Source organism: Streptomyces sp. NPDC058662 (assembly GCF_042716255.1).
GTDB lineage: Bacteria > Actinomycetota > Actinomycetes > Streptomycetales > Streptomycetaceae > Streptomyces.
The window spans coordinates 1-41,012 of the sequence record NZ_JBHXRU010000059.1 but is presented as its reverse complement, the minus strand read 5'-3'; the positions used below and the strand labels follow the sequence as shown (position 1 = coordinate 41,012).

General features: G+C 71.3%; 36 protein-coding genes and 4 tRNA genes. 8 read left to right on the top strand and 32 right to left on the bottom strand.

The features are described 5' to 3' along the window. The first annotated feature begins 157 nt into the window (after positions 1 to 157). Positions 158 to 2,617 (top strand): YfhO family protein, encoded by a 2,460-nt coding sequence (locus tag ACFWUQ_RS20700; protein ID WP_384539888.1) that lies wholly within the window; start codon positions 158 to 160, stop codon positions 2,615 to 2,617. Between the two features lie 76 nt (positions 2,618 to 2,693). On the opposite strand, the gene ACFWUQ_RS20695 is transcribed toward ACFWUQ_RS20700, so the two are convergent. The 9 genes from ACFWUQ_RS20695 to ACFWUQ_RS20655 form a co-directional block, all read right to left on the bottom strand. Beyond that, the gene (locus tag ACFWUQ_RS20695; RefSeq protein ID WP_384539885.1) at positions 2,694 to 6,593 is read right to left on the bottom strand and encodes a DNA-directed RNA polymerase subunit beta'; all 3,900 of its coding nucleotides are present in this window, start codon (positions 6,591 to 6,593) and stop codon (positions 2,694 to 2,696) included. A 97-nt stretch (positions 6,594 to 6,690) separates the two neighbouring features. Then, positions 6,691 to 10,173 (bottom strand): DNA-directed RNA polymerase subunit beta, encoded by a 3,483-nt coding sequence (gene rpoB / locus ACFWUQ_RS20690; RefSeq protein WP_384539882.1) that lies wholly within the window; start codon positions 10,171 to 10,173, stop codon positions 6,691 to 6,693. Positions 10,174 to 10,819: 646 nt separating this feature from the next. Next, the gene (gene rplL, locus ACFWUQ_RS20685) at positions 10,820 to 11,203 is read right to left on the bottom strand and encodes a 50S ribosomal protein L7/L12 (RefSeq protein WP_266626470.1); all 384 of its coding nucleotides are present in this window, start codon (positions 11,201 to 11,203) and stop codon (positions 10,820 to 10,822) included. A 110-nt stretch (positions 11,204 to 11,313) separates the two neighbouring features. Further along, positions 11,314 to 11,844, bottom strand: a complete 531-nt coding sequence (rplJ, locus tag ACFWUQ_RS20680) for a 50S ribosomal protein L10 (RefSeq protein ID WP_030710304.1) — start codon at positions 11,842 to 11,844, stop codon at positions 11,314 to 11,316. Positions 11,845 to 12,327: 483 nt separating this feature from the next. Then, positions 12,328 to 13,056 (bottom strand): 50S ribosomal protein L1, encoded by a 729-nt coding sequence (gene rplA / locus ACFWUQ_RS20675; RefSeq protein WP_384539879.1) that lies wholly within the window; start codon positions 13,054 to 13,056, stop codon positions 12,328 to 12,330. An 89-nt stretch (positions 13,057 to 13,145) separates the two neighbouring features. Beyond that, on the bottom strand, positions 13,146 to 13,580 hold the full coding sequence (gene rplK / locus ACFWUQ_RS20670) for a 50S ribosomal protein L11 (protein ID WP_030710298.1): 435 nt from the start codon (positions 13,578 to 13,580) through the stop codon (positions 13,146 to 13,148). A gap of 192 nt (positions 13,581 to 13,772) precedes the next feature. Further along, on the bottom strand, positions 13,773 to 14,738 hold the full coding sequence (nusG, locus tag ACFWUQ_RS20665) for a transcription termination/antitermination protein NusG (protein WP_384539876.1): 966 nt from the start codon (positions 14,736 to 14,738) through the stop codon (positions 13,773 to 13,775). 84 nt (positions 14,739 to 14,822) lie between these two features. After that, on the bottom strand, positions 14,823 to 15,104 hold the full coding sequence (gene secE, locus ACFWUQ_RS20660; protein ID WP_384539873.1) for a preprotein translocase subunit SecE: 282 nt from the start codon (positions 15,102 to 15,104) through the stop codon (positions 14,823 to 14,825). 106 nt (positions 15,105 to 15,210) lie between these two features. Then, positions 15,211 to 15,283 (bottom strand) — tRNA-Trp (locus tag ACFWUQ_RS20655). A gap of 194 nt (positions 15,284 to 15,477) precedes the next feature. Between ACFWUQ_RS20655 and ACFWUQ_RS20650 the strand changes: the two genes are divergently transcribed. Both ACFWUQ_RS20650 and ACFWUQ_RS20645 read left to right on the top strand, forming a co-directional pair. Beyond that, a complete protein-coding gene (locus ACFWUQ_RS20650) occupies positions 15,478 to 16,704 on the top strand; it encodes a pyridoxal phosphate-dependent aminotransferase (RefSeq protein ID WP_384539870.1) in 1,227 nt (408 codons plus the stop codon). 294 nt (positions 16,705 to 16,998) lie between these two features. Next, on the top strand, positions 16,999 to 18,018 hold the full coding sequence (locus ACFWUQ_RS20645) for an adenosine deaminase (protein ID WP_384539867.1): 1,020 nt from the start codon (positions 16,999 to 17,001) through the stop codon (positions 18,016 to 18,018). Here ACFWUQ_RS20645 and ACFWUQ_RS20640 read toward each other — a convergent pair. The 9 genes from ACFWUQ_RS20640 to ACFWUQ_RS20600 all read right to left on the bottom strand — a co-directional run bounded on the left by ACFWUQ_RS20640 (position 18,008) and on the right by ACFWUQ_RS20600 (position 22,339). Next, entirely contained in the window at positions 18,008 to 18,424 is a 417-nt protein-coding gene (locus tag ACFWUQ_RS20640) for a hypothetical protein (protein ID WP_384539864.1), read from the bottom strand. The two genes, ACFWUQ_RS20645 and ACFWUQ_RS20640, sit on opposite strands and share 11 nt — an antisense overlap. A 16-nt stretch (positions 18,425 to 18,440) precedes the next feature. Continuing rightward, positions 18,441 to 19,556 (bottom strand): UDP-N-acetylmuramate dehydrogenase, encoded by a 1,116-nt coding sequence (locus ACFWUQ_RS20635; protein WP_384539898.1) that lies wholly within the window; start codon positions 19,554 to 19,556, stop codon positions 18,441 to 18,443. Further along, the gene (locus ACFWUQ_RS20630) at positions 19,553 to 19,954 is read right to left on the bottom strand and encodes a DUF3291 domain-containing protein (protein WP_384539861.1); all 402 of its coding nucleotides are present in this window, start codon (positions 19,952 to 19,954) and stop codon (positions 19,553 to 19,555) included. Before ACFWUQ_RS20630 ends, ACFWUQ_RS20635 begins: the two co-directional genes overlap by 4 nt. Positions 19,955 to 20,110: 156 nt before the next feature. Continuing rightward, positions 20,111 to 20,680, bottom strand: a complete 570-nt coding sequence (locus ACFWUQ_RS20625) for a TetR/AcrR family transcriptional regulator (RefSeq protein ID WP_384539859.1) — start codon at positions 20,678 to 20,680, stop codon at positions 20,111 to 20,113. A gap of 167 nt (positions 20,681 to 20,847) precedes the next feature. Then, on the bottom strand, positions 20,848 to 21,276 hold the full coding sequence (locus tag ACFWUQ_RS20620; protein ID WP_384539856.1) for a MaoC family dehydratase: 429 nt from the start codon (positions 21,274 to 21,276) through the stop codon (positions 20,848 to 20,850). A 1-nt stretch (position 21,277) separates the two neighbouring features. Then, positions 21,278 to 21,730, bottom strand: a complete 453-nt coding sequence (locus ACFWUQ_RS20615) for a MaoC family dehydratase N-terminal domain-containing protein (protein ID WP_384539853.1) — start codon at positions 21,728 to 21,730, stop codon at positions 21,278 to 21,280. 162 nt (positions 21,731 to 21,892) lie between these two features. Then, positions 21,893 to 22,057 carry a 50S ribosomal protein L33 gene (gene rpmG / locus ACFWUQ_RS20610; protein ID WP_006604855.1) on the bottom strand — a complete coding sequence of 55 codons (165 nt, stop codon included), beginning with the start codon at positions 22,055 to 22,057 and terminating at the stop codon, positions 21,893 to 21,895. Positions 22,058 to 22,145: 88 nt separating this feature from the next. Beyond that, a tRNA-Met gene (locus ACFWUQ_RS20605) sits at positions 22,146 to 22,218 on the bottom strand. 48 nt (positions 22,219 to 22,266) lie between these two features. Beyond that, positions 22,267 to 22,339, bottom strand: a tRNA-Thr gene (locus ACFWUQ_RS20600). Between the two features lie 349 nt (positions 22,340 to 22,688). Between ACFWUQ_RS20600 and ACFWUQ_RS20595 the strand changes: the two genes are divergently transcribed. Further along, positions 22,689 to 23,966 carry an amidohydrolase family protein gene (locus tag ACFWUQ_RS20595; protein WP_384539850.1) on the top strand — a complete coding sequence of 426 codons (1,278 nt, stop codon included), beginning with the start codon at positions 22,689 to 22,691 and terminating at the stop codon, positions 23,964 to 23,966. A gap of 53 nt (positions 23,967 to 24,019) precedes the next feature. Further along, positions 24,020 to 24,676, top strand: coding sequence for an SDR family oxidoreductase (locus tag ACFWUQ_RS20590; protein WP_384539848.1), 657 nt, complete (start codon positions 24,020 to 24,022; stop codon positions 24,674 to 24,676). Between the two features lie 66 nt (positions 24,677 to 24,742). Here ACFWUQ_RS20590 and ACFWUQ_RS20585 read toward each other — a convergent pair whose 3' ends face one another. Together ACFWUQ_RS20585 and ACFWUQ_RS20580 are read right to left on the bottom strand one after the other, a co-directional pair. Beyond that, positions 24,743 to 25,183 carry a DUF3574 domain-containing protein gene (locus ACFWUQ_RS20585; RefSeq protein ID WP_384539844.1) on the bottom strand — a complete coding sequence of 147 codons (441 nt, stop codon included), beginning with the start codon at positions 25,181 to 25,183 and terminating at the stop codon, positions 24,743 to 24,745. Positions 25,184 to 25,465: 282 nt separating this feature from the next. Continuing rightward, a tRNA-Tyr gene (locus ACFWUQ_RS20580) sits at positions 25,466 to 25,547 on the bottom strand. A gap of 200 nt (positions 25,548 to 25,747) precedes the next feature. On the opposite strand from ACFWUQ_RS20580, the gene ACFWUQ_RS20575 reads away from it, so the two are divergent. Continuing rightward, the gene (locus ACFWUQ_RS20575) at positions 25,748 to 26,236 is read left to right on the top strand and encodes a YajQ family cyclic di-GMP-binding protein (protein ID WP_384539841.1); all 489 of its coding nucleotides are present in this window, start codon (positions 25,748 to 25,750) and stop codon (positions 26,234 to 26,236) included. A gap of 456 nt (positions 26,237 to 26,692) precedes the next feature. Continuing rightward, positions 26,693 to 27,931 (top strand): APC family permease, encoded by a 1,239-nt coding sequence (locus ACFWUQ_RS20570; RefSeq protein ID WP_384539838.1) that lies wholly within the window; start codon positions 26,693 to 26,695, stop codon positions 27,929 to 27,931. A 189-nt stretch (positions 27,932 to 28,120) separates the two neighbouring features. On the opposite strand, the gene ACFWUQ_RS20565 is transcribed toward ACFWUQ_RS20570, so the two are convergent. The 12 genes from ACFWUQ_RS20565 to ACFWUQ_RS20510 form a co-directional block, all read right to left on the bottom strand. Beyond that, positions 28,121 to 28,513 (bottom strand): YccF domain-containing protein, encoded by a 393-nt coding sequence (locus tag ACFWUQ_RS20565; RefSeq protein ID WP_384539835.1) that lies wholly within the window; start codon positions 28,511 to 28,513, stop codon positions 28,121 to 28,123. Further along, positions 28,510 to 29,373: a zinc metalloprotease HtpX gene (htpX, locus tag ACFWUQ_RS20560; protein WP_384539832.1), complete on the bottom strand. Its 864-nt coding sequence runs from the start codon at positions 29,371 to 29,373 to the stop codon at positions 28,510 to 28,512. The genes ACFWUQ_RS20565 and htpX overlap by 4 nt, the downstream gene beginning before the upstream one ends. A gap of 204 nt (positions 29,374 to 29,577) precedes the next feature. Continuing rightward, complete coding sequence (locus tag ACFWUQ_RS20555; RefSeq protein ID WP_384539829.1) at positions 29,578 to 31,188, bottom strand: NADH-quinone oxidoreductase subunit N; 1,611 nt, start codon at positions 31,186 to 31,188, stop codon at positions 29,578 to 29,580. Continuing rightward, a complete protein-coding gene (locus ACFWUQ_RS20550) occupies positions 31,185 to 32,738 on the bottom strand; it encodes a NuoM family protein (RefSeq protein WP_384539895.1) in 1,554 nt (517 codons plus the stop codon). Before ACFWUQ_RS20550 ends, ACFWUQ_RS20555 begins: the two co-directional genes overlap by 4 nt. 38 nt (positions 32,739 to 32,776) lie before the next feature. Continuing rightward, positions 32,777 to 34,789 carry an NADH-quinone oxidoreductase subunit L gene (locus ACFWUQ_RS20545; protein ID WP_384539826.1) on the bottom strand — a complete coding sequence of 671 codons (2,013 nt, stop codon included), beginning with the start codon at positions 34,787 to 34,789 and terminating at the stop codon, positions 32,777 to 32,779. After that, the gene (gene nuoK / locus ACFWUQ_RS20540) at positions 34,786 to 35,148 is read right to left on the bottom strand and encodes an NADH-quinone oxidoreductase subunit NuoK (protein WP_384539823.1); all 363 of its coding nucleotides are present in this window, start codon (positions 35,146 to 35,148) and stop codon (positions 34,786 to 34,788) included. Before nuoK ends, ACFWUQ_RS20545 begins: the two co-directional genes overlap by 4 nt. Further along, positions 35,148 to 35,774, bottom strand: coding sequence for an NADH-quinone oxidoreductase subunit J (locus ACFWUQ_RS20535; RefSeq protein ID WP_384539820.1), 627 nt, complete (start codon positions 35,772 to 35,774; stop codon positions 35,148 to 35,150). The genes nuoK and ACFWUQ_RS20535 overlap by 1 nt, the downstream gene beginning before the upstream one ends. Beyond that, entirely contained in the window at positions 35,771 to 36,397 is a 627-nt protein-coding gene (locus tag ACFWUQ_RS20530; RefSeq protein ID WP_384539892.1) for a NuoI/complex I 23 kDa subunit family protein, read from the bottom strand. Before ACFWUQ_RS20530 ends, ACFWUQ_RS20535 begins: the two co-directional genes overlap by 4 nt. Continuing rightward, positions 36,394 to 37,362, bottom strand: coding sequence for an NADH-quinone oxidoreductase subunit H (locus ACFWUQ_RS20525; protein ID WP_384539817.1), 969 nt, complete (start codon positions 37,360 to 37,362; stop codon positions 36,394 to 36,396). The genes ACFWUQ_RS20530 and ACFWUQ_RS20525 overlap by 4 nt, the downstream gene beginning before the upstream one ends. After that, positions 37,359 to 39,038: an NADH-quinone oxidoreductase subunit C gene (locus tag ACFWUQ_RS20520; protein WP_384539814.1), complete on the bottom strand. Its 1,680-nt coding sequence runs from the start codon at positions 39,036 to 39,038 to the stop codon at positions 37,359 to 37,361. Before ACFWUQ_RS20520 ends, ACFWUQ_RS20525 begins: the two co-directional genes overlap by 4 nt. Then, the gene (locus tag ACFWUQ_RS20515; protein ID WP_384539811.1) at positions 39,035 to 39,622 is read right to left on the bottom strand and encodes an NADH-quinone oxidoreductase subunit B; all 588 of its coding nucleotides are present in this window, start codon (positions 39,620 to 39,622) and stop codon (positions 39,035 to 39,037) included. Before ACFWUQ_RS20515 ends, ACFWUQ_RS20520 begins: the two co-directional genes overlap by 4 nt. Beyond that, on the bottom strand, positions 39,613 to 40,020 hold the full coding sequence (locus ACFWUQ_RS20510; RefSeq protein WP_384539808.1) for an NADH-quinone oxidoreductase subunit A: 408 nt from the start codon (positions 40,018 to 40,020) through the stop codon (positions 39,613 to 39,615). The genes ACFWUQ_RS20515 and ACFWUQ_RS20510 overlap by 10 nt, the downstream gene beginning before the upstream one ends. A 147-nt stretch (positions 40,021 to 40,167) precedes the next feature. On the opposite strand from ACFWUQ_RS20510, the gene ACFWUQ_RS20505 reads away from it, so the two are divergent. After that, positions 40,168 to 41,012 (top strand): sensor histidine kinase (locus tag ACFWUQ_RS20505; protein ID WP_384539805.1); only part of this gene is annotated, 845 nt, incomplete at its 3' end.

Here is a 41,012-nt window from a genome sequence, read left to right as displayed (position 1 = left end):
ACCGACACGGTCGTTTCGCGGCGCCTGGGACACCCGCCGGCGGCGGTCCGACCCGCCCCGGCGACCTAAACTGGACGCTTGCCCGGCGCCACCGCGTACACGTCGGCCGGCCGCGCAACCGAGCAACCGACCAGCAGGGAGCAGGACATTGGGGACCGTGGCACCCGAGCAGACCACAGTCGACACCCAACCCCGCGACACCAGACGCGCGTTGGCGCGGCGCCGGTTCGGCCGGCCGCACGGGCCGCTGCTCGCCTTCCTCGTCACCTCGACCGCGTTCTGCGCCGCCTGGGTGGCCCGCGGCACGTTCCCCTTCGGCGACACCGGCCGGGCCGTCAACGACCAGGCCAACCAGTACGTGCCCTTCCACCGCGCCCTGTGGGACCTGGTGCACGGCGAGGCCGCCGGCGACCTCCTCTTCACCTGGCGCGGCGGCTTCGGCCAGCAGTTCCTGTCCGACTACTACACCTACCTCGGCAACCCCTTCTCCTGGCTCGCCGTCCTCGTCCCCCGCGCCCACGTCGACCTCGCCGTCTTCGCGGTCACCCCGGTCACGATGGGCACCGCCGCCGCCGTGATGACGGTGTACCTCGGCAAGCTGCTCCCCGGCCCCTGGTGGCAGCGCGGCGTACTCGGCGCCTGCTACGGGCTCTGCGGCTGGGCGCTCTCCGACGCCTCGTACATCCCCATGTGGCTGTGGGGCCTGGTCGCGCTCCCGCTCCTCGGCATCGCCGTCGAATGGTGCCTGGAGGAGCGGCGCTGGCCCGGCGTGGCCCTGCTGGTGGCCCTGGCCTGGTTCGGCAACTTCTACACCGCGATGATGGCCACGATGGCCGCGTGCGTCCTGCTCGCCGTCCGCCTCGCCACCCGCGACGACATGACCGCCGGCCGGCGGCTGCGCGCGCTGTGGCGGGCGGCGACGGCCGCGGGGACCGGCATCCTGCTCACCCTCCCGCTCCTGCTGCCGTCGTTCCTCTCCAGCGGCGCCGCCCAGCCCACCGGGGCCGCGGCCTTCGACCCGGTGCGGATCGAGGTCTTCCTCTCCGGCATGCTCCCGGCCACCCACCTCTGGGGCGGCCGGCCCCGGCTCTACATCGCCTCGCTCGGCCTGATCCTCGCCGGGTCCTTCCTCCTCAACACGGCCGTCGCCCGGCGGACCCGCGCGGTGTGGGCGGCCGCGATCGTGCTCGTCGCGGCCTCTTTCCAGTTCCCGCCCACCCAGTACGTGTGGCACGGGCTCGCGGTGCCGAACGGCAACCCGTACCGCGAGGCCTTCGTCTTCAGCGGGATGCTGGTGGTCGTGGCCTGGCTGGCCCTCGCGCACCGCCCCCGCCCGTCGCACCTCGCCCTGGCGGCCGGGCTGCTCGTCGCGGCCGCCTTCGTGCTCCGCCGCACCGACGACTTCGGCGGCGCGACCTGGCCCGCCGTGCTGGGCGGCGGGGCGGTCTCCCTGCTGGCCCTGGTCCTGCTCGCCCTCGGCGAGAAGCGGCGGTACCTGGTCCCCGTCGCGGCCGTCCTCATGGTCGGCGTCGTCCTCGCCGAGTCCACCGCGGCCGCCGCCAACGCGGACGCCCGCAGGGCGCGCGAACGCTGGGCCCAGCCGGTGGTCACCTCCAGCCGCTCGGTCAACGAGCATGTCGCGGCCGTCCGGGGCGTGAACGGCTGGCCCGCCTACCGGACCGACTCGGGCACGCCCCAGACCTCGTACAACGACGCCCTCGCCCTGCGCGCGGAGGGCCCGCAGTACTACAGCAGCTACCTGCCGGAGGCCACGTACCGGGCCCTGGAGCCCCTCGGGCACGGATACAAGAACGACGGCCGGACCATCTTCGGCGCCGACAACCCCGTGCTCGACGCGATCTTCTCCATCGGCGCCCGGGTCCGCCCGGGCCCGGCCCCGGGCAGCTGGACGGGGACGCGCTTCCCCGCACCCCCGCTGGTCACCGTCCGCACTTCCCCGTACACCTCGCCCAACCCGGCGGACAGCGTCTACGCCCGCCAGGAGAACGTCCTGGGCGCCACCGTCTACACGGTCCCCCGGGTCACGAGCGGCGGCACCCCGACCGAGCAGACGTACGCCGCCGCCTGCGCGCCCGGCTCCGAGGCCTTCTGGTACTCCCCCGCCGTCTACGGCACCCTGCGCAGCGGCTCCACGAGCAGGGTGCTGGAGGACCTGGTGACGGGCGTCGTCCCGCTGGGCCCGGTCCCCGCCTCCGGGCGGGTGGAGGTCACCGTGGAGACCCGGACCCAGGGCGCGACGGCCGGCGCGTACCCGCTCGGCTGCCTGGACCGGTCGGCCCTGGACACCGCCGTACGCCGCCTCACCGCCACCGGCGCCACCTCGGTGCGGGTCGGCGGCCACACCCTCGACGCCGTCCTCCCCCCGCACACCGGCGCCACCGCGGTCATCGCGGTGACGGCCGTCCCGGGCTGGCGGTGCTCGGCCCCCGTGAAGCCCTTCCACGGCCTCCTGGCCGTGGACCTCGCCCCGGGCACGGACGAGGTGTCCTGCACTTTCACCCCCAGGGGCCTCACCCCGGGCCTGGCCGGCGCCGCCCTCGGCCTGATGGTGCTCGTCGCGGCCGCCGTGGGCGCGGCGCGCCGCCGCCGCGCCTGATCCGGCCCCGGCCCCGAGAACGGGGAAGCCCCCCGCCGCTCCTCTCGGAGCTGCGGGGGGCTTCCTGTTACGAGCCTCAGCCGTTGTACGGGCCGTAGTCGTAGTCCTCCAGCGGGACAGCCTGGCCGGAGCCGGTGCCGAAGGGCGAGTAGTCGATGTCGTCGTAGCCGACGGCCGAGTACATCGCGGCCTTCGCCTCCTCGGTGGGCTCGACCCGGATGTTGCGGTAGCGGGCGAGGCCCGTACCGGCCGGGATGAGCTTACCGATGATGACGTTCTCCTTGAGGCCGATCAGGGAGTCGGACTTGGCGTTGATCGCCGCGTCCGTCAGAACCCTGGTCGTCTCCTGGAAGGACGCCGCCGACAGCCACGACTCGGTGGCGAGCGAGGCCTTGGTGATACCCATCAGCTGCGGGCGGCCGGAGGCGGGGTGACCGCCCTCGGTGACCACACGACGGTTCTCGGTCTCGAACTTCGACCGCTCGACGAGCTCGCCCGGCAGGAGCTCCGCGTCGCCGGACTCGATGATCGTCACGCGGCGCAGCATCTGCCGGATGATGATCTCGATGTGCTTGTCGTGGATCGACACGCCCTGCGAGTTGTAGACCTTCTGGACTTCGCCGACCAGGTGGACCTGGACCGCGCGCTGGCCGAGGATGCGCAGCACGTCGTGCGGGTTGGTGGCACCCGCGGTGAGCTTCTGGCCCACCTCGACGTGGTCGCCCTCGTGCACGACGACCTTGGCGCGCTTCGAGATCGGGAACGCCGTCTCTTCGCTGCCGTCGTCGGGCGTGATGACGATCTTCTTCGTCTTCTCGGTCTCCTCGATCCGCACGCGGCCGGCGGCCTCGGAGATCGGGGCGACACCCTTCGGGGTACGGGCCTCGAAGAGCTCGACGACACGCGGCAGACCCTGCGTGATGTCGTCACCGGCCACACCACCGGTGTGGAAGGTACGCATCGTCAGCTGGGTACCGGGCTCACCGATGGACTGGGCGGCGATGATGCCGACCGCCTCACCGATGTCGACCAGCTTGCCGGTGGCGAGGGAGCGTCCGTAGCAGAAGGCACAGGTGCCGACCGCGGACTCGCAGGTCAGGACCGAACGGGTCTTGACCTCCTCGACGCCGTTGGCGACCAGGGCGTCGATCAGGACGTCACCGAGGTCGACGTTGGCCGGCGCGATGACCTTGCCGTCGATGACGACGTCCTCGGCCAGCATGCGGGCGTAGATCGAGGTCTCGACGTCGTCGGCCTTGCGCAGCACGCCGTCCTCGCCGCGGACGGCGATCTTCAGCTTCAGACCGCGCTCGGTGCCGCAGTCCTCCTCGCGGATGATGACGTCCTGCGAGACGTCCACCAGACGACGGGTCAGGTAACCCGAGTCGGCGGTACGCAGGGCGGTGTCCGCCAGACCCTTACGGGCACCGTGCGTGGAGATGAAGTACTCCAGAACGGTGAGGCCCTCACGGAAGGACGCCTTGATCGGACGCGGGATGGTCTCGTTCTTCGCGTTCGACACCAGACCACGCATACCGGCGATCTGTCGCATCTGCATCATGTTTCCTCGGGCACCCGAGTCAACCATCATGAAGATGGGGTTCGTCTTGGGGAAGTTCGCGTTCATCGCCTCGGCAACCTCGTTGGTCGCCTTGGTCCAGATCGCGATGAGCTCCTGCGTGCGCTCGTCCTTGGTGATCAGACCGCGCTCGTACTGCTTCTGGACCTTCTCGTCCAGCTCCTCGTAGCCCTTGACGATGGCCTTCTTGGCCTCGGGCACGACGACGTCGGAGATGGCCACGGTGACGCCCGAACGGGTCGCCCAGTGGAAGCCGGCCGCCTTCAGGTTGTCGAGCGTCGCCGCCACGATGACCTTGGGGTAGCGCTCCGCCAGGTCGTTGACGATCTCGGAGAGCTGCTTCTTGCCCACCGAGTAGTCGACGAACGGGTAGTCCTCGGGCAGCAGCTCGTTGAAGAGCGCGCGGCCCAGGGTCGTCCTCAGACGGAAGCTGTCGCCCTGCTGGAACTCCTGCTCACCCTCCTCGGCGACCGGCGGCACCCAGCCGCGCGGCGGGATGGTGCCCACCGGGAAGCGGATGTCGACGGACGACTGGAGCGCGAGCTCGCCGTTGTCGAACGCCATCGTCGCCTCGGCCGTCGAGCCGAACGCGCGGCCCTCGCCCTTGACGTCGCGGAGCTCACCGTCGGTGGTCAGGAAGAACAGACCGAGGACCATGTCCTGGGTCGGCATCGTGACCGGACGGCCGTCGGCCGGCTTGAGGATGTTGTTCGAGGACAGCATCAGGATGCGGGCCTCGGCCTGCGCCTCCGCGGAGAGCGGCAGGTGCACGGCCATCTGGTCACCGTCGAAGTCCGCGTTGAACGCGGTGCAGACGAGCGGGTGGATCTGGATGGCCTTGCCTTCGACCAGCTGGGGCTCGAAGGCCTGGATGCCGAGGCGGTGCAGCGTGGGCGCACGGTTCAGCAGGACCGGGTGCTCGGCGATGACCTCTTCGAGCACGTCGTAGACGACGGTACGGCCGCGCTCGACCATGCGCTTCGCCGACTTGATGTTCTGCGCGTGGTTCAGGTCCACCAGGCGCTTCATCACGAACGGCTTGAAGAGCTCCAGCGCCATGGCCTTGGGCAGACCGCACTGGTGCAGCTTGAGCTGCGGGCCGACGACGATCACGGAACGCGCGGAGTAGTCCACGCGCTTGCCGAGGAGGTTCTGGCGGAATCGACCCTGCTTGCCCTTCAGCATGTCGCTGAGGGACTTCAGGGGCCGGTTGCCGGGACCGGTCACCGGGCGGCCGCGACGACCGTTGTCGAAGAGGGCGTCGACGGCCTCCTGGAGCATGCGCTTCTCGTTGTTCACGATGATCTCGGGGGCACCGAGGTCGAGAAGGCGCTTCAGGCGGTTGTTGCGGTTGATCACGCGGCGGTACAGGTCGTTCAGGTCGGAGGTCGCGAAGCGGCCACCGTCCAGCTGCACCATCGGACGCAGGTCCGGCGGGATGACCGGCACGCAGTCCAGCACCATGCCCTTGGGCTTGTTGCTGGTCTGCAGGAACGCGGAGACGACCTTGAGGCGCTTGAGCGCACGGGTCTTCTTCTGGCCCTTGCCGGTACGGATGATCTCGCGGAGGCGCTCGGCCTCCTCCTCCAGGTCGAAGGACTCCAGACGCTTCTGCAGCGCGGCGGCGCCCATGCAGCCGTCGAAGTACGTGCCGAAGCGGTCACGCAGCTCGCGGTACAGGAGCTCGTCGCCCTCCAGGTCCTGGACCTTGAGGTTCTTGAAGCGGGCCCACACCTCGTCGAGGCGGTCGATCTCGCGCTGGGCGCGGTCGCGGAGCTGCTTCATCTCGCGCTCGGCGCCCTCGCGCACCTTGCGGCGCACGTCGGCCTTCGCGCCCTCGGCCTCCAGCTCGCCGAGGTCGGTCTCCAGCTTCTTGGCCCGGCCTTCGAGGTCCGCGTCACGGCGGTTCTCGATCTGCTGGCGCTCGACGGAGACGTGGGCCTCCAGCGACGGGAGGTCGCGGGTGCGGCGCTCGTCGTCCACGAACGTGATCATGTACGCGGCGAAGTAGATGACCTTCTCAAGGTCCTTCGGCGCGAGGTCCAGCAGGTATCCGAGGCGCGACGGGACGCCCTTGAAGTACCAGATGTGGGTGACGGGAGCGGCGAGCTCGATGTGGCCCATCCGCTCGCGGCGCACCTTGGCGCGCGTGACTTCGACGCCACAGCGCTCGCAGATGATGCCCTTGAAGCGGACACGCTTGTACTTGCCGCAGTAGCACTCCCAGTCCCGGGTCGGACCGAAGATCTTCTCGCAGAAGAGTCCGTCCTTCTCGGGCTTGAGCGTGCGGTAGTTGATGGTCTCCGGCTTCTTGACCTCGCCGTGGGACCAGGTTCGGATGTCGTCCGCGGTGGCAAGGCCGATCCGCAGCTCGTCGAAGAAGTTGACGTCGAGCACTGTGCGTCAATCCCTCTTTCGGGGTCGAGTCTCAATCATGGTCTGAACGGTCCCGGGGATGACGGGGGGCTCTCGCAGGAGCCCCCCGTCAGGCCCGTCAGACCTCTTCGACGCTGCTCGGCTCGCGCCGGGACAGGTCGATACCGAGCTCCTCCGCCGCGCGGAAGACGTCCTCGTCCGTGTCGCGCATCTCGATGGACATGCCGTCCGAGGACAGCACCTCCACGTTGAGGCAGAGCGACTGCATTTCCTTGATGAGCACCTTGAAGGACTCGGGAATGCCCGGCTCGGGGATGTTCTCGCCCTTGACGATCGCCTCGTAGACCTTCACGCGGCCGGTCACGTCGTCGGACTTGATGGTCAGCAGTTCCTGGAGGGCGTAGGCGGCGCCGTACGCCTCAAGCGCCCACACCTCCATCTCGCCGAATCGCTGGCCACCGAACTGCGCCTTACCACCCAGCGGCTGCTGCGTGATCATCGAGTACGGACCGGTCGACCGAGCGTGGAGCTTGTCGTCGACCAGGTGGTGGAGCTTGAGGATGTACATGTACCCGACCGAGATCGGGTCCGGGAACGGCTCGCCGGAGCGGCCGTCGAACAGACGCGCCTTACCGGTCGGGAGCACCATGCGCTCGCCGTCGCGGTTCGGGATGGTGTGCTGCAGGAGGCCGGCCAGCTCGTCCTCGCGGGCACCGTCGAACACCGGGGTGGCGACGTTGGTACCGGGAGCGACCTGGTCGGCGCCGATCGCCTGGAGGCGCTGCGCCCACTCGTCCGCCAGGCCGGAGACGTCCCAGCCGCGGCTGGCGAGCCAGCCGAGGTGGATCTCCAGGACCTGTCCCGGGTTCATTCGGGACGGGACACCCAGCGGGTTCAGGATGATGTCGACCGGCGTGCCGTCCTCAAGGAAGGGCATGTCCTCGATCGGGAGGATCTTGGAGATGACACCCTTGTTGCCGTGGCGGCCGGCGAGCTTGTCACCGTCGGTGATCTTGCGCTTCTGGGCGACGTAGACGCGGACCAGCTGGTTCACGCCCGGGGGAAGCTCGTCGCCCTCCTCGCGGTCGAAGACGCGGACACCGATGACCTTGCCGATCTCACCGTGAGGGACCTTGAGCGAGGTGTCGCGCACCTCGCGGGCCTTCTCACCGAAGATCGCGCGGAGCAGGCGCTCCTCCGGGGTCAGCTCGGTCTCACCCTTGGGCGTGACCTTGCCGACCAGGATGTCTCCGGCGACGACGTCCGCACCGATGCGGATGATGCCGCGCTCGTCGAGGTCCGCGAGGACCTCCTCGGAGACGTTCGGGATGTCCCGGGTGATCTCCTCGGGGCCGAGCTTGGTGTCACGGGCGTCGACCTCGTGCTCCTCGATGTGGATCGAGGAGAGGACGTCGTCCTGCACGAGGCGCTGCGACAGGATGATCGCGTCCTCGTAGTTGTGACCCTCCCACGGCATGAACGCGACGAGCAGGTTCTTGCCGAGGGCCATCTCGCCCTCTTCGGTCGCCGGTCCGTCGGCGAGGACCTGGGACTCGATGATCCGGTCGCCCTCGTTGACGATGACCTTCTGGTTGACCGAGGTGCCCTGGTTCGAGCGGGAGAACTTCGCGACGCGGTACGTGGTGTACGTGCCGTCGTCGTTGGCGACGGTGATGTAGTCGGCCGAGACCTCCTGGACCACACCGTCCTTCTCCGCGCGGATCGAGTCACCGGCGTCGACCGCGCAGCGGTACTCCATGCCGGTGCCGACGAGCGGGGCCTCCGCCTTGATGAGCGGAACGGCCTGGCGCATCATGTTCGCGCCCATGAGGGCGCGGTTGGCGTCGTCGTGCTCCAGGAAGGGGATCATCGCGGTAGCGACGGACACCATCTGGCGCGGGGAGACGTCCATGTAGTCGACGTCGTCGCCGGCGATGTAGTCGATCTCGCCGCCACGGCGGCGGACCAGCACGCGGGACTCGGTGAAGCGCATGTCGTCGGACAGGCCGGCGTTGGCCTGGGCGATGACGAAGCGGTCTTCCTCGTCCGCGGTCAGGTAGTCGACCTCGTCGGTGACGACACCGTCGATGACCTTGCGGTACGGGGTCTCGACGAAACCGAACGCGTTGACGCGGCCGTAGGACGCGAGCGAGCCGATCAGACCGATGTTCGGGCCTTCGGGGGTCTCGATCGGGCACATGCGGCCGTAGTGCGACGGGTGCACGTCGCGGACCTCGAAGCCGGCCCGCTCACGGGACAGACCGCCGGGGCCCAGCGCCGACAGGCGGCGCTTGTGGGTCAGGCCCGAGAGCGGGTTGTTCTGGTCCATGAACTGGGACAGCTGGCTGGTACCGAAGAACTCCTTGATGGAGGCGACGACCGGCCGGATGTTGATCAGGGTCTGCGGCGTGATCGCCTCGACGTCCTGGGTCGTCATGCGCTCGCGGACGACGCGCTCCATCCGGGCCAGACCCGTGCGGACCTGGTTCTGGATGAGCTCGCCGACGTTGCGCAGACGACGGTTGCCGAAGTGGTCGATGTCATCGGTCTCGACCACGATGGAACGGCCGGACTCGCCGGTCGTCTCGGTCTCGCCGGCGTGCAGCTTGACCAGGTACTTGATCGTCGCGATGACGTCGTCGGTGGTGAGCACACCGGCGTCGAGCGGCTCGTCGGCGCCGAGCTTCTTGTTCACCTTGTAGCGGCCGACCTTCGCGAGGTCGTAGCGCTTGGGGTTGAAGTAGAGGTTCTCAAGCAGCGTCTGAGCGGCCTCGCGGGTCGGCGGCTCGCCGGGGCGCAGCTTGCGGTAGATGTCGAGCAGCGCGTCGTCCTGACCCTGGGTGTGGTCCTTCTCCAGGGTGGCGCGCATGGACTCGTACTCGCCGAACTCCTCCAGGATCTGCTCGGTGGTCCAGCCGAGAGCCTTCAGGAGGACGGTGACGGACTGCTTGCGCTTGCGGTCGATGCGGACGCCGACCATGTCGCGCTTGTCGATCTCCATCTCCAGCCAGGCACCCCGGGACGGGATGATCTTGGCGGAGAAGATGTCCTTGTCGGACGTCTTGTCGATGGAGGAGTCGAAGTAGACACCGGGGGAACGGACAAGCTGCGACACGACGACACGCTCGGTGCCGTTGATGACGAAGGTGCCCTTGTTGGTCATGAGCGGGAAGTCGCCCATGAAGACCGTCTGAGACTTGATCTCTCCGGTCTCGTTGTTCGTGAACTCGGCGGTGACGAACAGCGGAGCCGCGTACGTGAAGTCGCGCTCCTTGCACTCGTCGACCGAGTTCTTCGCCGGTTCGAAACGGTGGTCGCGGAAGGTCAGCGACATCGACCCGGAGAAGTCCTCGATCGGCGAGATCTCCTCGAAGATCTCTTCCAGACCGGACTTGGTGGGGACGTCCTGTCCACTCTCAAGAGCCGACTCGACGCGGGACTTCCAGGCAGCGTTGCCGAGCAGCCAGTCAAAGCTCTCGGTCTGCAGCGCCAGGAGGTTCGGAACCTCAAGAGGCTCCTTGATCTTTGCAAAGGAGATGCGCAGCGGGGCGGTGCTGGCACCGTTGTTCGTATTGGTCGAGGCGTTGCGCGAGGCGGCCAAGAGGGGGTCCTTCCGAGGGCTCGGACTCACTACGCGCGTACCGGTCCCAGCCGACACAGAAGACGTACGCTCCAGGACTGGCCGAAAGGGCCAGGTCAGGACGGTCGGTCAAGTGTGCTCAAGCGTGGGCATGCCCCTGGCGACGGGCAGGGGGCAGCTAACAGGCAGCGCAAAGGGTCAGTGTAGCCAACAGGCTCACTGATGTCCAGACCAGGTTTCCGGAAACCGGCAACAGGCCTTCCCCACCTCGTTCAAACCAACACCGTGTTCGTCCAACACCGCGTACCGCACATACGTCCTACACCGCGTCCTGCGCCGCGCCCCACACGCTCGCCGCGATGCGCCCGGCGCCGCGGCTCCCGCACACGGAGCGCGTATGAGTACTGCCCTCTTCGTAGCCGATCCATGCCTCGGATCTCGGATCGAGGCGGTCGACCTGGCGACGGGTCTGAGAATTGCGCGCCGCGTCCCGTTCGTCAAGGCCCCCTGCTCCGTGCGGATCATCTCCGGACCCTGCCGCGGGGCAACGATGATCACCCTACTCCCCAACGAGACCAGGGCAAGTCAGGCACTACGGGTACGCCGAAGGGCGACCACCCTTACGGGTGATCGCCCTTCCGTGGGGCCTCAGGAGGCCCCAGAGGTGTTACTTGACCTCGACAGCCGCGCCCGCGGCCTTGAGGGACTCGGCGGCCTTGTCAGCGGCCTCCTTGGCGACCTTCTCAAGAACCGGCTTCGGAGCGCCGTCGACGAGGTCCTTGGCCTCCTTCAGACCCAGCGAGGTCAGCTCACGCACGACCTTGATGACCTGGATCTTCTTGTCGCCGGCACCGGTGAGGATGACGTCGAACTCGTCCTGCTCCTCAGCGGCCTCGGGGGCGGCGCCACCCTGACCCGGGGCGGCAACGGCGACGGCCGCGGCGGCGGTGACGTCGAACTTCTCCTCGAAGGCCTTCACGAACTCGGAGAGCTCGATGAGGGTCATCTCCTCGAACTGGGCGAGGAGGTCGTCCTGAGAGAGCTTCGCCATGATGGGCGATCCTTCCACTAAATCGGCAGGTGCCGGATGTATAGAGAGGCGGGCGTAACGGCCCGCTACGACCCACGCACTAGGCGGCGCAGATCAGTGCGCGAGCCGAATTACTCGGCACCGCCCTGCTCGGCGAGCTTGACGCGAAGCGCTTCCGCGGTGCGGACGAACTTCGACGGCAGCGCCTGGAAGAGCGAGGCAGCCTGAGACTGCTTGCCCTTGAACGCGCCGGCCAGCTTGCTGAGCAGAACCTCGCGGGACTCAAGGTCCGCAAGCTTCTTGATCTCATCGGCGGTGAGCGCCTTACCATCAAGGACACCCGCCTTGATGATGAGGTTCGGGTTGTCCTTGGCGAAGTCACGCAGGCTCTTCGCCGACTCCACCGGGTCACCGGTGATGAAGGCGACCGCGGTCGGACCAGCGAAGTGCTCGTCCAGCGCGGTGATCCCGGCCTGGTTGGCCGCAATCTTGGTCAGCGTGTTCTTCACCACGGCGTACTGGGCGTTCTCACCGAGCGAACGACGCAGCGTCTTGAGCTGCGCGACGGTGAGACCCCGGTACTCGGTCAGCACAGCGGCGTTCGAGCTCTGGAACTGGTCCGTGAGCTCGGCTACCGCGGCAGCCTTGTCGGGCCTTGCCATAGAGCGTCGGCCTCCTTCCGGGTGATGAGGACCGCTCAGAAGGGGCTGAACACAACGAAACGCCCCGGCGCAAGCGCACGGGGCGTAAGCTCGACCGGATCACTCCGGGAGCCTGTCCACGAACACCTGCGCAGGACGTCCGCATTCAGCGGATCCTTCGGCCACCGCAACCCTTGCGGGCACGGCAACGACCAGCGGTCTTTGGCTTCTGGTGAAGCGTACGTGAAGGGGTCGAGCCAAGGCAAATCGCCTCCGGAGGGACCCCCTCCGCCGCGGTTCCGGGCGGGCGGGACGGGACCTCCCGGACCGTGCACGGCCCCTGCGCGGCCCCTTCTCGGGCCTTCCGACCCCCTGCGCTGCCCTTTCCCAGGCCGTCCGGCCCGCTGCCGCGCCCCCGGACACGGGAACGGGCCCCCCGCCACCCGGTGAAGGGGGCGAGGGGCCCGTCGAGCCGTTCAGGAGAGCCCTGGGGGCTCAGCCCGTTCAGACCGCGGCCGGGTCTTCCTCGACGAGGAGGTTCCGGGTGCGGTTGGAGTCCAGCTGGATGCCGGGGCCCATGGTGGTGCTGAGGGCGGCCTTCTTGATGTAGCGGCCCTTCGCGGCGGACGGCTTCAGACGAAGGATCTCGTCCAGGGCCGCGCCGTAGTTCTCGACCAGCTGCGTGTCGGAGAAGGAGACCTTGCCGATGATGAAGTGCAGGTTCGAGTGCTTGTCGACGCGGAACTCGATCTTGCCACCCTTGATCTCGGTGACAGCCTTGGCGACGTCCATCGTGACGGTGCCGGTCTTCGGGTTCGGCATGAGGCCACGGGGACCGAGCACGCGGCCGAGGCGGCCGACCTTGCCCATGAGGTCCGGGGTGGCCACCACGGCGTCGAACTCGTTGAGGCGGTTGCCCTTGGCGATCTCGTTGATCAGCTCGTCGTCGCCGACGATGTCGGCGCCGGCGGCTTCCGCGGCCGCAGCACGGTCACCGGTCGCGAAGACCAGGACCCGGGCGGTCTTGCCGGTGCCGTGCGGGAGGTTCACGGTGCCGCGGACCATCTGGTCGGCCTTGCGCGGGTCGACACCCAGGCGGAAGGCGACCTCGACGGTGCTGTCGAACTTGGTCGCGGAGGTCTCCTTGGCGAGACGGACGGCTTCGAGCGGGGCGTACTGCTTCTCCCGGTCGACCTTGGCGTCCGCAGCGCGGAGAGTCTTGCTGCGCTTCACTTCTGCTCCTGTGTTGTGACTTCAGGCGTGGAGTCGTGGTGCGGACCAGCGCTTGGCCCTACCACTGGTGGTGCTGGGGGGTGGCTGGATCAGCCTTCGACCGTGATGCCCATCGAGCGCGCGGTGCCGGAGATGATCTTCACGGCGGCGTCGATGTCGTTGGCGTTCAGGTCGGGCATCTTGAGCTCGGCGATCTCCTTGACCTGGGCAGCCGTGAGCTTGGCGACCTTGGTCTTGTGAGGCTCGCCGGAGCCCTTCTCCACGCCTGCGTGCTTCAGGATGAGGCGCGCGGCCGGCGGGGTCTTGGTGATGAAGGTGAAGGAGCGGTCGTCGTAGACCGTGATCTCCACCGGCACGACCATGCCACGCTGCGACTCGGTCGCGGCGTTGTAGGCCTTGCAGAACTCCATGATGTTGACGCCGTGCTGACCGAGCGCGGGGCCGACCGGCGGAGCCGGGTTGGCCGCACCGGCCTTGATCTGGAGCTTGATGAGCCCCGTGATCTTCTTCTTCTTGGGAGGCATTGCTCTCTCCGGGTCCTAGTGAGAGTTTTTCGCCGCCAACCGGTCATCCGGATGGAGGCATACCGCACCACGATAACGGGTATCAGTGCGGGGCTGAAAACCGAGCAGGTCAGACCGCCCTTGAGGGGTGGTCTGACCTGTCCGGAAGCTGTGGCTCAGAAGCCGTCACTCACGCGCAGTGGATCAGCGCGGTCAGTTCTTCTGGATCTGGTCGAAGCTGAGCTCGACCGGGGTCTCGCGGCCGAAGATCTCGACGAGGCCCTTGACCTTCTTGGAGTCGGGGTTGATCTCGTTGATGGTCGCCTGCAGCGTGGCGAACGGGCCGTCGGTGACGGTGACCGAGTCGCCGACCTCGAAGTCCAGGACCTCGATCGTGCGCTTGACGGCGGGCGCCGGCAGGCCGGCCTCCTCCGCGGCGGCCTTGGCGGCCTTCTCCTGCGCCTCCGGGGCGAGCATCTTGACGATCTCGTCCAGCGTCAGCGGGTACGGGTCGTACGCGTTGCCGACGAAGCCGGTGACGCCAGGCGTGTTGCGGACGACGCCCCAGGACTCGTTCGTCAGATCCATGCGGACGAGAACGTAACCGGGCAGCTTGTTCTGCCGGACGTTCTTGCGCTCGCCGTTCTTGATCTGGACGATCTCTTCCTCGGGCACCTCGGCCTGGTAGATGAACTCCTCGACGTTCAGCGAGACGGCGCGCTGCTCCAGGTTCGCCTTCACGCGCTTCTCGTAGCCCGCGTAGGTGTGGATCACGTACCACTCGCCGGGCAGGAGGCGCAGCTCCTCGCGCAGGGCCTGGACGGGGTCCACGGGCTCCGCGGGCTCCTCGTCGGCGGCTTCCGCGGCAGCCTCGTCGTCCGCGGCCTCTTCGTCGGCGGCGGGCTCTTCGTCGGCAGCGTCGTCGCCGGCGGGCTCTTCGAGCTCCGCGTCGGCGTCGGCCTCGGCCTCGGCAACCTCGTCATCGGACTCGACCCCGTCGCCGGCCTCGACCTCGGCGGCCTCGACGTGCAGCGCGGCCTCCTCGGCGGGGACACCCGCCTCGGCGTCGGCGAGCTCGGCCTCGTCCGGGTCCACAGCGTCTGCCGCCTCGACGATGTCGAGCTCGTCCTCGACGGACTCGACGGAGTCGTGGCTCGCGTTCAGGTTCGGGTCAGACACGGTGGCTGCTTCTTCCTGGATACAAAAGGTGGTGGAACATGCGAAAACGGGCGGCACCCATCAAGGCGCCGCCCTCCGCGGGGATCAGCCGAAGACGAACTTGATGGCTTCCTGGAACCCATAGTCAATCACGGTCACCAGACCGATCATGATGACGACGAAGACAATCACCACGGTGGTGTACGTCGTGAGCTGATTGCGCGTGGGCCAGACAACCTTGCGGAGTTCCGCGACGATCTGGCGGTAGAACAGCGCGAGCCGGCCCAGAAGGCCCTTCTTGCCACGCTTACCGCCCTTGCGGGGCTTCTTCTCGCGCGTCTCGTCCTCGGCGTCAGGCATGTCGATGGAGCCCAGGGCGTCCGTCACGTCTCTCACCTGAATCCGGGTCGTGGCCGTACCGCGCCCGGTTGCGCCGCACGGCGTTGCATAGAAGTACGTACCTGCGCACACACGTCCGAGAAGGAGTGTGGAGCAGGGCCGGAGGGACTCGAACCCCCAACCGCTGGTTTTGGAGACCAGTGCTCTACCAATTGAGCTACGACCCTTTGCGTCCCCCAACCTACCGCATCCGGGCGAGTGCACGGAGTGCGCGCGCTCTGGAGCGACTGGTGAGGTCCAACGACAGGTGAGTGTACGTGGTCCGGGCCCTGACGTCGAACAGAACCCGGTCCGGGGTCTCTTCGGTCCGGTCCCTGGAACGGAGTGCGGGCCCTGATCGCCGTCTGGGACGATTGCCCCCATGACCTCTGCAACGCCTTCCTCCGAGCGCCGGGTCTCCGCCCGTATCGGCGCCATTTCCGAGTCCGCCACCCTCGCCGTCGACGCCAAGGCCAAGGCACTCAAGGCCGCCGGGCGCCCGGTGATCGGCTTCGGCGCGGGCGAGCCCGACTTCCCGACCCCGGACTACATCGTCGAGGCCGCGGTCGAGGCCTGCCGCAACCCCAAGTACCACCGCTACACGCCGGCCGGCGGCCTGCCCGAGCTGAAGGCCGCGATCGCCGCGAAGACCCTGCGCGACTCGGGCTACGAGGTCGACGCCTCCCAGGTCCTCGTCACCAACGGCGGCAAGCAGGCGATCTACGAGGCCTTCGCGGCCATCCTCGACCCGGGTGACGAGGTCATCGTCCCGGCTCCGTACTGGACCACCTACCCGGAGTCCATCCGTCTCGCCGGCGGTGTCCCGGTCGAGGTCGTCGCCGACGAGACCACCGGCTACCGGGTCTCCGTGGAGCAGCTGGAGGCCGCGCGCACCGAGCGCACCAAGGTCGTCCTCTTCGTCTCCCCCTCCAACCCCACGGGCGCCGTCTACAGCGAGGCGGACGCCGAGGCGATCGGCCGCTGGGCCGCGGAGAAGGGCCTGTGGGTCCTGACCGACGAGATCTACGAGCACCTGGTCTACGGCGACGCGAAGTTCGTCTCCCTGCCGGCGATCGTCCCCGAGCTGGCCGACCGCTGCATCGTCGTGAACGGTGTCGCCAAGACGTACGCGATGACCGGCTGGCGGGTGGGCTGGATCATCGGCCCGCGCGACGTCGTGAAGGCCGCGACCAACCTGCAGTCGCACGCCACCTCCAACGTCTCCAACGTGGCCCAGGTCGCGGCGCTGGCCGCCGTCTCCGGGAACCTGGACGCGGTCCACGAGATGCGCACCGCCTTCGACCGCCGCCGCCAGACGATCGTGCGGATGCTGAACGAGATCGAGGGCGTGGTCTGCCCGACCCCCGAGGGCGCGTTCTACGTGTACCCGTCGGTCAAGCAGCTCCTCGGCAAGGAGATCCGCGGAAAGCGCCCGCAGACCTCGGTCGAGCTGGCCGCGCTGATCCTCGACGAGGTGGAGGTCGCGGTCGTCCCGGGCGAGGCCTTCGGCACCCCGGGCTACCTCCGCCTCTCGTACGCCCTGGGCGACGAGGACCTGGTGGAGGGCGTCTCCCGGCTCCAGAAGCTCCTGGCGGAAGCCAAGGCCTGACCCACCCCCGCCCCACCCGAGCGGCGGCACCCCCACGGGCTGCCGCCGCTCCCCCGTTCGGACACCCGAGGCACGGGCCGCGACCTACAGCCCCGCCGACGTCCGAGGCGCGACCTACAGCCCCGCCGACGTCCGAGGCGCGACCACAGCTCCGCCGACGTCCGAGCCGCGACCTACAGCCTCGCCGGCGTTTGAGGCGCGGGGCCCGGGGCGGAGCCCCGATCTCCCGTTCGAGCAAGCCCCCGATCGGTAAACGCCCTCCCGCTCAGCGCGTGCGTACGGCAGGATCACCGGATGGAGCACGCACGCGATCTCACGCTTCTGCCGAAAGCACACCTCCACCTGCACTTCACCGGGTCGATGCGGCCATCGACCCTGCTGGAGCTCGCCGACAAGTACGGCGTACGCCTGCCCGACGCGCTGACCGCCGACGAGCCGCCCAAGCTCCGCGCCACCGACGAGCGCGGCTGGTTCCGCTTCCAGCGCCTGTACGACGCCGCCCGGTCCTGCCTGCGCGAGCCCGACGACATCCGCCGGCTGGTGCGCGAGGCCGCCGAGGAGGATGTCCGGGACGGCAGCGGCTGGCTGGAGATCCAGGTCGATCCCACCTCCTACGCCCCGCTCCTCGGCGGGATGATCCCCGCGGTCGAGGTCATCCTGGACGCCGTCGACTCGGCGTCCCGGGAGACCGGCCTCGGGATGCGGGTCCTCATCGCCGCCAACCGCATGAAGCACCCCCTCGACGCCCGCACCCTGGCCCGCCTGGCCGTCCGCTACGCAGACCGCGGCGTCGTCGGCTTCGGGCTCTCCAACGACGAGCGCCGCGGCATGGCCCGGGACTTCGACCGGGCCTTCGCCATCGCCCGTGAGGGCGGCCTCCTGGCGGCCCCGCACGGCGGCGAGCTCAGCGGCCCCGCCTCGGTCCGCGACTGCCTCGACGACCTGCACGCGGCCCGCATCGGACACGGCGTACGGGCCGCCGAGGACCCCCGGCTGCTCAAGCGGCTCGCCGACCGGCAGATCACCTGCGAGGTCTGCCCGGCCTCCAACGTGGCCCTGGGGGTGTACCAGCGGCCCGAGGACGTCCCGCTGCGCACGCTCTTCGACGCCGGGGTGCCGATGGCGCTGGGCGCGGACGACCCCCTGCTGTTCGGGTCCCGGCTGGCGGCCCAGTACGAGATCGCCCGCCGCCACCACGGGTTCACGGATCCGGAGCTGGCCGAGCTGGCCCGCCAGTCGGTCCGCGGTTCGGCCGCGCCGGACGATGTGCAGGCCAAGCTGCTCGCCGGCATCGACCACTGGCTCACCGGGTGAGCCGCAGGTCCCCCTCGTAGCAGTCGGCGCGGACCCGGCCGCCGTCCGGGAAGCCGATCTCCAGGTGGGTGCGGCCCTGCTCCGGCAGCGCGTACTCGGTGACGGAGGCGACGGTCTCGCCGAGGTGCCGCAGGAAGGGGTGGTCGCCGAGGTCCTCGCCGACCTCGACGCGGCCCCACTCCCCCATGTCGTACGGCGCGTGCGGCGCGGCGGACTCCACGATGAGGCACTGGTCGGACCCGGTGGTGATGCGGATGGAGTCGCCGACGCTGTCGATCAGCCAGACGTCGAGGGGAGCCTCGGACCGCTCGCCGTCGCTGATGTGCCAGGACGCGACGACTCTGCTGAGCGTGCGGCCCACGAGGCGGGTGGGGTCCGTACCGGCTCCGTGCAGGGGACAGAGCATGGGCGGCCGGAACTCCTCAGATGCTGACGCCGACCGTCACCGGCTCGTTGACCAGGGTGACGCCGAAGGCCGCGTGGACGCCCGCGACGACCTCCCGGGCCAGGGCGAGCAGGTCCTCGGTGGTGGCGCCGCCCCGGTTGGTGAGGGCGAGGGTGTGCTTGGTGGAGATGCGCGCCGGGCCGGTGCCGTAGCCCTTGGTGAAACCGGCCTTGTCGATCAGCCAGGCGGCGCTGGTCTTCGTACGGCCGTCGCCCGCCGGGTACGCGGGCGGGGCGGTGTCGGGGCCGAGGCGGTCCTGGACCCGGGCGAGGAAGGCGGCGTAGGCCTCGTCGGTCAGGATCGGGTTGTGGAAGAAGGAGCCCGCCGACCAGGTGTCGTGGTCGGCCGGGTCCAGGACCATGCCCTTGCCGGCGCGCAGGCGCAGGACGGTCTCGCGGGCGGTGGCGGCGGGGACTCGGTCGCCTGCCCCGACGCCCAGGGCGCGGGCCGTCTCGGGGTACTTGATCGGCGCGGACAGTCCGCCCGCGTCCTCCAGGGCGAAGCGCACGCGAAGGACCACGTACCGCTCGGGCTGGTGCTTGAACAGGCTGTCGCGGTACGCGAACGCGCACTCGGCGGCGCTCAGCGTGACCGTTTCGCGGCGGGTGCGGTCGTAGGCGACGACCTCGGTGACGGTGTCCCGCACCTCCTGCCCGTACGCCCCGACGTTCTGGATCGGGGTCGCCCCGGCGGAACCGGGGATCCCGGCGAGGCACTCGATCCCGGCGAGGCCCGCCTCGACGGTGCGGGCGACGGCGTCACTCCAGTTCTCGCCGGCGGCGAGCTCCAGGGAGGTCCCGTCGAGGAGGAAGCCGGTGGTCGCGATGCGCAGGGCGGTGCCCTCGAAGCCCCGGTCGCCGATGACCAGGTTGCTGCCGCCGCCGATGATCAGGAGCGGGGTGCCGCTGTCGTCCGCGGCGCGCACGGTGGCGACGACTTCGGCGTCGGTGGTCGCGGTGACCAGGCGGGCGGCGGGGCCACCGAGGCGGAAGGTGGTCAGCGGGGCGAGGGGGGCGTCGTGGAGTTCCTGCACGTGGACAAGAGTACGGTCCGTGCCCCTCGCATCCCGGCGGGGCCACGGACCGCGGCTCAGCCGGTCGGCCGCGGCTGCTCGGCGAGGCGGCGCTCGGCCTCCTCCCGGGTGACGGGCAGCTCGGCCGCCGGCACGGTCCAGAACGTGAAGGCCGACTCCTTCATGTGCGCGGCCGCGGCGCGGGAGCTGGAGCGGTGCGGCTCGCTGCCGGCGAAGCGGTAGAGGGCGTCCCGGTCCTGCCAGGCGGAGACGGTCAGGAAGGTGCGGCGCGCCACCCGCGCCCGCAGGGCCGCGCCGTGGGCTCCGGGTGCCCTGCGGATCTGGAGGATGATGCCGGGGGTCTTGAGGAGGAACCGGACGGCGCCGGCGAGGGTGGCGGTCTCGAAACGGGAGGCCATGACGAGCACCTGGCCGCCGGGAGCGGCAGGACTGGGCGTGGACCAGGGGATGTCGGGCACGGTGTGCACTCCTTGACGTCGGTGCGGATCCGCTACTGCTTCGGGCGTGGTCGTGCGATGCGGCGCCTGTCAGGTTGTTAGCTATCGGTCACTAACTACGACGCGCGACGGAAAGCCTCCCGGAGGGCCGGGCCATGGCGGGCATTGCGCCCGTACTCACTTGCGCAGACGGCCTTCGGCGCGGGCCGAGGGGTACAGGCCCTCCCAGACCCGGTGGCCGGGCGGGAAGCCCATGGCGGCGAGGTTGGTGATCAGCATCCCCTGCGCCATGAAGGTGGTGGTCGCGTCGGTGTCGGCGCCGAGAGGCAGGTGCACGGTGTCCCAGAGCTCCATCCAGCCCGCGCGGACGAGCTCGCCGAGCTCCTGGTCCCCGGCCGCCTCGGCGGCGGCGACGGTGACGTACATCTGGAGCTGCATCCGGAGCATCTCCGGCTCCTCGGTGATGAGCCGGGTGTAGGCGTTGGCGATGGCGCGCACCGCCTCCTCGCCGTGCACGCCGTCGGAGGCGTCGGCGAAGGCCTTGCGGGTGTGCTCCAGACAGCGTCCGGCCGCCGCGAGGAAGATGGCCCGCTTACTGGGGAAGAGCCGGAACAAGTACGGCTGCGACACCCCGACGCGCTGGGCGATGGCCTCGGTGGAGGTCCCGTAGTACCCGCCGAGGGAGAACTCGTGCAGTGCCGCCCGCACGACGCTCTCGCGCCGCTCATCCGCGCTCATCCTTGCCATACAACGAAGTTAGTACTCACTCACTAACTACGTCAACCCCGGCCTCGCTCCGTCGAGGAGCGGGAGCCGCCGCCCGACACCGGCGCACGCGCGTCGCGGCGGACGCGGGACCCGGAGCCGGGGCAGGGGCCCCCGGACAGGGCCCTGGGGCCCTGTCCGGGGCGGTGTCAGGCGAGCGCGACCACGGCGCGGGACATGCCCAGCACCTTCTGGCCCGCGCTCATCGCCGTCAGGTCGACGCGGACGCGGTTGTCGTCCAGCTTGACCGCCACCTTCGCCGTGACCTCGATCAGACCGCCCTGCTCGTCGTTCGGCACCACCACGGGCTTCGTGAAGCGCACCCCGTACTCGACCACCGCGCCCGGGTCGCCCACCCAGTCGGTGACGACGCGGATCGCCTCGGCCATCGTGAACATGCCGTGCGCGATCACGTCCGGCAGCCCGACCTCCTTGGCGAACTTCTCGTTCCAGTGGATCGGGTTGAAGTCGCCCGAGGCGCCCGCGTACCGCACGAGCGTGGCGCGCGTCACGGGGAAGGCGGCCGCCGGCAGCTCGGTGCCGACCTCTACGTCGGCGTACTTGATCTGCGCTGCCATGTCAGGCCTCCTCGGGGGCGCGGGAGACGAGCTTCGTCCACGCCGTCACCACGTGCTCGCCGGTCTCGTCGTGGACCTCGCCGCGGATGTCGATGATGTCGTTGCCCGCGAGCGACTTCACGGCCTCGATGGTGGAGGTCACCGTGAGGCGGTCGCCCGCGCGCACCGGGCGGGAGTACGCGAACTTCTGGTCGCCGTGCACGACCCGGCTGTAGTCCAGCCCGAGCTGCGGGTCCTCGACGACCGCGCCGGCCGCCGCGAACGTGATGGCGAACACGAAGGTCGGCGGGGCGATCACATCGGAGTGGCCGAACGCCTTGGCGGCCTCGGGGTCGGTGTAGACGGGATTGGCGTCACCCACCGCGACCGCGAATTCGCGGATCTTCTCCCGGCCGACCTCGTACGGATCGGTGGGCGGGTAGCTCCGCCCCACGAAGGACTGGTCGAGAGCCATGACTCACTACCTCCAGATGAAGGGACTAAAGACACAGGAACCGGCACAGGAACCGGCACGGGCGCACCGGCGCCGCGGCGGGTGCGAAAACGACACAAGGCCGCCCCCCGATGAAGGGGGACGACCTCATGACGGTGCCTGTTGTACGAGACTTCGCTGGGATCAGCGGGTCTCGCGGTGCGCGGTGTGCGAGTTGCAACGCGGGCAGTGCTTCTTCATCTCAAGACGGTCCGGGTCGTTACGCCGGTTCTTCTTGGTGATGTAGTTCCGCTCCTTGCACTCCACGCAGGCCAGCGTGATCTTCGGGCGGACGTCGGTGGCAGCCACGTGAGTGCTCCTTGACGGAAAATTGGACGGATGAACGCATAAAAGAGTAGCCGATCGGGAGACCGACCCCGCAATCGGCTACTGGGTGTAGCGGCGACCGGACTTGAACCGGTGACACAGCGATTATGAGCCGCTTGCTCTACCGACTGAGCTACGCCGCTTTGATGTGATCAGCTCCCCACCCGAGGATGGGGGGCCTCTCTCACCAGAGCCCCAATGCGGAATCGAACCGCAGACCTTCTCCTTACCATGGAGACGCTCTACCGACTGAGCTATTGGGGCGAGCGATGAAGACATTACACGGTTGCCTACCCATCGCCCAAATCCTTTGCGGCAGCTGGGCTCCGAGGGGGTCCGGAACTCCGCGGCGATCATCTCTCCGACGGCCCGGAGCCCTGTTTCGGCCCTGGATGTGCGCGGGCTCACACGGCGCGGTCGCGGCGCGATCCCCGTTCCGGTCGCGCCGGGCGCGTGCGGGGGCGCCGCGGCGCGTGGGCACCACACCGGTACGACTATTTCGCTCTTCCGTGAAGCGGGGTGCGCCGCGCCCTAGGCTCTGAGCACGCTGCGTGATCTTGGGCCGCGCGCTGCGGCCGCGGCCCAGGACCGCCCGAGCCACCGCAGGAGCGCGATGTCCGACAGCCAGCCGCAGCAGCCGTCCCGCGCCCCGGGCGACGGCCCCGGCGGGGGCGGCGGCCGCGCCGCCGCCGAGGTCGCGAGCCTGCTGCTCACCGGCGCCCGCCTCACCGACGGCCGCACCGTCGACGTGCGCCTGAGCGGCGGCCGGATCCAGGCCGTCGGCACCGCGGGCAGCCTGCCCGCTCCCGCCCTGTCCCGGGTGGACCTCAGCGGCTACCTGCTGCTGCCCGCCCCGGCCGAGCCCCACGCGCACGGGGACACCGCGCTGACCGCGGACGGCGAGGGGCCCGTCTCGTACACCCCCGACGAGGTCCAGCGCCGGGCCACCGAGGCCGCCCTGCTCCAGCTCGGCCACGGCGCCACCGCCGTGCGCTCGCACGTCCGGATCGCCGACATGCACGGACTCGGCCCCATGGAGGCCGTGCTCCAGGCCCGCCGGTCCCTGCGCGGGCTCACCGACCTCACCGCCGTGGCCGTCCCCCGGCTCCTCACCGGCGTGGCCGGCGCGGACGGGCGCGCCATGCTGCGCGACGCGGTCAAGATGGGCGCCTCCGTGATCGGTGGCTGCCCCGACCTGGACCCCGACCCCACGGGCTTCCTCGAAGCCGTCCTGGAACTCGCCGACGAGCACGGCTGCCCCGTCGACCTGCACACGGACGGTGACGACCCGGCCCGCCTGTCCCGCCTCGCGGCGATGGCCGGCGGGCTGCGGCCAGGAGTGACCGTCGGGCCCTGCGGCGGGCTGGCCCGGCTCCCGCTGGAGGTGGCGACCCGCGCCGCCGACCAGCTGGCCGCGGCCGGCGTACGGGTGACCTGCCTGCCCCAGGGGGACTGCGCGGCCCTGGAGCGGCGCGGCCTGCGGACGGCGCCCGTACGGCTGCTGCGGGCCTCCGGGGTCCGTGTGGCGGCCGGCAGCGGGGCGTTGCGGGACGCGGGGAACCCGGTGGGGCGCGGCGATCCTCTGGAGGCCGCGTACCTGCTCGCTTCCCAGGGCGGGCTGCGCCCGGGCGAGGCCTACGCCTCCGTCAGCGCCGCCGCCCGCGAGGCCATGGGCCTGGCGGAGGTGCGGGTGGAGGCCGGGTTCCCGGCGGAGCTGCTCGCGGTGCGCGGGGACCGGATCGCGGGCGTGCTGTCCCTCGCGTACAGCCGGATCGTGATCCACCGGGGGCGCGTGGTAGCCCGGACGAGTGCCGTACGGGAGTACTGCGACTCGGCCGTGGCGGTGGCCCTGGACCTGCCCCGGCAGGGTCGTACGGAGCCCGGGCCCTGAGGTGGGCCGTGCGTTCGCGGGCGCGGGCGTCCGGGTCGTCGTACCGTCGGGTCATGCGCATCGTCATCGCGGGTGGACACGGACAGATCGCGCTGCGGCTGGAGCGCCTGCTCGCCGCACGCGGGTACGAGGTCGCGGGCATCATCCGCGACCCGGCACAGGGCGACGACCTGAGGGAGGCCGGCGCCGAACCGGTGCTGTGCGATCTGGAGTCGGCCTCGGTGGAGCACGTCGCGGGGATCCTGCACGGCGCGGACGTGGCGGTGTTCGCCGCCGGCGCGGGTCCCGGCAGCGGAGCCGACCGGAAGGACACCGTGGACCGGGGCGCGGCGGTGCTGTTCGCCGACGCCGCCGAACGGGCCCGCGTGAGCCGCTTCCTGACGGTCTCTTCGATGGGTGCGGACGCGCACCACGAGGGCGACGACGTCTTCGACGCCTACCTGCGCGCGAAGGGCGAGGCCGACGAGCACGTCCGGACCCGGCTGGGACTGGAGTGGACGGTTCTGCGCCCGGGCGCGCTGATCGACGACGCCGGTACGGGCCTGGTCCGCCTGGAGGCCCGGACGGGGCGCGGGCCCGTCCCGCGCGACGACGTGGCGGCGGTGCTGGCCGAGCTGATCGAGACCCCGGCGACGGCGGGCCTGACCCTGGAGCTGGTGTCGGGCTCGACCCCGGTGGCGGTGGCCGTCAAGGACGTGGCCGGCAACTGAGGCCCCGGCCCCGGGCGGGTGGACGCCCGCCCCGCCGGCGCCGCGCCGGCCGGGGGCGGGGCGGGTTCAGAAAGCGACGGTCAGTTTGTCGTCGGAGCGCCCGACGGAGTCCTGCTGGTACCGGTCCTCGTACGCCTGGCGGATCCGCTCGATGCGGCCGCCGCGCTCGTCGGCCTCCTTCTCGGGGTACAGCAGCACCACCTCGTAGGAGGTCTCGCGCACGATGGCGCCGTCCTTCCCGCGCCACTGGCCGTACCCCTCGTGCAGGGTCAGCCCCTCGGGAAAGGCGGGGGTGATCTCGCGGTCCAGGAACCGCATGAACTCCCCCTCCCCAATCGGGTCGCGGCCGCCGGGGCGGTCGGTGCCGAAGTACAGCCGGGTCTCCTGGTAGGGGTCCCCCACCTGCGTGTCGAGCGCCGCCCCCACCAGAGCCGGGATGCCGGCGCCCAGCAGGGCGACGAGCACGCCGCCGCCGACCTTTCCGCGTGTGTCAGATGTCCATTTCACGTCCGGTGAACGAACAGGGGGCCGTGACGATGCGGTCGACGGCGGGCCGCGAAACCGAACGGGCGGCGGCGCGGACGGTATCGGCCCCGGTCCCGCACGGCGATCCGGACGGAGGGGGTATCGGGGGGAGTGCCGGCAGTTCCCCCGACTGGTCCTGCCGGGCGCCTGTGCGCCCGGGCCACCGCTGGTGCGGGCGGCCGCGCGCCCGTCGACGGGTGGCGCGGCGTATGCGAGAAGACCCCCGTCACTGCGTTTCCGCAGTAACGGGGGCCTCACATCGCGTGGCGGCGCCAGGGTTCGAACCTGGGTAGGCTGAGCCGGCAGATTTACAGTCTGCTCCCTTTGGCCACTCGGGCACACCGCCAAGAGTTGCTGCCGTTTTTTCCGCCTTGCGGCGGCGCTCCCCGGCAACGACGTAAACGATACCTGATGCCCGGGGGTGCTTCGCCACCGGATTGATCAGCGCCGCGGGTGGGCGCGGTGGCTAGGCTTTGCGGAGCGCGCCGGGCATGTCCGGCCGCGCCCTCCGGGGCCGTCACTACCGACTTCAAGGAGCCACAGCACATGGCCGACTCCAGTTTCGACATCGTCTCGAAGGTCGAGCGGCAGGAGGTCGACAACGCCCTCAACCAGGCCGCCAAGGAGCTCTCCCAGCGCTACGACTTCAAGGGCACCGGCGCCACGATCGCCTGGTCCGGCGAGAAGATCCTGATGGAGGCGAACTCCGAGGAGCGCGTCAAGGCCGTCCTCGACGTCTTCGAGACCAAGCTGGTCAAGCGCGGGATCTCGCTCAAGGCGCTGGACGCCGGCGAGCCGCAGCTGTCCGGCAAGGAGTACAAGATCTTCGCGACGATCGAGGAAGGCATCTCGCAGGAGAACGCCAAGAAGGTCGCGAAGATCATCCGGGACGAGGGCCCCAAGGGCGTCAAGGCACAGGTCCAGGGCGAGGAGCTGCGCGTCAGCTCCAAGAGCCGTGACGACCTGCAGGCCATCCAGGCCCTCCTCAAGGGCAAGGACCTCGACTTCGCGGTCCAGTTCGTCAACTACCGCTGATTACGGGCCCGACCCGACTCCACGCCGGCCCGGCGGTCCTCACCGACCGCCGGACCGCGGTGCTTCCCGGGGGGCGCGAGGGGCGCGGGGGCGCGTACGGGACGGGGAGCTGGGGGCGCGTACGGGACAGGTGCGGGCCGGAAGCTGGCGGCGCGTACGGGACGGGTGCAGGCCGGGGCCGGGGCCTGGGGCCGGGGCCTGAGGCCGGGACCTGGGGCCGGGGCCGGGAGCCGGGGGTTTGGGGCGGGGGCCGGGGGTTGGGGCCTGGGCGCTGCGGGCTGCGGGCTGCGGGCTGCGGGCTGGGGGCGAACGGCCGCGCCGGGCGGACCATGCCCGCCCGAGCGAGGTGCGGGGGCGCGTGCGCGCGTCCTCCGCGACCCGGCCGGGAGGGCGTCGTTCAGGCTGCCGTCACCCGCGGGCCCCCGCCCGGGCGGCGGCGGCGACTAGCCTCCACGCGTGGAACAGCAACTCAAGCGGACCCTCGGGGTGGCCGACGCCGTGGTCGTCGGGCTGGGCGCGATGGTGGGCGCCGGCATCTTCGCGGCCCTCGCCCCCGCCGCGCGCGCGGCGGGCGGCGCGCTCCTCGCGGCGCTCGCGGTCGCCGCTCTCGTGGCCTACTGCAACGCCCACTCCTCGGCGCGCCTCGCCGCCCGGTACCCGACCTCCGGCGGCACGTACGTCTACGGGCGCGAGCGGCTCGGCCCGTTCTGGGGCTTCCTGGCCGGCTGGGGCTTCGTGATCGGCAAAACCGCCTCCTGCGCGGCGATGGCCCTCACGGTGGGCGCCTACGTGTGGCCCGGGCAGCAGCACGCCGTGGCCGTCGCGGCGGTGGTGGCCCTGACGGCCGCGAGCTACGGAGGTGTGCGGAAGTCCGCCCGGATCGCCCGCTGGATCGTGTCGGCGGTGCTCGCGGTGCTCGCCGGCGTGGTGGTGGTGTGCCTGGGCTCCGGCGCGGCCGAGGCGGGCCGGCTGGGCGGCGGCTGGGACGGGGGCGCCCTCGGGCTGCTGCAGGGCGCCGGGCTGCTCTTCTTCGCCTTCGCGGGCTACGCGCGGATCACCACCCTGGGCGAGGAGGTGCGCGATCCGGAGCGGACGATCCCGCGGGCGGTGCCGCTGGCACTGGGGATCGCCCTGCTGGTGTACGCCGCCGTGGCGGTGGCGGCGCTGTCGGTGCTCGGTGCGGAGGGGCTCGCCCGGTCGACGGCCCCGCTCGCCGACGCGGTGCGGGCGGCCGGTCGGCCCGAGCTGGCCCCGGCGGTCCGGGTGGGCGCGGCCCTCGCCGCGCTGGGCTCGCTGCTCGCCCTGGTGCTCGGGGTGTCGCGGACGGCCCTGGCCATGGCCCGGGACGGCCATCTCCCCCGCTCGCTGGCCGTCGTACATCCTCGGCACCAGGTGCCGCACCATGCCGAACTGGCCGTGGGCGCGGTCGTGGCGGTGCTCGCGGCCACCGCCGACCTGCGGGGCGCGATCGGTTTCTCCTCCTTCGGGGTGCTGGTCTACTACGCGATCGCGAACGCCTCCGCGTGGACTCTCGATTCAGCTGTCAAGGGTCGGGCCGTGGCAGCCCTCGGGCTGTCCGGCTGCGTGGTGCTGGCCGTCACACTGCCTCTGGTCCCGGCGGTGGCGGGGCTGTTGGTACTGGCGTTCGGGGCAGTGGTCTACCGGGTGCGCCACCGGTCCGGGTCGAGGATCTGAACTCCGGCCGGGGGCGTGGTCGCGGATCGCGCTTCCCGCGACAGCGCACACCGTCCGCGGCGCGTTCGGTGACTTGCTCCAGCAACTGCTCGGTCTCGTCCATGCCTTCATGGTGAACGAGACCACCGGCACCGCGCTCCCCCTGTGGACAACTCCGTCCGGGACGGCGGTCGCGGGTCCGGATCTCCCTCAGCGCGCGGCGAACGGGGCGTCCGTCGGGACGATTTCGCGGCCCAGCGGGAGCAGCGACAGCGGGACCATCTTGAAGTTGGCGATGCCGAAGGGGATACCGATGATGGTGACGCACAGGGCGATGCCCGTGACGATGTGGCCCAGGGCCAGCCACCAGCCCGCGAGCACCAGCCACAGGACGTTGCCGACGCAGGAGCCGGCGCCCGCGTCGCGGCGCTCGACCGCGGTGTAGCCGAAGGGCCAGAGGGCGTAGACGGCGATGCGGAAGGCCGCGATCCCGAAGGGGATGCCGATGATGGTGATGCAGAGGAGCACCCCGGCGAGGCAGTAGCCGAGGAACAGCCAGATGCCGCTGAGGACGAGCCAAATGACGTTCAGGATGGTTTTCACTGCCGGTGTCCTGCCATCTGTTCGAGCCGGGCGATGCGCTCGGCCATCGGGGGGTGGGTCGAGAACATCCTGGAGAGGCCCTCGCCCGGACGGAACGGGTTCGCGATCATCATGTGGCTCGCGGTCTCCAGCCGGGGCTCCGGGGGCAGCGGAAGCTGCTTGGTGCCCGCGTCGAGCTTGCGCAGGGCGGCGGCGAGGGCGAGGGGGTCGCCCGTGAGCTGGGCGCCGGAGGCGTCGGCCTCGTACTCGCGCGAGCGGCTGATGGCGAGCTGGATCACGGAGGCCGCCAGCGGGCCCAGGATCATGATCAGCAGCATGCCGAAGAGGCCGGGGCCCTCGTCGTCGCTGGAGCGGCCGACCGGGATGAGCCAGGCGAAGTTCACCAGGAACATGATCACGGACGCGAGGGCTCCGGCGACCGAAGAGATCAGGATGTCGCGGTTGTAGACATGGCTGAGCTCGTGGCCGATGACGCCGCGCAGCTCGCGCTCGTCGAGGATGCGCAGGATGCCCTCCGTGCAGCACACCGCGGCGTTGCGCGGATTGCGGCCGGTGGCGAAGGCGTTGGGCGCCTCGGTCGGGGAGATGTAGAGGCGCGGCATGGGCTGGCGCGCGGATGTGGAGAGCTCGCGCACGATGCGGTAGAGCGCCGGTGCCTCGAACTCGCTGACCGGGCGGGCGCGCATCGCGCGTAGAGCCAGTGTGCCGCTGTTCCAGTACGCGTACGCGTTCGTCCCGAGGGCGACGAGGACGGCGACGATCAGGCCGCCCCGTCCGAAGAAGCTGCCGATGGCGATGATGAGTGCGGACAGGCCGCCGAGGAGTACGGCGGTCTTGAGCCCGTTGTGCCGGCGGTGCACGGTACGCCCTCCTTGTGGTGCGGCAGGGGAGCCCCGTCAGGGTCTGAGGGTCTACGGTCCAGTGGACCCTCCCTTCCTGGTCAACGCGAGGTGGGGGCGTCTGGTTCCCGGCGCGCGCCCGCCCCGCTCCCCGTGCGGCCGGGGTGGCGGGGCGGTCGTGGGCGTTACTCCGTACGGGTCGCGGGCCGTGCGGGGCGCGGGCGGCTACTGCGGGAAGAGGCTGCCCGACGCGAAGCGCAGGACCAGCTGCGGGGCGCCCGAGAGCACGAGCGCGGTGGCCGCGGTCAGCACGATGGCGGCGGCGACCGGCCAGGGCGCCCTCGTACGGGCTCCCGCCACCGGTTCGCCGGCCCCGGAGGCCCCGGAGGCCCCGGAGGCTCCCGCGGTCTCACCGGGGGTACGGAAGAGCAGCGCCGTCCAGCGCAGGTAGTAGTACAGGGCGACGACGACGTTGACCGCCATGACGACGGCCAGCCAGCCCAGGCCCGCGTCGACGGCGGAGCGGAAGACGGTGACCTTGGCGAAGAGGCCGATGATGCCCGGCGGCAGGCCCGCCAGGCAGAGCAGGAAGAAGGCCAGCGAGAGGGCGGCCAGGGGACGCTCGGCGTACAGGCCGCGGTAGTCGCTGATGCGGTGGAGCGGCTTCGTGCGGGCCACGAGCGCGGCCACGGCGAAGGCGCCGAGGTTCACGGCGGCGTACATGAGGGCGTAGGCGACGGTGGCGCCGATCTGGTCGCGCCCGGAGTACGCGGCGGCGGCGATCGGGACGAGCAGGTAGCCCGCCTGCCCGACCGAGGACCAGGCCAGCAGGCGGACGGCGCTGTTCGGGCGGTCGGCGGACTGCCGCAGGGCGCCCGCGTTGCCCACCGTCATGGTGAGCGCGGCGAGGACGGCGAGGGCCGGTCCCCAGATGTCGGAGTAGGCCGGGAAGGCGATCACCGTGACGAGGACGAGGCCGGTGAAGCCGACGGCCTTGCCGACCACCGAGAGGTACCCGGCGATGGGCAGCGGCGCGCCGACGTAGGTGTCGGGGACCCAGAAGTGGAAGGGGACGGCCGCGGTCTTGAAGGCGAAGCCGACGAGGGTCAGCGCGACACCGGCCATGGCGAGGGTGTCGAGCTGCCCGGGGACGTCTTCCAACCGGTCGGCGACCTGGGTGAGGTGCAGGGATCCGGTGGCGGCGTAGACGAAGCTGACGCCGAGCAGGGAGACGGCGGTGGCCGTGACGGAGGAGAGGAAGAACTTGAGGGCGGCCTCGGAGGAGAGGCGGTCGCCGCGGCGCATGCCGACGAGGGCGAAGGCGGGCAGCGAGGCGACTTCGAGGGCGACGATCAGGGTGGCGAGGTCCCGGGAGGCGGGCAGCAGGGCCGCGCCGGCGGCCGAGGAGAGCAGCAGGAACCAGTACTCGCCGGCGGGCATGCGCGTCTCGCGTACGGCGGTGACCGACAGCAGCGCGGTGACCAGGGCGCCGGCCAGCACCAGGAACTGGACGACCAGGGTGAAGTGGTCGGCGGTGTAGCTGCAGGCGGTCGGGTCGCCGGTCAGGCAGAACGTGCCGCGGTCGCCGGCGCGCAGCGGGAGCAGGGTGGCGGTCGCGGCGGCCAGGCCGGCCACGGAGATCCAGCCGAGGAGCGGCTTGCGGCGCTCGGGCACGAACAGGTCGGCGACCAGGACGGCGAGGCCGACGACGGCGGTGATGACCACGGGTGCGATGGCCAGCCAGTCGACGGACTGGACCAGGCGGGGGGCCTCGGCGGCGGGGCCGGTGGGGAGTGTCAGGGCGGTCAGGGCCGTCAGGGCCGTCGTGGCCGTCATGAGGTGCCTCCTGCGAGGAGCTTCTGGACGGCCGGGTCGGTGAGGCCGAGGAGGACCGCGGGCCAGAGGCCGGCGAGGACGGTGAGGGCGACGAGGGGGGTCCAGGCGGCGAACTCGTAGCGCTGGATGTCCGCGACGGCGAGTTCGGGACCGGCTTTCGGGTCGCCCATGCAGACGCGCCGTACGACGATCAGGAGGTAGGCGGCGGTCAGGAGGGTGCCGAACGCGCCGACGGCCGTGTACGTGAGGAAGGCGGGGCGGGAGAGGCCCTCGGCGGGGTCGAAGGCGCCGAGCAGGGCCAGCATCTCGCCCCAGAACCCGGCCAGGCCGGGCAGGCCGAGGGAGGCCACGGCGGCGAAGGCGAGGTAGGCGCCGAAGCGGGGGGCGCGGCCGTAGAGGGCGGCGCCGGTGGCCCCGGCGAGGCTGTCGAGGTCGGCGGTGCCGTAGCGGTCCTTGAGGGCGCCGACGAGGAAGAAGAGGAGACCGGTGATCAGGCCGTGGGCGACGTTGGCGAAGAGCGCGCCGTTGACGCCGGTGGGGGTCATGCTCGCGATGCCGAGGAGGACGAAGCCCATGTGGCCGACGGAGGAGTAGGCGATGAGGCGCTTGAGGTCGCCCCTGCTTCCCCGGCGGGCCAGCGCGAGGCAGGCCAGGGAGCCGTAGACGATGCCGACGGCGGCGAAGGCGCCCAGGTAGGGGGCGAAGACGGCCATGCCGTCGGGGGTGGCGGGGAGCAGGATGCGGACGAACCCGTACGTGCCCATCTTGAGCAGGACCCCGGCGAGCAGGACGGAGCCGACGGTGGGCGCGGCGGTGTGGGCGTCCGGGAGCCAGCTGTGCAGCGGCCACATCGGGGTCTTCACGGCGAGGCCGGTTCCGATGGCGAGGACGGCGAGGAGCTGGGTGGTTCGGGACAGTTCGCGGCCGTTGTCAGAGGCGAGTGCCACCATGTCGAAAGTGCCGCTCTGCAGGCCGATGAGGAGCAGGCCGAGCAGCATGACCACGGAGCCGAGGAGGGTGTAGAGGATGAACTTCCAGGCGGCGGCCTGCCGCTGAGCACCGCCCCAGCGGGCGATGAGGAAGTACATCGGGATGAGGACCATCTCGAAGGCGAGGAAGAACAGCAGCAGGTCGAGGACGGCGAAGGTGGCGAGGGTGCCGGATTCGAGCACGAGGAGCAGGGCGACGAAGGCCTTCGCGGAGGAGCCCGCGGGGAGCTTGAAGTAGCTGTAGAGCGCGCACAGGAAGAACAGCAGCGCGGTCATCAGGAGGAGGGGGAGCGAGATGCCGTCGATGCCGAGGTGGATGCGGACGTTCAGCGCCTGGATCCAGCTGATGTCCGTCGTCGCCTGGAAGCGGGACGGGGCGCTGTGGTCGAAGCCCAGGGCGAGGGCGACCGCCGCGGCGAGGATCACGCCGGTCACGGTCACGCCGTGGCGCAGGACGGCCTGTTCGGGGCTGCGGCCCCTGAGGCCGGGCGGGGGCGGCAGGAGGGCCGCGGCGGCGCCCAGGAGCGGTGCGGCCACGATGAACGCCAGAAGGAACTGCATCACGGACGGGCTGATATCAATCACGGCTGACTCACGGCTCACGATCCGGCGTTGACGTTGGCGAGGACGGCGGTGGCGATCGCCAGGACCACGGCGCCGGCGAGCAGGGCGCTCAGGTAGCTCTGCACGTTGCCGGTCTGGGCCCGGCGGACGAGGCTGCCGAGCAGCCGGGTGCCGGTGCCCGCGCCGCGGACGTACGTGTCCACGACCTCGCGGTCGAGGAAGCGGACGAGGCTCGCGGCCCCGCGGACGGGGCGTACGAACAGCCGGTCGTAGAGGGCGTCGAGGTGGAAGCCGTCGGCGGCGTGGCGGTGCAGGGGGCCGAGCAGGGCGCGGCCGGGGTCGGCGGCGGGGGCGGCCGGGACGATCGGGTGCTCGTGGGACACCTCGGCCACCTCGGGGGCTTCGGCGGCGGACGCGGCGGCGGCCACGGAGGCGGGGACCGCCGCGCCCGCGGCGGTGGCGGTGCCCGCGGGGGCGGTCCTGGCGGTGGCGCGCTGCCAGAGGCCGTAGGTGAGCACAGCGCCGATGACGGCAGCGCCCGTACCGAGGACCGAGGTGACCGCGGTCGGGACGAGCCGGCCGCCGTCGAACCAGTCGGCGATCGGCCAAGCCGCCACGCCGAAGGCGAGGGACGGGATCGCCAGCAGCCACAGCACGCCGGTCATGGCCACGGGTTCCCTGCCGTGGTCGGGGGCCTGGGCACCCCGGCCGCGGAAGGCCATCAGCCACAGCCGGGTGGCGTAGGCGGCGGTGAGCAGGGCGGTCAGTACACCGGCGACGAGCACCAGCCAGCCGGCCGCGCCGGGGGCGACCTGCGAGTGCCCGGCGGCGGCGCGTTCGGCGGCGACGAGGACGGCTTCCTTGGAGAAGAAGCCGGCGAAGGGCGGGAAGGCGGCGAGCGCGAGCAGCGCGATCGTCATCGTCCAGAAGGCGTCGGGGATGCGCTGGGCCAGGCCGCTGGTACGGGACATGGCGGCCAGGGAGTTCGTACCGGCGGCGTGGATGATCACGCCGGCGCCGAGGAACAGCAGTGCCTTGAAGGCGCCGTGGGACAGGAGGTGGAAGACGGCCGCGCCGCGGTCGGCGACGGCCAGGGCTCCGGTCATGTAGCCGAGCTGGCCGATCGTGGAGTAGGCGAGCACCCGCTTGATGTCGTCCTGCGCCAGGGCGGCCAGGCCGGAGCCGATCATCGTGACGGCCGCCATGGCGGCCATGACCACCAGCGCGGCGGTGGAGGCCGTGAAGACGGGGAGGAGGCGGGCGATGAAGTAGACGCCGGCGGCGACCATCGTCGCGGCGTGGATCAGCGCCGAGACCGGGGTCGGGCCCGCCATGGCGTCGGGGAGCCAGGTGTGGAGCGGGAACTGCGCGGACTTCCCCGCGACGCCGGCGAGCAGGAGCAGCGCGATCAGCGTCGGATGGTCGAGTCCGCCCGCGGCGACGGTGTCCAGGATCTTCGTGATGCGGAAGGAGCCGACGTCCGTGGCGAGCGCGAACAGGCCGATCAGGAAGGGGACGTCGCCGAGTTTAGTGACGAGGAAGGCCTTCAGGGAGGCGGACCGGGCGGCCTCGGTCTCCCAGTAGTGACCGACCAGGAAGTACGAGCAGATGCCCATGATCTCCCAGCCGACCAGCAGCACCATCAGGTCGCCGGAGTAGACGACGAGCAGCATGGCGGAGGTGAACAGGGAGACCAGAGCGGCGTACGAGGGATAGCGCGGGTCCTCGCGGAGGTACGCCGTCGAGTAGAGCTGCACGCAGGTGGCGACGAGGCCGACGAGGACGGCGACCAGCACGGCGAAGCCGTCCAGGTACAGCGCGAGCTCGATCGGCACGGAGCCGGTCGGGGTCAGCTCGGTCGCGGTGTCGATCGGGCGGCCGCCGCCCTGGCGGACGGCGACGAGTACCGCCAGCACTCCGGCGGCCAGGGTCGGCAGGATCGCGAGCGGCCGGACGAAGCCGGGCGCGGTGCGGCCGAGGAGCAGTCCTGCCACCGCGCCCAGGAAGGGGAGCAGGGGGACGAGGACGGCCAGGGTCGTGGTGCTCACGCGGCGACCTCCGGCCGGGCGGTGCTGGTGCTGGGGGCGGGGCCGGGTTCGTGGCCCTCGGCGGTGTCGCGCAGCCGGTCGACGTCGGACGTGCCCCGGTTGCGGTACACCATCAGCACGATCGCGAGGCCGATGCCGATCTCGGCGGCGGCGATGGCGATGGTGAAGAGGGTGAGTGCCTGGCCGGCGTGCAGGGTGTCGCGCAGCCACACGTCGAAGGCGACCAGGTTCAGGTTGACGGCGTTGAGCATCAGCTCGACGGACATCAGGACCAGGATGGCGTTGCGGCGGGCGAGTACGCCGTACAGGCCCGTGCAGAAGAGGAGCGCCGCGAGCACGGCGGGGTAGGCGAGGTGCATCAGCGCTGGCCCTTCTTGTCACCGGGGTCGGCTGCCTTGCCGGGGGCGGCGGAGTCGTCCGGACCGTTGGGGTCGTCCCGCCGGGACAGCACGATGGCGCCGATCAGGGCCGCGAGGAGGAGGACGGAGAGCGCCTCGAAGGGCAGCACCCAGTGCTGGAAGAGGATTTCGCCGGAGACCTTCGTCGAGCCCTGGACGGGGCCGTCGAGGTCGATCCAGGTCGTGCGGAAGGCGTCGACGACGACCCATACGAGGGCGACGGCCGAGACCGAGGCGACCCCGAGCGCGACCCACCGGTTGCCGGAGTCCGCGTCCGGCGAGCGGCCGATGGGCGCCTTGGTGAGCATGAGTCCGAAGAGGAGGAGGACGACCACCGATCCGAGGTAGATCAGGACCTGGACCCAGGCGATGAACTCCGCGGTCAGCAGCAGGTACTCGACGGCGATGCCGCCGAGCGCGACGACCAGCCACAGGGCCGCGTGCACGAGCTGCTTGGTGGTGACCGTGACGAGGGCCGCGCCGAGGGTGGCGAGGCCGACGAGGACGAAGGCGACCTCGACGCCGGTCGGGGACAGGAATCCGGGCCCGGCCGCGGTGGCCGCGGCCAGGGTGGCGGCGGGGCTCACGCGTCTCCCTCCGGGGCGGGGGTGGTCGGCGGTTCCGTGGAGGCCGCGCCGTCGGTCCCGGCTGCGGCGGCTGCGGCGGCTGCCGCTGCGGTCGCGGCTGCGGCTGCCTCGGCCTTCTCCACCGCCTTGCGGGCGGCGGCGACTTCCTTCGGTTCCTCGGCGGCGGGGTCGAGGGCGGGCGGGGCCGGCACGGTCCACATCCACTCGCGGAGCTTGTCCCGCTCGTGGGTCAGCTCGTGGATGTCGGTCTCGGCGTACTCGAACTCCGGCGACCAGAAGAGGGCGTCGAAGGGGCACACCTCGATGCAGATGCCGCAGTACATGCAGAGGGAGAAGTCGATGGCGAAGCGGTCCAGGACGTTGCGGCTGCGCTCGCGCCCGCCGGGGGTGGACGCCGGGACGGTCTCCTTGTGGGAGTCGATGTAGATGCACCAGTCGGGGCATTCACGCGCGCACAGCATGCAGACCGTGCAGTTCTCCTCGAACAGGCCGATGACCCCGCGGCTGCGGGGCGGGAGCTCGGGCTGGACCTCGGGGTACTGGGCGGTGTGCGCGCGCTTGGTCATGGTGCGCAGGGTGACGGCCAGGCCCTTGGCGAGGCCGGATCCGGGCATGGGCATCAGTTGATCGCCACCTTCACGATGCCGGTGAGCGCGATCTGGGCGAGCGCGAGCGGGATGAGTACGGTCCAGGCGAGCTTCTGGAGCTGGTCCTCGCGCAGCCGCGGGTAGCTCACGCGCAGCCAGATCACGAGGAAGGCCAGGACCGCCGTCTTGAGCAGGGTCCAGACCCAGCCGAGGCCGTCGGCGCCGAGCGGGCCGTGCCAGCCGCCGAGGAACAGGACGGTGGTGAGGGCGCAGAGCACGACGATGCCGGCGTACTCGGCGAGCAGGAACAGGGCGAAGCGCAGCCCGGTGTACTCCGTGTACGCGCCGAAGATGATCTCGGAGTCGGCGACGGGCATGTCGAACGGGGGCCGCTGGAGTTCGGCGAGGCCGGCGGTGAAGAAGACCAGCGCGCCGACGATCTGCCAGGGCAGCCACCACCACTCGAAGGCCTCGACGATGCCGGGGAGCGACACCGTCCCGGCGGCCATGGCCACGGAGGCGGCGGCGAGCAGCATGGGGAGCTCGTAGGCCAGCAGCTGGGCGGCGGTGCGGAGGCCGCCGAGCAGGGAGAACTTGTTGGCGGAGGCCCAGCCGGCCATGAGCGAGCCGAGGACGCCGACGCCCATGACGGCGAGTACGAAGAACAGCCCGGCGTCGACGGCCTGGCCGACGGCGCCCTCGCCGGGACCGATGGGGATGGCGACGAGGACGAGGAGGTAGGGCAGGAGTGCGACGGCGGGGGCGAGCTGGAAGATCCGCCGGTCGGCGTTGGCCGGGACGATGTCCTCCTTCTGCGCGAACTTCACGCCGTCGGCGACGAGCTGGGCCCAGCCGTGGAAGCCGCCCGCGTACATGGGGCCGAGGCGGCCCTGCATGTGGGCCATCACCTTGTGCTCGGTCTGCCCGACGACGAGCGGGAGCACGAGGAAGACGGCGAAGACGACGATCAGCCGCAGGGCGACGTCGAGGACGTCGTTCACGCGTCGCCTCCGGGGTCGGTGGTGGGGTTGGCTTTCGGCGCGGGCTTCGGGGCCGGGTCGCCCGACGGTACGGGGCCGCGCTCGGCCCCCGGGCCCGGCTCGGGCGCGGGGCCGGGCTTCGGGCTCGGCGCCTCCTCGGGCTCCGGGCTCGGCGCGGCCGGCGGTTCGGCGCCGGCGTTGGGCTCGGGGTCCGGGCTCGGCTCGGTCGGCGGTTCGGCATCAGCGCTGGGCTCGGGCTTCGGGCTCGGCTCGGCCTCCACGGCGGGGGCCGAGCGAGGCTCGGGCTCCGGGCTCGGCACCTCCTCGGGCTCCGGGCTCGGCTTGGCCTCGGGCTTCGGGCTCGGCTCGGCCGGCGGGTCGGCGACGGCACCGGGCTCGGGGTCCGGGGCGGGGGCCGGGGTGGTCGGCCGTTCCTCGAAGGCGGGTTGCGGGTGGTGCCAGGGCGCGTCCGCGCTGCGGGGCGCGGACCGTACGGCCCGCGGCCTGCCCCGAGGCGGGGGCGCGTCCTCCGGCGCGGCCGGGTCCGGCCGGGCCGCCTGGCTGGCGGAGCCTTCCGACGCGGAGCGGGACCGGCGCGGCCGGCTCGCCCCCGCCGGCGGGGTGTCCGCGGCCGGGGCGGAGGCGGCCTGCGGCGCCGCCGGGTCGGAGGTGCGTCCCGGCTCCGGGGCGGGCGCGGCCTGGTCCGGCTGCGCGGGCTGGCTCGCGGAGCCCTCGGCAGCCGTGCGGGTGCGGCGCGGCGCGGCGGCGGCCGGCGGGGCGTCGCCCGGCGGGATATCGCTCGGCGGGACGGCGGCGGCCGACTGGGTGCCGGCGGTCGGCTGGGTGCCGGCGGCTGAGCGGGTGCGGCGCGGCGCGGCGGCGCTCGGCGGGGTGTCGCCCGGCGGGACGGTGGCGCCCGGCGGGGGGTCGCTCGGCGGGACGGTGGCGCCCGGCGGGGTGGCGGAGGCGGGCGGCGGGGTGGCGGTCGGTTGGGTCGCCGAGCCCTCCGTGACCGAGCGGGCACGGCGCGCGGGGGCTCCCTCGCGGGGGGTGCGGGCGGCGGTTCCGGCCGCGCCCGCCGCGCGGGGCGTACGGGCCGGGCGCGCGGGGGCGGGCGGGAGCTGCCCCTTGAGCGGGCCCCAGTCGTTGGGGTCCGGGACGCCCGGCGGGAGCATCTGACGGCGCTTCGGGCCGTCGGGGTCCGCCCCCTCGCCCGGCTCCTTCGCCCCCGGCCAGGCCTTGGCGACGCGCGCGGCCAGGACGAAGTCCTTGCGCAGCGGGTGCCCTTCGAAGTTCTCGGGGAGGAGCAGCGGGACGAGGTTCGGGTGGTCCGTGAAGACCACGCCGAACATCTCGTACGTCTCGCGCTCGTGCCACTCCGCGCCCGCGTACACGGCGACGGCCGACGGCAGCGACGGCGCGCCGTGCGGGACCGCTGTCCGCAGCAGCAGCCGGCGTACGCGCTTGTTCTCCAGCGAGACGACGTGCGCGCAGATCCGGAAGCCGGTGCCCGGCTCGTCCACCGCGCTCAGCCAGTCGAAGTAGGTGCAGCCGAGCTTGTCCCGGGCGATCTCCAGCGCGGCGATCCACGAGCCGACGGGTACGTCGACGGTCAGGACGTCGTACGACAGCTCGGCGACGGCCTCGGCGCCGAAGACCGTCGCCGCCGCGTCGGGGAGGGAGTCGTAGAGGTTCACGGGCCGGCCCCCGGGGCGGGCGGGGGCGTGACGAGGCCGCTGGTGAGCTGGGCGACGGACGGGTCCGCCGCGTACCGCTCGGCCAGCGACTCGCGGGCGATCTTCTCCTGCAGCTTGAGGATGCCCTGGAGCAGCGCTTCGGGGCGCGGCGGGCAGCCGGGTACGTACACGTCGACCGGGATGATCTGGTCGACTCCCTTGGTGACCGAGTACGAGTCCCAGTACGGGCCGCCGCAGTTGGAGCAGGCGCCGAAGGAGATGACGTACTTGGGCTCGGGCATCTGCTCGTAGAGCCGCTTGACGGCGGGGGCCATCTTGTCCGTCACCGTGCCCGAGACGATCATCAGATCGGCCTGGCGGGGCCCTGGTGCGAAGGGGATGACGCCGAGGCGGATGAAGTCGTGCCGGGCCATGGAGGCGGCGATGAACTCGATCGCGCAGCAGGCGAGGCCGAAGTTGAAGACCCACAGGCTGTAGCGGCGGCCCCAGTTCAGGACCACCTTCATCGGTTCCGGCGCGAGGCGCGAGAGCACGCCCAGGCGCTTGGGCTCCGGGAGGAGGTGCGGCTGCGGTGTCACGTCCATTCGAGGACGCCCTTCTTGTACGCGTAGAGCAGGCCGACGGCCAGGAACCCCAGGAAGATGAACATCTCGACCAGGGTCGTGGCGCCGTAACCGGCGGCGGCGAACACCGTCGCCCACGGGAAGAGGAAGATCGAGTCGACGGCGAAGACCACGTAGAGGAAGGCGTAGACGTAGTAGCGGACCTGGGTGTGCGCCCAGCCCTCGCCGACGGGGTCCACACCGCACTCGTACGTGAGCAGCTTCTCGGGGGTCGGCACCACCGGGCGCAGCAGGCGGCCGGCGCCGAAGGCCACGGCCACGAAGAGCACACCGAGGACGGCCAGCAGGCCGACGACCGAATAACTCCGGAAGTAGTCCGCCGCGAGCACGGTTGCGGTCGAAACCGTCTGTTCGGGCACGTCCGTTCCTCGCTCCTCGGCCACTGTCGACGATCTGGTACGCACGGGAGTCTAGGGCCTGCCTCACACGGGGTGGGGTTATCCCCCGTTCACAGCACCCCGGCCACCCCATGGCATCAGCGGGGCGCGCTTGACAGTCTGTGCCGCATGACCGTCAGCACCCAGTCCTCCGAGAGCACCGGCAATGACCGGCCTCCCCCGGTTCGCGCCGCCTTCGACGCCGTGACGTGGAAGGAGATCGCGCATCTGCTGAGCAATCTGCCCCTGGCGATCGTCGGTTTCGTGTACACGGTCCTCATGGTCTCCACCGCGGGCGGCCTGTCCGTGACCGCCGTCGGACTCCCTCTGCTCGCGTGCGGTCTGTTCGTGTCCCGCCAGCTGGGACGGCTGGAACGGGGCCGGGCGCGGGCGCTCCTGGGCGTACGGGTCGAGGAGCCGACCCCGCTCCCCGGCGTCCGGCGGGCCGGGGGGTTCTTCCCCTGGCTCTGGGCGGGGGTCAAGGACCCGGTGGCCTGGCGGACCGTGCTGTACGAGCTGGTCCGGCTGCCGTGGGGGGTCCTCACCTTCAGTATCGCGCTGACCGGGCTGTTCGTGCTGTGGCCGGTACTGCCGTACGTGGTGCGCGGGCTGACGAACGTGGACCGCGCGATGGTACGGGGCCTGCTGTCGCCCTCGGACGGGCTGGAGCGGCGCATCGCGGAGCTCGAATCCGACCGGGGCGTCGTGGTCGACACGGCGGCGGCGGACCTGCGGCGCATCGAGCGGGACCTGCACGACGGGGCGCAGGCGCGGCTGGTGGCGCTGGCGATGGGGCTGGGGCTGGCGAAGGAGAAGCTGCTGGAGGACCCCGAGGGCGCGGCGGCGATGGTCGACGAGGCCCACGGTGAGGTGAAGCTGGCGCTCCAGGAGCTGCGGGACCTGGCGCGGGGGATCCACCCGGCCGTGCTGACCGACCGGGGGCTGGACGCGGCCCTGTCCTCGGTGGCGGCGCG

Bases quoted from the DNA above. Each gene is read 5' to 3' on its own strand.
- ACFWUQ_RS20590 (WP_384539848.1), top strand. From the start codon at position 24,020: ATGCGCATCGTCATCGCGGGTGGACACGGACAGATCGCGCTGCGGCTG.
- rplL (WP_266626470.1), bottom strand. From the start codon at position 11,203: ATGGCGAAGCTCTCTCAGGACGACCTCCTCGCCCAGTTCGAGGAGATG.
- rplK (WP_030710298.1), bottom strand. From the start codon at position 13,580: ATGCCTCCCAAGAAGAAGAAGATCACGGGGCTCATCAAGCTCCAGATC.
- ACFWUQ_RS20555 (WP_384539829.1), bottom strand. From the start codon at position 31,188: ATGACGGCCACGACGGCCCTGACGGCCCTGACCGCCCTGACACTCCCC.
- ACFWUQ_RS20515 (WP_384539811.1), bottom strand. From the start codon at position 39,622: ATGGACGTGACACCGCAGCCGCACCTCCTCCCGGAGCCCAAGCGCCTG.
- ACFWUQ_RS20615 (WP_384539853.1), bottom strand. From the start codon at position 21,730: ATGGCTCTCGACCAGTCCTTCGTGGGGCGGAGCTACCCGCCCACCGAT.
- ACFWUQ_RS20595 (WP_384539850.1), top strand. From the start codon at position 22,689: ATGTCCGACAGCCAGCCGCAGCAGCCGTCCCGCGCCCCGGGCGACGGC.
- ACFWUQ_RS20550 (WP_384539895.1), bottom strand. From the start codon at position 32,738: ATGCAGTTCCTTCTGGCGTTCATCGTGGCCGCACCGCTCCTGGGCGCC.
- ACFWUQ_RS20650 (WP_384539870.1), top strand. From the start codon at position 15,478: ATGACCTCTGCAACGCCTTCCTCCGAGCGCCGGGTCTCCGCCCGTATC.
- ACFWUQ_RS20645 (WP_384539867.1), top strand. From the start codon at position 16,999: ATGGAGCACGCACGCGATCTCACGCTTCTGCCGAAAGCACACCTCCAC.
- nuoK (WP_384539823.1), bottom strand. From the start codon at position 35,148: ATGCACCTCGCCTACCCCGCCGTGCTCGCGGCGCTCCTCTTCTGCACG.
- rplJ (WP_030710304.1), bottom strand. From the start codon at position 11,844: ATGGCAAGGCCCGACAAGGCTGCCGCGGTAGCCGAGCTCACGGACCAG.
- ACFWUQ_RS20640 (WP_384539864.1), bottom strand. From the start codon at position 18,424: ATGCTCTGTCCCCTGCACGGAGCCGGTACGGACCCCACCCGCCTCGTG.
- ACFWUQ_RS20620 (WP_384539856.1), bottom strand. From the start codon at position 21,276: ATGGCAGCGCAGATCAAGTACGCCGACGTAGAGGTCGGCACCGAGCTG.
- ACFWUQ_RS20625 (WP_384539859.1), bottom strand. From the start codon at position 20,680: ATGGCAAGGATGAGCGCGGATGAGCGGCGCGAGAGCGTCGTGCGGGCG.
- ACFWUQ_RS20575 (WP_384539841.1), top strand. From the start codon at position 25,748: ATGGCCGACTCCAGTTTCGACATCGTCTCGAAGGTCGAGCGGCAGGAG.